The following is a 57,671-nucleotide window of genomic DNA, read 5'->3' on the forward strand; positions in this document are numbered from 1 at the left end:
GCGTCCACGGGCTCATCGTGCTCGGCACCTGCGGCGAAAACAACTCGCTTGACGCCGATGAGAAGCGCGCCGCGCTGAAATCCGCCGTGGAAGTGGTCGCGGGGCGCGTTCCGGTAGTGGTCGGTGTCTCTGAAATGACCACCGACCGCGCCGCCAAGTTCGCCAAGGACGCCGAAGCGATCGGCGCCGACGCCCTGATGGTGCTGCCGGCCATGGTCTATGTGCCGACGGAGCTGGAGCTGGAGAATCACTTCCGCACGGTCGCGGCGGCGACCAGCCTGCCGCTCATGCTCTACAACAACCCGCCGGCCTATCGCGTCTCGATCACCACCAGCGTGCTGCAGCGCCTGGCCGACGTGCCCAACATCGTGGCCGTCAAGGAAAGCGCGCCCGACACCCGCCGCTTCACCGACCTGCTCAACGTGTTCGGCGATCGCTACATCCTGATGGCCGGCCTGGACGACGTCGCGCTGGAAGGCCTGTTGCTGGGCGCCCACGGCTGGGTCTCGGGCCTGACCAGCGCCTTCCCGCAGGAATCGGTGGCCCTGGTGGCCGCCATCGACCGCGGCGACCTGGTCGAGGCCCTGAAGATCTACCGCTGGTTCATGCCGCTGCTGCACCTCGACGCCGAACATGATCTCGTCCAGTCTATCAAGCTGGCCGAGCAGATCATGGGCCGGGGCTCCGAGCGCGTCCGCGCGCCGCGCCTGCCGCTGGCCGGAGCCCGTCGCGCCGAGGTGACGGCCATGGTCGAGAAGGCCGCGGCGACCCGTCCCGTCGGTTAGGAATCCCCATCAGCCATGCGTCACATTTTCTTCTGTATTGACGGCCATACCGCCGGCAATCCCGTACGGCTGATCGTCGGCGGCGCGCCCCTGCTCCGGGGCGCGTCGATGAGCGAGCGGCGCCAGGACTTCCTGGAGCGCTTCGACTGGATCCGCACGGGCCTGATGTTCGAACCGCGCGGCCACGACATGATGTCCGGCGGCTTCCTCTATCCGCCGACCCGCGAAGACACCGAGGCCGGCATCCTGTTCGTCGAGACCAGCGGCTGCCTGCCGATGTGCGGCCACGGCACGATCGGCATGGTCACCTTCGCCCTGGAGAACGGCCTGATCACCCCGCGCGTCCCGGGCCGCCTGAAGCTGGAAGTGCCGGCCGGCGTCATCGACATCGAGTACAGGACGCAAGGCGACAAGGTCACGGCGGTGAAGATCGTCAACGTGCCGGGCTATCTGGCGGTGACCGACATCGAGATCGACGTTCCGGGCCTGGGCCCTCTGAAGCTGGATGTCGCCTATGGCGGCAACTTCTACGCCATCGTCGAGCCGCAGGGCGCCTATACGGGTCTCGAGGCGTTCAGCGCCCAGGACATCCTGCACTACAGCCCCATCGTCCGCGAACTGGTGCGCGAGAAGACCACCCCGGTCCACCCGCTGGACCCGACCATCCGTGGCGTCAGCCACGTGCTGTGGGCCGACGGCCCCAGCGCCGAAGACGCCGATGGGCGTAACGCGGTGTTCTATGGCGACAAGGCCATCGACCGCAGCCCCTGCGGCACCGGCACCTCGGCCCGCCTGGCCCACCTTCACGCCAAGAACAGGCTCAAGGTCGGCGAGACCTTCGTGCACGAGAGCTTCATTCGCAGCCGTTTCATCGGCAAGGTCGAAGCGGAAACGACGATCGGGGACCAGCCCGCGATCATTCCGTCCGTCGAGGGCTCGGCGATCTCGACGGGCTTCAATACGATCTGGATCGATCAGGCCGACCAGTTCTGGCGAGGTTTTCAAGTCGTTTAAAGCGTGGACGGCGATTTCTTATTTGCACTGGCCGGTTACAGGGACCTATGACCGTTAAGGGCGCGCGTCGCGTCGCCAAGCCTTTGTGCTTCTTCAGAGATACGCCCACCCGATGACCATCGTCGTCCGCACCCTCTCCGACCAGACCTACGAGCTGGTCCGCAAGCGCATCCTGATGGGCCAGATGGGTCCGGGGACGCCGGTGCGACAGGACACGATCGCCGAGGAGCTGGGGGTCAGCAAGATTCCGCTGCGCGAGGCTCTGAGCCGGCTGGAGCAGGACGGGCTGCTCAGCTCCTATCCCAACCGCGGCTATGTGGTGCGGCCGCTGTCGGCGGACGAGGCCAACGAGGTGTTCGAGCTGCGCCTGAAGCTGGAGCCCAGCGCCACGGCCGCCGGATCCAAGAAGGCCACGCCCGAGGACCAGCAGAAGGTCAAGACCGCCCTGGCGGCGCTCGAAACGGCCCAGCAGACCGGCGCGCCGGGCGACCACGTGTCGATGAACCGCGCCTTCCACATGGCGATGATCCGCCCCTCTGGCGGCCTGGTCACCTACCAGCTGCTGGAGCGCCTTCAGGTCCTGGCCGAGCGCTATGTGCGCGTCCACCTGGAGCCGTACGGCCGCGAGGCCCGCGCCGCCGAGGAGCATCGCGAGCTGCTGGACGTCTGGCTCCGGGGCGACGCGGCCAAGGTCGAGTCCCTGACAGCCGCCCACATTCGCGGTACGATGAAGGACCTGCAGCAGCAGCTGTCGGCCTAACGCTCTCGGATCAGCGCCGCCGCGCCGTGATGATGGTGTCGATCTCGTCCGTGCGGGGGTTGATGAACTCCAGTTGGACGCGGCCATCAGCCTGGGTCTTGACCGTGGCGGGGACCGAGCTGTTGGTCAGCACCCAGCCGGCGGGCAACACCACGGTGTTCAGCGGCCTGCCGAACGCGCGCCGCCAGACCAGTTCGTCGCCGACCAGCTTGTAGCGCTCGGCGTCGGTATAGGTCTCGCTGAAGCGCAGGCGCGCACTCTGACCTGCCTTCACGGGATCGAAGTGGAAGACGATCGCCTCCGTCTCGGGCGTGACGCCCTTCTGGTCGGGCGCGGCCTTCAGGATGTCGTTCCCCTTCAGCATCTCCCACTTCAGGGCCGCCCCGGTGTCGAGATCGCGCGCCGACGGCTTTGACGCGGCGCTGCCGGCCCGCACGACGTTGACATAGACGCCCACGCCCGGCCGGGTCTCGGTGTAGTCGTGATAGAGATCGAAGCTGTGGGTTTCCGGCGGCTGCAGGAAATACATGATCTCGCGGTTCTGGTAGGCGCGCTCGTCCAGCGCCTTGGCCAGGGAGGAGACAGCCGGCTTCAGGTTCGGCGAGGGCAGCGCCTTGATGACCAGCGGGGCCTGGGCTGGAGTGTTGTTCCAGAAGGCGATCTTGATGCGGCCGTCGGCCTCCTGCAGCACCTGGGCCGGATAGTTGCAGGACACCAGCTCATAGCCGGCCGGCAGGACCACCGCGTTGCGCTTCACGCCCAGCGGCCGGTCGAAGACGATCAGGTCGCCCTCCTGATAGTAGCTCTTGGCGTCCTCGTAGGTCTTGTCGATCAGCACCCGGCCCTCGCCGCCGTCGGCCGGCACGGGACGGGCCAGCTCGACGCGGATGTAGCTGCCGTCGGGGCTCGCGCCACGCACGCCGCCGGCCTTGGCGACATCGCCGGGCACGACCTCGAACTTCAGCGGCTTGCCGGTGGCGCGGTCATTGACCCGCTCGTCGGTGGCCACACTCCCCTGCCGGATCGGGTTGTAGTAGGCGGTCGCGCCGGGCGTGCTAGCGGTGATCTCGTAGACGATCCGGAACTTGTGACTGCCCGGGCCGAGCAGTTCGTAACGGGTATAGCCGTCGGACTCGGTCTGCTGGAGCGGCTGCGCCGTCGTCTGGGCGTGCAGCGGCGCCGCCAGCAGCAGCGTCAGGGCCGTCCCGGCCAGCGTCTTGCGAAATACCGACATGCTTCCCTCCCCTTTGGGCTTCACCTCGCCAAGCCCCACCGTATACATAATACGATAACTCGACGAGCGTCCTGGGGACTGTACATGCGGACTGGCGGAATGATCCTATTGGCGTTGGCCGTGCAGGCGACGCCGGCCCTGAGCCAAGTCACCGCTCAGGACATGACCCGCTCTCTGCGGCTGCGCGAGACGCAGATGTACCTGACGCGCGACATCGCCGATCCGGCCGCCTGGTCGGGCGACGACAAGCTCTTCTACCGCAAGACCGTCGAGGGCGGCTTCGCCTTCGTGACCTACGACGTGAAGACCGGCGCCAAGACGCCCAGTTTCGACCAAGCCCGTATCGCGGCGGGCCTAGGCAAGGCCGCGGGCGCGAGCTTCGACCCGCTGCGGCTGCCGTTCGAGAGCTTTACCTTCGCCGACAACGGCGCGGCGATCCGCTTTTCGTTCAACGAGACCGGCTGGCGCTGTGCGCTGACCGACTTCACGTGCGCCGAAGCGCCGAGATCGGGCCGCCCCAGCGGCTTCGGCGTGGTGCGCGACCTCTCCGTCCCCGCCGATAACCACCCTCGCCGCTCGCCTGACGGCCAGTGGGAGGCCCATGTCGAGAACTTCAACATCGCCGTGCGCCCGGTCGGCGGCGCCTGGAAGCGGCTCAGCACCGACGGCTCGGACGCCAACTTCTACGATCCGGAATCGATCGTCTGGTCGCCGGACTCCGCCAAGCTGGCCGCCTACCGCGTGCGTCCCGGCTTCCGCCGCATCGTCACCCGCGTCGAGGCCCGCCCCGCCGACCAGGTGCAGCCCAAGCTCCAGACCCAGCTCTATCCCAAGCCCGGCGATGCTGTGGACATCGAGCAGCCGGTCATCTTCCAGGTCGCCGAGGGCAAGCCGCTGTCGACGCCGAGCGACCTGTTCGCCAACCCTTACGACCTCTCCAAGCTGGAGTGGCGCAAGGACAGCGCCACGGTGTCCTTCATCTACGAACAGCGCGGCCACCAACTGGCCCGCGTCATCGAGATCGACGCCAAGACCGGCGCACCGCGCGCCGTGGTCACCGAGACGGCCAAGACCTTCATCAACGAAGGCCGCCGCTTCCGGCAGGACATCGACAACGGCCGCGAGGTCCTGTGGATGTCCGAGCGCGACGGCTGGAACCACCTCTACCTGTTCGACGGCAAGACGGGCGCGGTGAAGACCCAGATCACCAAAGGCCCGTGGGTGGTGCGCCAGGTGTTGAAGGTCGACGAGGCCAAGCGCCAGATCTACTTCGCCGCCAGCGGCATGGTCGCCGGCCAGGATCCCTACTTCCAGCACGTCTACCGCATCGGTTTCGACGGCAAGGGACTGACGGCCCTGACCACCGCCGACGCCTATCACGACGTGGCCCTGTCGCCAGACGCCAGCCTCTATGTCGACACCTACTCGCGCATCGACCTGCCGCCGGTCTCGGAGCTGCGCCGCACTAGCGACCTGGGCCTGGTCGCCACGCTGGAAAAGCCCGACATCAGCCAGCTGGTCGCCGCCGGCTTCAAGCCGCCCGAGCCGTTCGTCGCCAAGGGCCGCGACGGCAAGACTGACATCTATGGCCTGATCGTCCGTCCACGGAATTTCGATCCAACCAGGCGCTATCCGGTGATCGAGAACATCTATGCCGGCCCGCACGCCAGCTTCGTGCCCAAGACCTGGTGGCCGTTCGGCTATCACGCGGGCGGCGACAAGGTGGTGGGCATGCAGTCGCTGGCCGACCTTGGCTTTATCGTCGTCCAGATCGACGGCATGGGCACGCTGAACCGCTCGAAGGCCTTCCACGACGTGGCCTGGAAGAACCTGGCCGACTCCGGCTTCCCCGACCGCATCCTCTGGCACAAGGCCGTTGCGGCCAAGTATCCCTGGTACGACGTAAACCGCGTCGGCATCTACGGCGGCTCGGCTGGCGGCCAGTCGACCGCCCTGGCCCTGCTCTACCATCCGGAATTCTACAAGGTCGGGGTGGCCTTCGCCGGCTGCTACGACAACCGCATGGACAAGATCAGCTGGAACGAGCAGTGGCTGGGCTGGCCCGTCGACCAGAGCTATTCGGCCGCCTCGGCGATCGACAACGCCTGGCGGCTGCAGGGCAAGCTGCTGATGATCGTCGGCGAGCAGGACAAGAACGTCGACCCCGCCTCGACCCTGCAGTTCGCCGACGCCCTGATCAAGGCCGACAAGGAATTCGACCTGCTAGTCGTGCCCGGCGAAGGCCACTCGGTCGGCCGCTCCACCGGCCCGATCGACTACGGCCAGCGCAAGGAATTCGAGTTCTTCCTGCGCCACCTGGCCGGCCAGGAGCCGCCGAACTGGAACGCCCGCGCGATGGTCACCCCGGTGGCGGCGCGCTGAAACGAAAAACGCTCCCGATCGGTGTGATCGGGAGCGTCTTCAGTCAGCAGAGCGGCCCGTTTAGTTGCTTTGCTTCGCGCTGTCGTAGAAGCCGTCCAGGTCCTTCTTGAACTGCGTGGTGACCGCCGGGTTGATGTAAACCATGTGGCCGGACTCGTAGTACTTATAGGTCAGGTTCTTCTGCAGGGTCGGGTCGATCTGCATGTGCTTCAGGTCGTACTCCGCTCCGAAGAACGGCGTGGCCATGTCGTAATAGCCGTTCAGCGACAGCACCTTCAGCTTCGGGTTCTGGCGCATGGCCATCGACAGGTCGAGGGCCGTGTCGGCCAGGGCCATCTGGCCGCCGCCACCACGAGCGCCCGGCGCCTTGTGCTTCTGGTCCCACTTCCCGCCGCCGATCTGGGCGTAGTAGTTCGGCCGGTAGCTGAGCTTGGTCTTGTAGCCCAGCGTGCCGAACAGATACTTGTTCAGCGCGCCGATATAGGCCCCGCTGATCGAGGTGTCGGTGGCGTCGAACTCGGGGCTGTCGCCGCCGGCGTCCACGTCGATGCCCTTGAAGCGCGAGTCCAGGCGGCCGACCGTGCGGGCCTGGTCACGCAGCAGCTCCTTGCGGAACCGCGAAAGTTCGACGCGCAGATCGACGCTGAGCAGGAACTTCTCCGACAGGCCGGTATAGGCGCTCATCTGCTTGGCGATGGCGGCGCGCTCGGCGTCGCTGAGGTCCGAGCCCTTGGCCATGGCGGTGGCGTAAGGACCACGGGCCCATTCGCGCACCTCGGTCAGGAACGGTTCCAGGGTCGCCGGGCGGTTTGGCAGGCGGTTGTGGTACCAGGCCGTGGCCGCGTAGCTGGGCAGGTAGGTGACGAAGATCTGGTCGAAGCCCGGCTGGCGGACGCCGTAGTTCAGGATCGACGACAGCAGGACGACGCCGTTCACCTGCACGCCGCGCTCCTGCAGGGCGTGAACCAGGCCGGCCGAGCGCAGGGTGCCGTAGCTCTCGCCGAACAGGAACTTGGGGCTGTCCCAGCGGTCGTTGATGGTCAGGTAGCGCATGACGCCGCGCGCGAAGGCGTCGATGTCCTGGTCGACGCCATAGAACTCCGGTCCCTTCGACTTGCCGATCGGCCGCGACAGGCCGGTGCCGATGGCGTCGATGAAGACGATGTCGGTCTTGTCCAGCATCGTCTCGTGGTTCTCGGTGATCTTGTAGGGCGCGGGCGCGGCGACATCGACCAGCGGAGTCTCCACGTGCACCGGACCGATCGAGCCCATGTGCAGCCACATGCTCGAGGAACCCGGGCCGCCGTTATAGGTGAAGGTCACCGGACGCGGCGCCGAGCCCTTGGGGCGGTCGGCGACATAGGCGACGTAGAACATCGAGGCCACCGCCTCGCCGTCGTCGTTGCGGATGACGACCGTGCCAGGGGTGACGGTGTAGCCGATGACCTTGCCGGCGACCGTGACCGAGCCGCGCTTGGGCTGGGCGTCTTCCTCGGCGGTAGCCTGGGCCAGGTCGGCGGCCTCGCCCTTGGCCTTTTCAGGCGCCTTGGCCGGGGCCTCGGCGGCCGGCGGTTTCTCTTGAGCCAGGACGGGCTGAGCCGCGAGGGCGGCCAGGCCCAGGGCGGCTATGAGCGGATACGCACGCATCGAAATCTCCGGATGGAAGTCTGGTTTTCTGGTCTGGGGAGGTCTTAGGGGGCCGGCGTCGTCGGGCTCGCGCCGCCGTCGGCGATGTACTTGTCGATCCGCGCCTCCAGCACCGGCAGCGGCACCGAGCCGAGCGCTAGGATGACGTCGTGGAACTTGCGCTGGTCGAACTTGGGACCGAGCTTGGCCTCGGCCTCGGCGCGCTTCTTGCGGATGCTCAGCTCGCCCAGCTTGTAGGCCAGGGACTGGCCGGGCCAGCTGATATAGCGGTCGACCTCGGTCTCGATGTCGTGCTGGGCCAGCGCGGTGTGGCTGGCCAGGTAGTCGATGGCCTGCTGGCGGGTCCAGCCGTCGTGGTGGATGCCGGTGTCGATCACCAGGCGCGCGGCGCGCCACATCTCGAACGAAAGGCGGCCGAAGTCCTCATAGGGCGTCCGGTAGATGCCCATCTTGGTCCCCAGCCACTCCATGTAGAGCGCCCAACCCTCGCCATAGCCCGAGAAGTAGGTCTGCTTGCGGAAGGCCGGCCGGCCGGTCTGCTCCAGCGCCACGGCGGCCTGGAAGCTGTGGCCGGGGTTGCACTCGTGCAGGGTCAGGGCCGGGATCTGGTAAAGCGGCCGCGACGGCAGGTCGTAGGTGTTCATCTGGCAGGATTCCAGCCCGCCCCGGCCGGACGTGTAGTACGGCGCGATGGCGGCCGGCACCGGCACGATGGTGAAGCGGTAGCGCGGGAGAAGGCCGATGGTGTCCTTCAGCTTGCCGTCCACGCGCTTGGCCACATAGGCCGACACGCCCAGCAGTTCGTCGGGGGTCTTGGCGTAGAACTGCGGGTCGGTGCGCAGGAACTTCAGGAAGGCGGGCATGTCGCCCTTGAAGCCGCTCTGCTCCTTGACCTTCTCCATTTCGGCCGAGATCCGCGCCACCTCCGACAGGCCGATCTTGTGGATCTGCTCGGCGGTCAGGTCGGTGGTCGTGAACTCCCTGATCTGCGCCTGGTAGTAGGCCTTGCCGTCCGGCAGGGCCTCGGCCGCGATCGTCTTGCGGGCCTTGGGCAGGTACTCGTTGCGATAATAGGCCAGCAGCTTCTGGTAGGCCGGGGCCACCGACTGGGCGATCACCTGCCGGGCCTCGGCGCGCAGGGCCTCCTGCTGCTCGGCCGGGATGGACGACGGCATGTTGGCGAACGCCTCGTAGAAGCCGTTCTTGGCCGGATCGACATCGGTGAAGGCGGCAATGGTGGCGTCACGGCCGCTCAGGGCCTCGCGCGGGACGGTATAGCCGCGCGCCACGCCGGCCTTCATGTTGGCGATCTGCTCGTCGAAATAGCGCGGGACGTCGCGCATGCGGCCGATGTAGCGGCGATAGGCTTCGGCGCTGGAATAGCTGCTGCGCGCGGACAGGCCGGACCAGAACTGACTGTCGGCGTTGAACGGCGCTTCCCAGGTCCGGTACTTGCCCTGAGCGACGAAGGCCTCAAGGCTGGTGCGGAACACCGCCGCGTTGATCTGCTCCTCGGGCGACAGCTGGTCGACCGGGATCTTGTTCAGCTCGGCCAGGGCCTTGGTCCAGTAGGCCAGGCGGGCCTCCTGGGTGGCCGCATCGACATGCTGCAGTTGGGCGGCGCCGCCGCTGAACGGCGCGCCGCTGGCCAGTCGCCCGAACTCCTTCTGCCGCCAGGCCCACTCGGTGTCGTAGAGCGCCTTCAGGCGGCTGTCGGCGTCGCTGGCCGCTGCCGCCGTCGGGGCGGCGGCCGGCGCGGCGGTCTGGGCCAGGGAGACCGCTGGAGCGCCCGCCATCAGGGCCAGGGCGGAAACAAGCATCAGAGAGCGAACGAACAAGGGAAGTCTCCATCCAGGACGGGCGGGAAGTGTTCAGGGCTTAGGGTCAGGAAGTGGTCGCGGGGTTGGGATTCTTGCCGCCGCCGGCGATCCAGTCGTCGATGGCCTTTTCCAGGGTCGGCAGCGGCACCGAGCCCAGGCCCAGGATCACGTCATGGAACCAGCGCTGGTCGAAGTTGGCGCCCAGCTTGGCCTCCGCCTCGGCCCGCTTGCGGCGGATCAGCATCTCGCCCAGCTTGTAGGCCAGGGCCTGGCCCGGATCGTTGATGTAGCGATCGACCTCGATGGTCACCTCGTGGTCGGACAGGGCGGTGTGGCTGGACAGGTAGTCCAGCGCCTGCTGGCGCGACCAGCCCATGTGATGCAGGCCCGTGTCGACCACCAGGCGGGCGGCGCGCCACATCTCGTAGGTCTCGCGGCCGAACTCGTCATAGGGCGTCTCGTAGACGCCCATCTTGGTGCCCAGCCACTCCATGTAGAGCGCCCAGCCCTCGCCATAGCCCGAGAAGTAGGTCCGCTTGCGGATCGCCGGGCGGTTGGGGCCCTCCAGCGCCAGGGCCGCCTGGAAGCTATGCCCCGGCACGCACTCGTGCAGGGTCAGCGGCGGGATGGTGTAGAGCGGCCGGGCCGGCAGGTTGTAGGTGTTCATCAGGCAGCTCTCGAGGCCGCCGTTGCCGCCCGTCCCGAACGGCGCCACCGCCGCTGGCGTCGGCACGATGGTGAAGCGATAGCGCGGCAGCAGGCCGATGGTGAACTTCAGCTGGCCATTGGCCTTGTTGGCCACATAGGCCGACTTGGCGATCAGCTCGTAGGGCGTCTTGGCGTAGAACTGCGGGTCGGTCTTCAGGTATTTCAGGAAGCCCTGGAAGTCGCCGGTCCAGCCGGCCTGCTTCATCGTCGCCTGCATGTCGGCGTCGATGCGCGCCACCTCCTTCAGGCCGATCTGGTGGATCTGGTCGGCGGTCAGGTCGGTGGTCGTGTATTCGCGGATCTTGGCCTGGTAGAAGGCCTTGCCGTCGGGCAGGCTCTCTGCGGCGGTATTGGTCCGAGCGTGCGGGATGTAGTCGTCGCGCACATAGGTCAGCAGCTTGCCGAAGGCCGGCGCGGCGCTGCCGGTGACGGCCGCCCTGCCCTCTTCCATCAGCTTGTCGCGCTCGCCGGCCGGAATGGACGACGGCATGTTGGCGAACGGGCCGAAGAACGGATTGGCCGCCGCATCGCCCGAGGCCAGCGGCGCGATCGTGGTGTGACGGCCCTCGATCGAGGCCCTGGCCTTGGTGAAGCCGCGCGCCTGCCCGGCCTTCATGTTGGCGATCTGCTCGTCGACATAGCGCGGCATGTCGCGCAGCCGGCCGAGATAGGACCGGTACTCGGCGACGGTCCCGAAGCCGGCGCGCGGCGCCATCCAGGTCCAGAAGCCGAACGGGTCCTCGTATTCCTTGTACCTGATCTGGCTGACAAAGGCTTCCAGCGCGGTGCGGAACACCGCGGCATTGACCTTCTCCTCGGGCGACAACTGATCGACGGGGATCTTGTCCAGCTGGGCCAGGGCGTTGGTCCAGTAGGCCAGCCGGCGCTGCTGGCTGGCGGCGTCGACGCGCAGCAGGCGGTCGCCAGCCCCGCCGCCCTCGTCGTCGGCGTCGCGGCCGAACTCCTCGGCGCGCCAGTTCCACTCGGCGTCATACAGCGCCTTCAGGCGCGCGTCGGCGCTCGTCGCCGCGCTCATAGCCGGCTTCGCCGCTTGGGCCTGCGCCAACACCGGCTGAGCGACCAGCGCCATGCCCAGCGCGATCGCCAATCCCGAAACTCGTTTCATAACGCCCCTCCTCCCCATGCCCTGGTCAGGTTGTTCTCGAAGATCCCGACGGCGCATAGACCCGCACGCCGAAGACCGGACCACAGCGGGTCGCGTCGTCGGCGGGCTGGAAGCGCACGGTCACGCCGTCCTTGCCTCGGGTCAATTCGCTTGGGATCGGATAGTCGACATCGAAGAAATCGCCCGGATGCTGACCGGTCAGCGCCTGGGTTGCGATGCGGACGCCGTCGATCAGGATGTCGAAACGCTTATTGCGCTCCTCGCCCCAGTAGGTCGCTTGCAGGATAAGCGGCCCGGGCTTCACCGCCGCCTTGTATTCGAAGAAGCCGAAGGTGCGTGCATCGCGCCCGTGGCGACCGCGATAGGTGACGGCATAGCTGTTCTTGGCGGTCAGGCCGTGATCGCGCTCGGCCTGCATCTCGCCCAGGTGCATGACGTCGACCGAGCGCCGCGCCAGGTCCTGCAAGCGCGCCTGCTCGGCCGCGTAGGCGACCTGCTGCTGCTTCCAGCCGGCCTCGTCGAAGGTGGCGAAATAGACGGCGGTGCGGCGGTCGCGCTGCTGGTAGAACGGCGCGAACGACAGGTCGGCCGGCTTGCCGATCCCCTGGGTGCGGTACTTGCCAAGGGCGGGCTCGACAGGAACGAAGCCCGTCAGCGGATCGCGGGCGACCAAGGCCGGCGCCGGTCCGTCATAGGGCTGGCTGGACGGCCCCAGGTCGGCGGCCAGGACCACCGGGCCCTTCAGAACGGCGAGCACCGTGGAGTCGTCGACCGTGGCTTCGGTGCGCAGCCTCATGGGCAGATCGAGTGTGATCCGGTCGCCCTTGCGCCAGGTCCGGCGCAGGACTGTGTAGTCGCCAGCCGGTCCCGCCGACATGGCCTCGCCATTGACGCTGACCCGCGCGCCCTGGCACCAGCCGGGGATGCGCAGGGCCAGGCCGAACTCGCCTTTCCCATCCATCGGGCTGTCCAGGTCCTCGACCACGATCTCGACCCGCTCGCCGAACGGATAGGCCGTCTCCATCCGGAACCTCGCCCCCTGTTCGGCCCAGCGGGCGGTCGAGGGGATGTAGAGATTGACCAGCAGGGTGTCGCCGCTGCGCCACCAGATGGAGTCGCCGTGCTTGGCGTGGCTCTCCATGCCCGAGCCCACACAGCACCAGAAGTCGTCGAACGGCCGCGAGAACCTGCGCGCCGAGCCCGACATCAGCGGCACCATGTAGGCGAACATGCCGGTCGACGGGTCCTGGTGGGCCAGGATGTGGTTGATGTGGGCGCGCTCGTAATAGTCGAACATCGCCGCCCGCGGCTGCCAGCCATAGAGATGCCGGGTCAGCTTCAGCATGTTGTAGGTGTTGCAGCTCTCGCAGGTCTGCTCGGTGATGTGCCGCGAGATGGTGCGCGGCGCGGTGAAGTACTCCCGGTCGGCATTGCCGCCGATCACGTAGCTGTAGTCGCGGGTCACCGTCTCCCAGAAGAAGTGCGCCGCCACGGCCTGGTCGGCCTTGCCGGTCAGCTCATGCAGCCGCGCCAGGCCGATGACCTTGGGGATCTGGGTGTTGGCGTGGATCCACGACAGGGCGTCGCGGCGCTGGCTGAGCGGGTCCAGCACCTTGGCGTGATGCAGGCGCTCGGCCAGGGCCAGCCAGCGCGGATCGCGGGTGCGGGCATAGAGCTCGGCGAAGCTCTCATTGATGCCGCCGTGCTCGCAGTCGAGCACCGTCTGCACCTGAGCGTCGGAAAGCTTGGCGAAGACGGCGTCGATATAGCCGCCCAGGGCCACGGCGACCTTCAGGGCCTGTTGGTTGTCGCAATAGGCTTGCGCGTCGAACAGGCCCGCGAAGAGCTTGTGCCAGTTGTAGAGCGGCACCCAGCAGCCGTTGAGATCAAAACCCATCGAGCGGATGTCGCCGGCGATCAGCTCGGGAAAGATCGCCTTGCCGTCCTCGACGATGTCGCCGCGCTTGCGGGTGAAGCCGGCCACGTAGCCGTCGCCGTGCGCGGCCTGGACCACCGCCAGCTCGCCGACGATGTAGTCGACCCGCCGCTTGCACTCGGCGTCGCCGGTCTGGGCGTACATCAGCGACAGGGCCGTCAGGTAATGGCCCAGGGTGTGGCCGGCGATCGTGTCGCTCTCCCAGCCGCCATAGACCGCGCCCTTGGCCGGCAGTCCGGCGCTGGTTCGAAAGTTATGCAGCAGCCGGTCGGGCTCCAGGACGTGGAGGTAGCGGCGATTGGCCTCCACCGCCTCCAGCCACGGCGAGTCCAGCAGCCGCACGTCCGACAGCGGCAACGGGCTGGCCCGGCCCAGCGGCGCCAAGGGCGCGGCGCTCAGCAGCGACGGCGCCGAGGCGGCTACGCCGGCCATGGCCAGCAACATGCGTCGATCGATCAAGTCCACCACCCTGTCCTCTACTTGGTTTCAGGCAGGGCCGGGTTGAAGCCGGGCGGATTGACCCCGCCGTCGGCGATGAACTGGTCCAGCCGCGCCTCCAGGGTCGACAGCGGCACCGAGCCCAGCGCCAGGATCGCGTCGTGGAAATTGCGCTGGTCGAACTTCGGACCCAGCTTGGCCTCGGCCTCGGCGCGTTTCCTGCGGATCACCATCTCGCCCAGCTTGTAGGCGACCGCCTGGCCGGGCCAGGCGATGTAGCGGTCGATCTCGGTCTCGATCTCGTGCTCGGACAGCGCGGTGTGATCGCGCAGGTACTGCTGGGCCTGCTCACGGGTCCAGCCGTAGTGGTGGATACCGGTGTCGATCACCAGGCGGCTGGCGCGCCAGATCTCGTAGGACAGCCGGCCAAAGTTCTCATAGGGCGTGTCGTAGACGCCCATCTTCACGCCCAGCCACTCCATGTAGAGCGCCCAACCCTCGCCATAGCCCGAGAACGAGGTCTGGCGGCGGAAGTCGGGGCGGTTCTTGGCCTCGGCCGCCACCGCCGCCTGGAAGGCATGGCCCGGATTGCACTCGTGCAGGGTCAGGGCCGTCAGGGTATACAGCGGCCGCGACGGCAGGTCGTAGGTGTTCATCAGGCAGCTGTCGAGACCGCCGCGACCGCCGGTATAGATCGGGGCCAGCGCCGGCGGCACGGGCAGGATCGAAAAGCGCCGGCGGGGCAGGAAGCCGATGGTGTCGGCCAGCTTGCCATCGACGCGCTTGGCCACATAGGCCGAGAACGACAGCAGCTCACGGGGCGTCTTCGGGTAGAATTGCGGGTCGGTGCGCAGGAACTTCAGGAACTCGGGCATCGTGCCCTTGAAGCCGGTCTCCGCCTTCACCGCCTCCATCTCGGCGCTGATCCGGGCGACCTCTCCCAGGCCGATCTTGTGGATCTGCTCAGGGGTCAGGTCCAGGGTCGTGAAGCCTTGGATCTGGGCCTGGTAGAAGGCCTTGCCGTCCGGCTCGGCCTCGGCCGCCAGGCTCGTGCGGGCCTGCTTCATGTACTCGTCGCGGATGAAGGCCAGCAGCTTGGCGTAGGCCGGGATCACCGTTCCAGTGAGCACCTGCTGGGCCTCGGCCTTCAGGGCCGCCTGCTCCTGCGCCGGGATCGAGGCCGGCATCTCGGCGAACGGAGCCAGGAACGGATTGTCCGCGCCGGTCGACAGGTTGGGCTCGATGGTCTTGTCGCGGCCCGTGACCACCACGCGCGGCACGCTGAAGCCGCGCTTCAGACCACTGCGCATATTGGCGGTCTGCTCGTCGAAATAGCGCGGGATGTCGCGCATCCGGGCGATGTAGTTGCGATAGTCCTGGGTCGTCTTCAGCGCCCCGCGCGGCGCCAGGCCCGACCAGAAGAAGGTGTCGGCGTTGAACGGCGCCTCATAGGTCTTGAAGCGGGCGTTGTCGGCCAGGGCCCTCACCGAGGCGCGGAAGATCTCAGCGTTGATCTTCTCCTCCGGAGACAGCTGGGCGACGGGGATCTTGTCCAGCTCGGCCAGGACGGCGGTCCAGTAGGTCAGGCGCGCGGCCTGGCTCTTGGCGTCGACGCGGGGCAGGTGATCGGCGCCGTCGCCCCAGCGGCCGTTGTCGTCGCGGACCCGGCCCAGCTCGCCCTGTCGCCAGGCCCACTCCCGCTCGTACAGCGCCTTCAGCTGCGCGTCGGCGGCGGACGCCTGGGCGGCGGCATGACCCGCTCCCGCCAGCATCGTCGCGGCCAGCAGCGCCGCGATCATCGAACCCTTGTTCATGCCCCTACTCCCACTTCACGCAAACCTTGGAAAATCAGTGTGTCAGGTCGATTGCTTCGATCGGCATCGGACCTGCGGGCAGTCCCCGCGCCGTTTTCTCCTTGAGCACCGACTGGCGGATCTCCTCGCGCAGCTTGCGGGCGTCGTAGAGGATGCCGTCCTTGATGGTCCAAGCCACGCCCCCGACCCGCTCGACCTTGCCGCTGTCGTCGTTGAGGCGCAGCGAGCCGGTGCCGAACAGCAGCTTCAGATTGGCCAGCGGATTGCCCTGGACGATGACGAGATCGGCCTTGCGGCCCACGCGGATGGTGCCGACCTGGTCCTCGTGGCCCAGCAGCCGCGCGCCTTCCTGGGTCGCCGAATGGATGACCTCCAGCGACGAGAAGCCGGCCTCGCGCAGCAGCTCCATCTCCTGGACGTAGCCGAAGCCATAGAGGTTGTAGATGTAGCCGCTGTCGCTGCCGACCGTGACACGCCCGCCGCGGTTCTTGTACTCGTTCACGAACCGCATCCAGAGGCGGTAGTTGTCCTTCCAGGCCACCTCGTCCTCGGTGGTCCAGTCGAACCAGTACGAGCCGTGATTGACCCGGCTGGGGCGGTAGTAGTCCCACAGCGCCGGCATCGTGTAGTCGTCATGCCAGGTGGCGCGGCTCATCCGCATGAGATCACGGCTGGCCAGATAGGCGGTGAAGGTCGGGTCCAGCGTGAACTTGCGGTCCAGCAGGGTCTGCATGACCTCTTCCCACTTGGCCGAGCCGGGCGCGGCGGTCTGGGCCCACAGCCGGCCGGACTCGCCGAAGCGGTCCTGCTCGTCGTTGTTGACGAAGTCCGTGGGCCAGCTCTGCAAGCGCTTGTCGGTGAACATCGCCTCGGGCAGGCCGTACCAGTGCTCCATCGACTCCAGCCCGTGCGCCGACGTGGTCAGCACGTTGGCGAAGGCCACGCTGGGCTGGGCGTGGTGCATGGTCGTGTGGAGGCCGATCTTGTGGGCCTCCTCGATGGCGGCGAACAGCACGTCCTCGGAGCCGCCGATGAACTTGACGCCGTCGGCGCCCCGCGCCTTGGCCTCCTGCACGGCCAGGCGCGCCTGGACAGGGTCATTGACCGGCGTGGTCCGGATCTTGTGGAAGAACGGATAGATGTCGATGCGCGGCGCGACGATCTCGTTGCGGGCGCTGCGGGCCTTGATGTCGGCCAGCCATTCGATCGGCCGGCTGCTGCCGACCTCGCGCACCGAGGTGACGCCGTTGGCGATCCAGAGCTTGAGGATGTAGTCGGACGGCACATGCTGGGCGTCGTTGAGGTCGTGCAGGTGGACGTGGGCGTCCACGAAGCCCGGCATCACGTAGTAGCCGGTCAGGTCCAGCTCGTAGTCGCCGTTGGCGGCGCGGGCCGACGGGTCGATCGCCTTGGGCGCCCCGATGGTGCGGATCTCGGCGATGCGGTCATTGACCAGGACGATGTCGACCGGCCCCTGGGCCGGAGCGCCGGTGCCGTCGATCATCGTGACGTTGCGCAGCACCACGCGGTTGAACGGACCGATCCCTTCCGTCCGCTTCGGGATCGGATCGGCGACCTTGCCGGCCTTGACGGCCGGCGCGTCGTCCAGGGGCGCGGCCATGGCGGCGCTCAGCGGCGCGCCCGCCACCATCACCGCCGCGACCGAGGTCAGCAGCATTTGAGCCAGTCTCTTCATCGTTTCCCCCTCCCCAGGGTCGAAAGGCCGCGAGCGCATCGCCCGCGGCCTTCAACATTCGCCTAGAAGCGCAGTCGCGCGCCCATGAAGTAGCGCCGGCCCAGCGTGTCGAAGAGCGACACGTCGGTATTGGCGTCGCCGACCAGGGTGGTGCCCAGGATCGGCGGCTGCTTGTCGAGCAGGTTGTTGACCCCGCCGAACAGGCTGACCTGCTTGGTCACGTTCACGGCGAACGAGCCATCGACGTACCAGGTGGGATCGACCGTCTTCACGACGTTGGTCGCGGTCGGGTACAGTTCCAGCTCGCCGATCATCCGGGCCGCCAGGCGCAGGGTGACGTCGCCGCTGGTGTAGTTGGCGCTGACGTTCAGCTTGAAGTCCGGCGTGATGAAGCCGCCGGTGCCGCTGGAGCAGCCCGCGCCGTAGAAGCCGGCGCAGTCCTGCGGCTTCTGGTTCACCAGCACCTGGGTCGAGCGTTCGAGCAGCCAGCTGGCCACCGCGGTCAGCGACAGGTTGGCCGGCCCGCCCAGTTCCAGCATCGACGGCAGCGGCAGCTTGTAGTCCACCTGGGCGTCGACGCCGCGAACCTTCAGCTGGCCGATATTGCTGTTGCTGGTGCGGACGAAGTCGATCTGGCCGCTGGGGAGGCGCCTGACCGCCTGGCAGGTAACGCTGCTGAGATTGAGATTGGTGAAGCAGTCGTTCAGCGTCTGCTGGGCGTTGATCGTCGTGATCGCGTTCTTCACCTCGACGTTGAAGTAGTCGACCGTGATGTTCAGGCGCGGGATGATCGGCGGCGAGATGACGGCGCCGATCGTGAAGGTGCTGGACTTCTCCTCGGTCAGGTTCGGGTTGCCGCCGCTTTCCTGGGTGAGGCCCAGGGTGGCCTGGGTGAAGGTCTCGATGTCGGCGGCCGGCACGCCCTGGGCGATGCAGAGCTGCTTCTGGGCGGCTGTGGGCTTCTGCGCCGTGGCGCAGGGATCGGCGCCGCCGGTGAAGCCTTGCGCCCGCGCCGAATAGAGTTCGGAGATGTTGGGCGCGCGGATGGCGCGGTTATAGGCGCCGCGGAACCGGACCCAGTCGATCGGCGCATACTCGCCGCCGGCCTTCCAGGCGAAGACGCCGCCGATCGAGGAATAGTCCGAGTAGCGGGCCGCGCCCTCGACGGCCAGGGTCTTGACGAACGGCAGGTCGGCCAGGAGCGGCACGCGCAGTTCGCCGAAGACTTCCTTGACGTCGAACGAACCCTTCAGGGCGTTCGAGGACGCCGCGCCGTATTCGCCGTTCAGGTCGAAGGCGCTGGGGGACGAGGCGTACTGATCCTTGCGGTATTCGGCGCCGACCGCCATGGCGACGGGACCTGCCGGCAGGGTGAACAGCGAGCCGCTCAGCGAACCGCCGCCGACCTGACGCTCGAAGATGTCGTGGGCGTCGCGGTCGGGGGTCAGGAACTTGCCGGCCGCCTGACTGATGGAGGACAGGCCGAAGATCGACACCGGAACGCAGCCTTGCGCGCCGCTGCGGCAGACCACCTGGCCGGCCGAATTGACGATGGCGTCCAGGCCCTGGCTCAGGCGCGTCTGGTTGATCGTGCCTTCGTTGTGGGTGTCCGTGCGGTTGCGCATGTACTGGTAGAAGGCGTCCCAGCGCCAGTTGTGGTCCAGGACGTCGAAGTCGCCGCGCAGGCCGGTGGTGATCTCGTAGGACTGGCGCTCGTAGAACGAGTTGCGGGTGCCGAGTTCATCGGCGCGCCGGCCGCCCCCGACCACCGAGGCGGTGCCGGTGCGGTTCGGATCGAAGATCGCGGCGTTGCTGACGAAGAACTGCCGCAGCGCCGGCGTCAGGGCGGCGTTGGTGGCGTAGTTGGGCACCAGCAAGGTCGAGGACGCCGCGCCCGGCGTCACCGGCGTGAACGAGTCCGGCGCCAGGACCGAGTTGTTGCGCGAGTTGACGAAGAACGCCTCGGCATAGGCCGTGACGTGGTCAGTCAGGTTGTAGTGGCTGATGGTCGAGACGTTGTAGCGCTCCAGCGGCCGTTGCAGCAGGTTGAACGGCGCATAGTTGTAGGTGTCTTCAGGCTGGCAGTACGGAAGCACCACGCCGTTGGCGCCGAAGCGGATGCCGGTGACCGAGGTGCAGGTCCCGCTGGGCGTCAGGTTGACGCCGACCAGCTGGGCGCGCTGGCTGGCGCTGAGCGGCACACGCGTGCCAGGGATGCTGCCCGATCCCGAATAGACCAGGGCGCCATTCACCTCGCCCAGCGGGACCTTGGAGAAGTCGCGGTCGTTCTGGGTGATCGGGTCCTGCTTGGTGTAGGACAGCGACATGGCGACATTGCCGCGCCCGCCGTCCAGGTTTGCGCCCATGGTCAGGTCCAGCTTCTTGGACTTGGCGTCCCCGCGGTCGGTGACCCCGTACTGGCCCGAGGCCTCGAAGCCCTGGAAATTGTCCTTCAGGATAAAGTTGACCGCGCCGGCGATGGCGTCCGAGCCATAGACCGCCGAGGCGCCGCCGGTGATGATCTCGGTGCGCTTGATCAGCGTGTCCGGGATGCTGGCCAGGTCGACGTCCGCCGCCGAGTTCGCCGGGATGAACCGTCGGCCATTGACCAGCACCAGGGTCCGGGTCGAACCCAGGCCGCGAAGATTGGCGGTCAGCACGCCCGAGCCGCCGCCGTTGTTGACGGTGGAGGTGTTGCCCGAGGCCAGCTGCGGAAACTGGTTCAGGGTCTTTTCGAGCGTGACGTTGCCCGACTGCTTGATCTCCATCTCGCCGACCACCGTGGTCGGGCTGGGCGCCGTCAGGTCGGTTCGCACCAGGCGAGACCCGGTGACGATGATCTCCTCGACCGTCGCGGGCGCTTCGGCCTGGGGCGCTGTCTGGGCCAGCGCGGGCGCGCCGATCGCCAGACACCCGCCGATCATGCTGGAACATAGAACGATAGAGCGAAGATTTTTCCGAGACACGCCCGTATTCTGATCACCACTTCTCATGCTCATCCCCCAATTCTGATCGATGTCGTAGGTATTTCCGGACCGTTAGTTCTCACTACGTGATGCAACGACGCCCCCAGGTTCCGCCATTCGGACATGCGAGAGCGCTCGATACTCGTCACTCGAAGACAAGCACCGTCTAAGACGGGTTCAGGGCGGGAAACGACCCGACCGATTACCGTATACAGAATACGGTATATTGGATCAGAAAATGGTCAAGCCCGTGTTTCCGATTTGTGAAGGGTCGGAAGTCCGGGGGGCGACTTGCCGCTCTATTGGTCAGGCCGCGCTCATGAACCGGCCTTCCCCCGCCTCCTCTTCTGGCAATGGAGGCCGACGAAAGTTGATGTTGCGGGACTTGCTTGGAGGCCATGCGGCCAACGCGCCGAGGCCGCCGGTCGCGGCGTGCTCAGCCGGAACGCGTTGAGCGGACATCCCGTGGACGTCGGCTGGACGGTTGGCACTCCACGCCTCCCCAGACGCCGGTATTTATAATAACGTATACCTTATGAACAGCGTCGCAAACAGGGAGTTCGTCGCGCATGGCCGGATCGATTGAAGGCGCCAGTCGGCGCGGCCTGGCGGCGCTGGCGCTGGCCATGACGGCGGCGCCAACCCTGGCCGCCGCGTCCGGGAAGTGCGCGCGCGCCCCTGACGAAGCGGCCGACACCGCCGCCATACTCAAGGTCATCGCCGACATGCAGGCGGCGTGGAACCGCGGCGACTTCGCCGGCTACATGGCCGGCTTTCTCAATCCGGGCGTGGTCTTCGTGTCGAAGGGCCGGTTCCAGAACGGCTGGCAGGGCACGCTGGACCACTATGTCCGCGACTACGGCGCCTCGGCCGACACGCGCGGCGAAGTTCGGTTCTACGACATCAAGGTCGAGATCCTCGGGCCCGACGCCGCCCAGCTGATCAGCCGCTATGAGCTGAACCGGCCCAGGCAGGCCCAGCGGGGGATCAACACCCGGCTGATGCGCAAGGTGGACGGGCGATGGGTGATCGCCCTGAACCACGTCTCGGCCGAGGAAGCCCCCTCGCCGACCTGATCCTTACGGCTTCTCGGAGCGGGCCAGCAGCTCGATCAGATCCTGCTTCCAGAACTTGGCCCAGGTGTGGGTGCCGTGGCCGCGCGTGTCGGGCGTGGCCTGGATCAGGATGAACTTGCCGTTCTTCAGCCGCTTGGCCGCCGGCTCGGCGATGCCCAGGCTGGGCGGGTTGATGAAGTCGTCGCTGGAGTTCACCCAGGTCATGGGCGCGGTGATCTTCTCCAGGTCCGCCGACGGGTCATAGTCGCTCGACGCGGCCAGCTGGTAGAGCATGTCGTTGGCGTCTCGCGTGGGCAGGTCCTTGGCGAAGCGATCCTCGAAGAAGGCGTCGGCCGCGTCGCGGGTAGGCGCCTGCTGTTGCCAGGCCGGCGGGGCCGAGCCGGCCACGATCATCAGATTGACCGCGCCGCGCAGCCCCAGCACCGGCTGCTGGTCGTAGTCGCCGCCGCGCCAGGCCGGGTCGGCCTTGATCGACTCCATCGCCGCCTTGCGCCAGACCCGGTTCAGGCCGGCGATCTGCACCGGCAGGCAGGCCATCGGCATGATGGCTTTCGAGAATCCAGGATGCAGCTCACCCCACATGAAGCCGTGCATGCAGCCCATCGACGTGCCCATCAGCAGGCGCAGGCGGTCGACCTTCAGGCCGTCGACCAGCAGCAGTCGCTGGGCCTCGACCATGTCGGCATAGCCGTAGTGCGGGAACTTGGCGCGTAGGCCGTTGCTGGGCTTGGACGAGCCGCCATGGCCGATGCCGTCCGGCAGAATGATGTAGTAGCGGGTGATATCCAGCGGCTGGCCCGGGCCGTACAGCTCGTCGGCGAACTGCGGCTGCAGGAACTGCGCGCCCGTGCCGCCGGTGCCATGCAGCACCATCACCGCATTGGTCACATGGCCTTGCGCATCACGCTTGGGCTGGCCCAGCGTGCGGTAGTGCAGCTTCAGGCTGGGCAGGGTCTCGCCGGACTTGAAGGCGAAGTTCGAGACGACATAGTCACCCTGTACGACCTGCTGTTCATAGGGCGTCGCCGCCTGGGCCGGGCCGCCCATCGCCAGGATCGGAGTCGCCAGAAAGAGCGCGCTGATCGCGGCGGCCAGGATCCTCATGCGTTTCTCCCCTCGAGCGGTCTGCGCTCGCATTGATCGTATACGTTATGAATTTTGACAAGGTCCAGATCCGAGACCGTTAAAGCCAAGCTTCTGCGATGTCGGAAGGAACCTTCACCGCCTTGCGCCGTTAGAGGCTCGCGTTCAGGGGCGCGCGGTCGGGGATATCCAGTGAGTTTCAAGCGTATCAGGCAGCTTCGCGTCGGCAGGCGGATCCTCCGCGCGCGCCCGCATGGCGACGGCCGCCGGCTCGACGACGCAGCACCGCCCCTGCCCGTCCCCCGCGCCTGCTGACCCCCCTGAGCCCGCCGATCCCCGCATCCTTCGTCCCCTTGGGCGGACCCTGCCGAACCTTTCCGACGTCGAGAACCGCATGTCCCTGATCGAACCGCGCAAAATCTCCGCGCCCAGCACGAGAACGGAGCTGTGGTCCGCGCTTGGCATGGCTTTGGCCCTGGCCTTCTTCCTGATCAGCGGCACGATCGCCTATCGCAACATCCAGATGCTGCGGACCAACAGCGAGAAGATCTGGCACACCCATGAGGTGCTGATCGCGCTGGACGACCTGCTGTCCACCACCCAGGACGCCGAGACCGGTCAGCGCGGTTACCTATTGACGGGCAACGACCGCTATCTGGAACCCTATCAGCGGGCGGTGACCGACGTCGCCACGCGCACCGAGGCGCTGGGCTCGCTGACCACGGACAATCCTGTTCAGCAGGCCAACCACGTCCAGCTCAAGCGCCACCTCGACGCCAAGCTGGCGGAGCTTGCTGAAACCGTGGCCCTGCGACGGACACAGAGCGCGGCCGCCGCGCTCGCCGTCGTCACCACCGACCGTGGCAAGGTCGAGATGGACGCCATCCGCCAGCAGATCAACGTCATGCGCGCCGAGGAAAACCGCCTGCGCGATATCCGGCTGGCCGAGATGGCCGTCGCCCACAGCACCGCCACGGTCAGCAGCGTCCTGTCGGCCGTGTTGGGCGCGGCTCTGACCTTCGCCGTCTTCGCCCTGATCCGCCGCAGCAGCCAGGCCCGCGCCCGCCAGCAATGGCTGCAGGCCGGCCAGGTCGGCCTCTCGGAAGCGATGATGGGCGACAAGACGGTCGAGGAGCTGGGCGACGCCATCCTGCGCTTCCTCTCGCAATATCTCGGCTTCCAGGCCGGCGCGCTGTTCAAGGGCGAGAACGGTCGCTTCTACCGCGCCGCGGCCCTGGGCATTCCGGCCGACGCCGACACGCCGCTGCGCTTCGATCTCAAGGAGGGCCTGCTGGGCAAGGTGGCCGCCGAGGGCGCGTCGACCATCGTCCGCGATGTGCCCGACGGCTACCTGACCATCGGCTCGGCCCTCGGCCACGACAAGCCCAAGCATCTGGTGCTTGTGCCCACCTATGCCGACGACATCGTCAACGCCGTCATCGAGCTGGGCTTCCTGCACGCGGTCGATGACAAGGTTCTGGAACTGCTGGACCAGGCCTCGACCTCGATCGGGGTCTCGCTGCGCTCGGCACGCTACCGCACGCAGCTGCAGAACGTCCTGGAGGAAACCCAGCGCCAAGCCGAAGAGCTGCAGGTCCAGAGCGAGGAGCTGCGCGTCTCCAACGAGGAGCTGGAGGAACAGGGCCGCGCCCTGAAGGAGTCGCAGACCCGCCTCGAGCAGCAGCAGGCCGAGCTGGAGCAGACCAACAGCCAACTGGAGGAACAGGCCCAGACCCTGGAAAACCAGCGCGACGAGCTGGAGCGCACCGGCGCGGCCGTCCAGCTGAAAGCCCGCGAACTGGCCCAGGCCAGCCAGTACAAGTCCGACTTCCTGGCCAACATGTCCCACGAGCTGCGCACGCCGCTCAACTCGCTGCTGATCCTGTCGAAGCTGCTGGGCGACAACCCGACCGGCAACCTCTCGGCCGAGCAGATCAAGTTCGCCCAGACGATCGAGTCGTCGGGCAACGACCTGCTGACCCTGATCAACGACATCCTCGACCTGTCGAAGATCGAGGCCGGCCATATCGAGGTGCGCCCCGAAAGCCTGCCGCTTCAGCGGCTGACCGGCGACCTGAGGTCGGTGTTCCAGCCCGTCGCCGACGAGCGGAAGCTGGGCTTCCACATCAAGATCGCCGACGACGTTCCCACCCAGCTGGAAACAGATCGCCAGCGCCTGGAGCAGGTGCTCAAGAACCTGCTATCGAACGCCTTCAAGTTCACTCAGGCTGGCGACGTGACGCTGAACGTCACCACGGTCGGCGACGACCAGATCGCCTTCGCGGTCACCGACACCGGCATCGGCATCGCGCCCGAGCAGAGGGACAGCATCTTCGAGGCCTTCCGCCAGGCCGACGGCACCATCAGCCGCAAGTACGGCGGCACGGGCCTGGGCCTGTCGATCAGCCGAGAGCTGTCGCGCCTGCTGGGCGGCAAGATCGCGCTGGACAGTACGCCGGGCGTCGGCAGCACCTTCACCGTCACCATCCCCCACACCTATGATCCGGGCCGGGTGGCTCCGCGTCCCGAGCCGTCCGCGGCCCTCGCGCCCGCGCCCGCGCCGGCCAGCGCGCCGATCCGCGCTCGCCCCGCCGCGCCGATCACCCGCACGATCGAGGACGACCGCGACCACCTGGCCAATGGCCGCCGCGTGCTGCTGGTCATCGAGGACGACGACAAGTTCGCCGGCATCGTCCGCGACCTGTCGCGTGAACTGGGCTTCCAGTGCCTGGTCGCCGGGACCGCCGAGGACGCCCTGAAACTGGCCCGCCATTTCAAGCCCAGCGCCGTGGTGCTGGACGTCGGCCTGCCCGACGAGTCCGGCCTGATGGTGCTGGACCGCCTCAAGCGCGACGACGCCACGCGGCACATCCCGATCCACGTCATTTCGGGCGCCGACCACAGCCAGACCGCCCTGTCGCTGGGCGCGATCGGCTACATGGTCAAGCCCGTCAAGCGCGACGACCTGGCCCAGGTGCTGACCAACCTGCAATCCAAGCTGGCCAGCACGGTGCGCCGCGTGCTGATCGTGGAGGACGACGACGTGCAGCGCGACGCGGTCGGCAAGCTGCTGTCCTCGGGCGATGTCGAGACCGTCGGCGTCGGCACCGCCGCCGAGTGCCTGGAAGCTCTCCAGACCCAGACCTTCGACTGCATGGTGCTGGACCTGTCGCTGCCGGACGCCTCGGGCTTCAGCCTGCTGGAGACGCTGAGCCAGGACGGCGATCACGCCTTCCCGCCGGTCATCGTCTATACCGGCCACGACCTGTCGGCCGACGACGAGCAGCGCCTGCGCCGTTATTCCAGCTCGATCATCATCAAGGGCGCCAAGTCGCCAGAGCGCCTGCTGGACGAGGTCTCGCTGTTCCTGCACCAGGTGGTGTCGGAGCTGCCGCCCGAACAGCAGAAGATGATCCAGAAGGCCCGCAACCGCGACGCCGTGCTGGAAGGCCGCCGGGTGCTGATCGTCGAGGACGATATCCGCAACGTCTATTCGCTGACCAATGTGCTGGAGCCCCGCGGGACCGTCGTCGAGATCGCCCGCAATGGCCAGGAAGCCATCGAGGCCCTGGCGCGCTCAGCCGAGGGCGACCCGGCCAACGCCATCGACCTCGTGCTGATGGACGTGATGATGCCGGTGAAGGATGGCCTGACCGCGACCCGCGAGATCCGCGAGGACCCGCGCTGGGCCAAGCTGCCGATCCTGATGCTGACCGCCAAGGCCATGCCCGACGACCAGGCGCGCTGCATCGCCGCCGGCGCCAGCGACTACATGGCCAAGCCGATCGACGTGGACAAGCTGCTGTCGCTCGTCCGGGTCTGGATGCCGAGGTAGCCGGTGTCCGACGCGATCGAAGACCTCGAGATCCAGCTGCTGCTGGAGGCGCTGTTCCAGCGCTACCACTACGACTTTCGCCACTATGCGCGGGCGTCGATCAAGCGTCGCCTGATCCAGGCGCGCCAGCAGCTGGGCTATCCCACCATCTCGGCCATGCAGGATCGCGTCCTGCATGACGCCTCGGCCCTGCCCCGCCTGCTGGACTTCCTGACGGTCCAGGTCAGCGAGATGTTCCGCGACCCCACCTACTTCAAGGCTCTGCGCGAGAAAGTGCTGCCGCACCTGCGGACGTACCCCTCGCTGAAGGTCTGGATCGCGGGCAGCAGCACGGGCGAGGAAGTCTATTCGCTGGCCATCCTCTTCAAGGAGGAAGGCCTCTACGACCGGACGATCTTCTACGCGACCGACATCAATCCCGAGGCCCTGGCTGCGGCGGAGGCCGGGATCTACGCGATCGACCGCATCCGCAAGTTCACCGAGAACCACCAGAAGTCCGGCGGCAAGTCCTCGCTGTCGGACTACTACACCGCCGCCTATGGTCGGGCGGTCTTCGACAAGAGCCTGCGCGACCGGGTGGTGTTCTCCGACCACAGCCTGGTCACCGACGCGGTGTTCGCCGAGATGCATCTGATCTCGTGCCGCAATGTGATGATCTATTTCGATCGCCCGCTGCAGGACCGCGCCATCGGCCTGTTCCACGACTCCCTGGCCCGCAAGGGGTTCCTCGGCCTGGGCTCGAAGGAGAGCCTGCGCTTCTCCAGCCACGCGGGCGCTTTCACCGAGTTCGTGCCGGGCGAGAAGATCTACCAGAGGCGCGAACCATGACCGGGACGCCGATCCAGGCCGTCGCGATCGGGGCCTCGGCGGGCGCGGTGCAGGCGTTGCTGGCCATACTGCCGGCCCTGCCCGCCAGTTTCGCCCTGCCCGTGCTGGTGGTCGTGCATGTGCCGCCCGACCGCTCGAACGTGCTGGTGCCGCTGTTCCAGTCCAAGTGCCGGATCACGGTAAAGGAAGCCGAGGATAAAGAGCCGGTCGAGAAGGGCGTGATCTATTTCGCGCCGTCGGACTATCATATGCTGGTCGAGACCGACGGCGGCCTGGCCTTGTCGACCGACGAACCCGTGAACTATTCCCGTCCGTCGATCGACGTGCTGTTCGAGAGCGCGGCCGACTTCTATGGCGACGCCCTGGTCGGCGTCATCCTGACGGGCGCCAATCACGACGGGGCCGCCGGCCTCAAGGCCGTGGTCGACGTCGGCGGCGTGGCGATCGTCGAGAACCCGGACGGGGCCTACGCCTCGGCCATGCCGAACGCGGCGCTGGAGACTTCGCCCTCGGCGACGATCATGAGCCACGACCAAATCCTATCCTACCTGTCGAGTCTGGGGACCGCACGATGACGGCGGACAAACCAATCAACTTTCTGCTGGTCGATGACCTGGAAGAGAACCTGCTGGCGCTGGAGGCCCTGCTGCAGCGCGACGGCCTGACGTGCCTGAAGGCGCGTTCGGGCGAGCAGGCGCTGGAGCTGCTGCTGGTGCACGACGTGGCCCTGGCCCTGCTCGACGTGCAGATGCCGGACATGAACGGCTTCGAACTGGCCGAGTTCATGCGCGGCGCCGCCCGCACCAGCCACGTGCCAATCATCTTCGTCACCGCCGGCGTGGCCGACGCCACCCGCCGCTTCCGCGGCTACGAGGCCGGCGCCGTCGACTTCATCCAGAAGCCGATCGAGGCCGACATCCTGCGCAGCAAGGCGGCGGTGTTCTTCGACCTCTATCGTCAGCGCCAGCAGATCGAGGCTCAGCGCGACGAACTGGAACTGGCCGCCCAGGCCCTGCGGCGCGCCGACCGCCACAAGGACAGCTTCCTGGCCGTCCTGGCCCACGAGTTGCGCAACCCGGTCGCGGCGCTCAGCGGCGGGCTGCACCTCCTGAGCAAGGACATAGCGCCCGAGCGCGCCGCAGACATCCGCACCCGCATGGACCGGATGCTGACCCATCTTTCGCACCTGGTCGACGACCTGCTGGACGTGTCGCGGGTGAGCCAGGGCAAGATCTCGCTGCGCAAGGCGCGGATCGAGCTGAGCGAAGTGCTGCGGTCGGCCATCGAGGCCAGCCAGCACAATCTGGACGCCGGCAAGCACCAGTTCATCGCGCGGATGCCTGACGAGCCGATCTGGCTGGACGCCGACCACACCCGCCTGTCCCAGGTGGTGTCCAACCTGCTGAACAACGCCGCCAAATACACCCCCGACGGCGGGACGGTGACGCTGAGCGCCGTCGCCGAGGGGGCCATGGCCGAGATCCGCGTCAGCGACACCGGCGTCGGCATTCCGCCGCAGATGCAGTCGCGGATCTTCGAGATCTTCGCCCAGGTCGACGAACACCTGACCAAGGCCCAGGGCGGCCTCGGCATCGGCCTGGCCCTGGCCAAGCAGCTGGTGGCCCTCCACGGCGGCACGCTGGGCGTCGAAAGCGCCGGCCAGGACCAGGGCAGCACGTTCACGGTGCGCGTGCCGGTGGCGGTCGAGGCTTAAGGCGTCAGACCGCCTCGCGGATCGAGAAGCTCTGCTCGATCAAGGTCGCCCGGCCGAAGATGGTCATGAAGGCGATGTCGGCGGCATCGCGGCCGGTGGCGACCCGCACCAGCCCCTCGATCGGCGCCTTGCCCGTCGCGTCGACCAACCGCCAGCGGCCGCCCAGATAGACCTCGGCGATGGCGTGCAGGTCCGGCGGATCCAGCTTCCAGGCATAGGCGCTGACGGCCCTGGCCGGGATGTCGGCGGCGCGGCACATGCCGATGATCAGGTGGGTGAAGTCGCGGCAGACGCCGGCCCGGTCGACCAACGTGTCGATCGCCGTGGTCCCCGAATTGCTGACCCCGCCCAGATATTCGATGTGCTCGCCGATCCAGTCCAGCATCGCCTGGACCTTGGCCCCGCCCTTCAGCTGGCCGAACTCGCGCTCGACGAACAGCTCGAGGCGATCGGACGGGCTGTAGCGACTGGCGCGCAGGAACGGCAGCACCTCGCTGGGCAGGTCGCGGATGGCCATGGTCGGGGCGTCGGCCAGGTCGTGGTCGCGGCGCATGATCTCGACCTGGGCGCGGTAGAGCGCGTTGACGGTTCCCGAGGCGGTGAACACCGTGCGCCGCTCGAAGGTCACCGGGTCATCGACCCGCACGGCCTCGACATTGGGCCAGAAGGTCAGGGCCTCCAGCCCCACTACCTGGTCGGGTCCGTGGGCGGCTTCGACCAGCAGCAGCACCTCGCACGGGGTCGCGAAGTCGTAGGTCAGCGAGGCTTCGACGTCAAAACGCATAGTCATCCTGAAATTGGGCGACCGAGGGCCGGTCGCGCCGCCTATCAATACGCAAGACGGCTTTGGGTTCAGGTCTAGCGATCGGCCTGCTAGCGAGCAAACGGGAACGGCGATAGCGACTTGCTGGTCTCCTCGACCAGCAGGGTGCGGTTGATCGGCGCCGCCGCCCGCTGCGGACAAGCCGGGCGCTCGCAGATCCGGCACGAGGGGCCGATCTCGACGGCGATCGGCGCGGCCATGTCCAGGCCCCGCGCATGGACCAGCTTGGACGCGTATTTCAGCTCGCAGCCCAGGCCGACGACCAGTTCGTCCTCAAGCCCCGCCTGTAGGCCCGAGGTCCGCCGCACCGTGCGCGACAGGGTGAAATAGCGCGCGGCGTCCGGCGTCTCGATCACCTGGGTGACGATGCGGCCCGGGGTCTTGAAGCTGTCGTGGACGTTCCAGCGCGGGCAGGCCCCGCCGAAGCGCGAGAACGGGAAGGGTCCGGCCGCGAAGCGCTTGGAGATGTTCCCCGCCGCGTCCAGCCGCATCATGAAGAACGGCACCCCGCGCGAGCCCGAGCGCCCCAGCGTCGTCAGGCGCTGAGCGGCCTGCTCATAGCTGATGCCGAAGCGTGGCCGCACCCGCTCGATGTCGTAGCCGCTGGACTCCATGGCCGCCAGGAACGGCTCGTAGGGCATCATGATCGCGGCGGCCAGATAGCTGTCGAGGAACACCTTCAAGAGCTGCCGCGTGGCGCGGTCGGGGGCCTTGAAGCGGTCGGTCAGGTCCGACAGCACCTCGCCGCCCTCCATCAGCCCCAGCTGGTAGCACATGCCGAAGGTGCGGCTGGCGTGGGCCAGGGTCTCCGACAGCATCAGCCGCTTGCGGTGATGGTCGTAGCGGCGCAGCGAGCCGGTCATCACCTCGACCGGCATGATCCGGGTCTGGATGCCGAACTTGCTCTGCAGCCGCTCGCGGACCGCTGGGGCCAGGTCCTGCGGATCGGCCTTCAGCTGGGCGACGATCTTCTCGGCCAGGGTCTCCAGCTCGGCGAAGTGGTTGCGCTGGGCGCCGACCAGGTCGCGGACCCAGTCCGTCGGCGATGACTGCTCGGACGCCGGCCCCGTCCCATCCGGACGCTCGAAGGCGCCCAGGTCGATCATCCGGCCGCGATCCAGATAGGCGCGATAGAGCCGCGCCATGGCCTCGGCCAGGCCCGGCGACAGCTCGGCCACCTCGGCCGCCTCGTGGCGCGAGACACCCAGATCGGCGAACATCTTGTCGGCCAGAACCTCTTCCAGCCCTGCCCCGCCGCCTGGATCGTCGGCCGACAGGCTGCGCAGGTCCAGGTCATAGGCGTCGGCCAGCCGCAGCAGGAGCTGCGCGGTCACCGGCCGCTGGTTGCGCTCCAGCAGGTTCAGGTAGCTGGCCGAGACGCCCAGCTCCTCGGCCATCCGCGCCTGGGTCACCCCCAGGTCGCGCCGCAGCCGCTTCAGCCGTCCCCCGAGGAACAGCTTCTTGTCGTTTTGCTTCTTGTCGAGGGGCTTTTTGTCGAGCGTGGCCATTCGGTCAACTTGTCACGACTTTACAGATTTTACAAAGTCATTCTTTGACAAATTGCCTTCAATAGGTTCGACCGATCCCGCAGCGCAGCGTTAGCTCACCAGGACGAGTTTTCCTTGGCCCGCAAGGCTTACCAGCCCGGGCCCCGTAGTGGGATCGAACGACCATGACGCAGCGCAAGACCTATGCCGAACACCGCGACGCCCTGCTGGCGCGCTATCCCGACGGCGTCCTGCCGGGCGGCGTCGGCATCGACGACATCATCCAGCTGAAGCTGCAGAACACCTTCCCCACCCACCTGGACATCGCCCGCGCCATGGCCCCGGTGATGCGCGCCGACATGGCCGAGTATGATCGTGACAGCAGCAAGTTCACCCAGTCGCTGGGCTGCTGGTCGGGCTTCCACGCCCAGCAGATGATCAAGTCGGTCAAGCGCCTGCGCGGCACGACCAAGGGCGCCTATGTCTATCTGTCGGGCTGGATGGTCGCTGGCCTGCGCAATCGCTTCGGCCACCTGCCCGACCAGTCGATGCACGAGAAGACCTCGGTCGTCGACCTGATCCAGGAGATCTATGTCTCGCTGCGCCAGGCCGATGAAGTCGCCATCAACGACCTCTTCAAGACCCTGACCGCCGCCCGCAAGGCCGGCGACCAGGTCGCCGAACAGGCCGCGATCAAGGCCATTGACAACTTCGAGACCCACGTGGTGCCGATCATCGCCGACATCGACGCCGGCTTCGGCAACGAGCACGCGACCTATCTGCTGGCCAAGGAGATGATCAAGGCCGGCGCCTGCTGCCTGCAGATCGAAAACCAGGTTTCGGACGCCAAGCAGTGCGGCCACCAGGACGGCAAGGTCACCGTGCCGCGCGAGGACTTCATCGAGAAGCTGCGCGCCTGCCGCCTGGCGTTCGAGGAACTGGGCGTCGACGAGGGCGTCATCGTCGCTCGCACCGACAGCCTGGGCGCGGGCCTGACCCAGAAGATCCCGGTCAGCCAGGAGCCGGGCGATCTGGCCAGCGACTACATCAAGTGGCTAAAGACCGAGCCCGTCACCCCGCAAAACCCGCTGAAGGACGGCGAGCTGGCGATCATGAAGGACGGCGCCTTCGTCAAGCCGGTGCGCATGCCCAACGGTCTGTTCGCCTTCCAGGACGGCACCGGCCGCCAGCGCGTCATCGAGGACTGCATCGCCAACCTGACCCAAGGCGGCGCCGACCTGCTGTGGATCGAGACCGACACCCCCAATGTCGACGAGATCGCCTCGATGGTGAACGAGATCCGCAAGGTCGTGCCGAACGCAAAGCTGACCTATAACAACTCGCCGTCGTTCAACTGGACGCTCAATCTGCGCAAGCAGGTGCGCGACCAGTGGATCGCCGAGGGCAAGATCCACAAGGACAGCTATCCGGACGGCAACGTCCTGATGTCGGCCGACTATGACGGCACCGACCTGGGCCGCGAGGCCGACGAGCGCCTGGCCCGCTTCCAGGTCGACATCGCCGCCCGCGCCGGGGTGTTCCACAACCTGATCACCCTGCCGACCTTCCACCTGACGGCCAAGAGCGTCGACGAACTGTCGCGCGGCTACTTCGGCGAGGAGCGGATGCAGGCCTACGTGAATACGGTGCAGCGCGAGGAGATCCGCCGCGGCGTCTCGGCCGTGAAGCACCAGCACGAGGTCGGCTCCGATCTCGGCGACACCTTCAAGGAGATGGTCGCCGGCGAGCGCGCCCTGAAGGCCGGCGGCCACGCCAACACCATGAACCAGTTCGCGGCCGAATAGCCGCGAACGCCTTCCCCCCATCGATCGAGGAGCCAAAGCCATGACCACGACGCAATTCGCCCCCGCCGCCATGCCGAACTCGGACGCCAAGGACCGCGCCGTCGACCGCGTGGCCGAGGCCTCCCACCGCCTCAACGAGGCCGTGCGTCGCGCCATCGAGGCCGGCTACTCGGTCGAACTGGTTCGCGCCTCGCGCCACCACGACGGCTCGGGTAACTGGGGCGACCAGATCGTCCCCACCGTCCGTGACAAGGGCGCCGAAAAGAGCGCCTGATAAACGAGAGAGTCCGACGACCTTGCGTGGACCTCGCCCTTCGACAAGCTCAGGGTGAGGTCCATTGCCAGCGCCGCAGCTCCATCGCTTGCAGTAAGACCTCGCAGAAACGTCTCAGTAGAAACCTCACCCTGAGCCAGTCCCCCGGGTCCGACCAAAGGTCGGCCCGAGGATAAACTCCGGGCGGGTTTCGGACCACGGAAAGCTTCCCATGCCGCTCGACATCGCCGCCAACATCCAGGTCACCGGTCCCGTTGAAGGGCGCGCCGCGGAAGTGCTTACCCCCGAGGCCCTGGCCTTCGTGGCCGACCTGCACCGCCGCTTCGACGCCCGCCGCCGCGAGCTGTTGGCCGCCCGCCAGGCCCGGCAGGCGCGCTTCGACGGCGGCGAACTGCCCGACTTCCTGGCGCAGACCGCCAACGTCCGCGCCGCCGACTGGAGCGTCGCCCCCGTCCCCGCCGACCTGCTGGACCGCCGCGTCGAGATCACCGGCCCCGTCGACCGCAAGATGATCATCAACGCCCTAAACTGCGGGGCCAAGGTGTTCATGGCCGACTTCGAGGACGCCACCGCCCCGACCTGGGCCAATGTCGTCGAGGGCCAGGTCAATCTGAAGGACCGCTGGTCCGGCGAACTGACCCATGTCGACGCCAAGTCCGGCAAGGCCTACGCCATGGGTCCGACCCCGGCGGTGCTGAAGATCCGCCCGCGCGGCTGGCACCTGATGGAGCGCCATCTGGAGGTCGACGGCCAGGCCGTGGCCGGAGCGCTGTTCGACTTCGGCCTCTACGCCTTCCACAATGCGAAGGCCGCCATAGCGCAAGGCTCGGGTCCCTATTTCTACCTGCCCAAGCTGGAGAGCCACCAGGAAGCGCGCCTCTGGAACGACGTCTTCGTCCGCGCCCAGGAGGCCCTGGGCCTGCCGGTCGGGACGATCAAGGCCACGGTGCTGATCGAGACCATCCCCGCCGCCTTCGAGATGGACGAGATCCTGTTCGAACTGAAGGACCACATCGTCGGCCTGAACTGCGGCCGCTGGGACTACATCTTCTCGTTCATCAAGCGCCTGGGCCGCCGCTCTGAGTTCCTGACCCCGGACCGTTCGGCCATGGTCATGGGCAAGGCGTTCCTGGGCGCCTATTCGCTGAAGCTGATCCAGACCTGCCACCGCCGGGGCGCCTTCGCCATGGGCGGCATGGCGGCCCAGATCCCTGTCAAAGGCGACGACGCCGCCAACCAGGCCGCCTTCGCCAAGGTCAAGGCCGACAAGGAGCGCGAGGCTGGCGCCGGTCACGACGGCACCTGGGTCGCCCACCCCGACCTCGTCCCGGTGGCCATGGAGGTCTTCGACCGCCTGATGCCGGCCGCCAACCAGCGCGACAAGTCGCTGGCGGACGTCTCGATCACCGCCGCTCAGATGCTGGAGCTGCACGAGGGGGTCCGCACCGAGGCCGGCGTGCGCGAGAACATCCGCGTCGGCGTCCGCTACACCCAGGCCTGGCTGGAAGGCCGAGGCGCCGTGCCGCTCTACAACCTGATGGAGGACGCGGCAACCGCCGAGATCTGCCGCACGCAGCTGTGGCAATGGATCCGCCTGGGCGCGGCGCTGGACGATGGCCGGGTGCTGACCTCGGAGCTGTTCATCGGTCTGTTCACCCAGGAGATGGCCGACCTGCGCCGCGACTTCGGCTCGCCGCGCCTGGAGGCGGCCGCCGAGCTCTTCACGCGCATGGTGCTGTCCGACAGCCTGGAAGAGTTCCTGACCCTGCCAGCCTACGAACTGATCTAGCCACGCATGACCGCAAAGAAAAAGCCCGGCGAAAGCCGGGCTTGAGGAGTTAGGGAGGAAACGCCCAGGAAGGGCAGAGGCATCAGCCTCACGGGTTGTGATCTATGGTCGACAGAACGCCGTTCAAGGGCCAAGCAGAAGAAACTTCGGTTTCAACGCGCTTGGCTTGCCGGGGCCGTGTGGTAATGAGCGCGCTCGACGAGTGAGGGCCTGGCCCGAAGCGAGCGCCACGCCCATGTCCGACCCCGCCGATCCCAACGACATCCCGCCGGCGCCGAAGCCGCGCAAGCCCCGGAAGCCGCGCGCCAAGGCCGCCATGACCTCGGCGGCCGTGCTGCCCGAGAGTTCGTCCGAGGCCGTCGCGCCCAAGCCGCCTCGCCCGCGCAGGCCGCGCGCGCCCAAGCCGCCGGTGGAGACCGTCGTCGAGACGCCGGAAATCGTCGAAGAGGTCGCGGCCGCAGAGCCAGCGCCCGAGCCGGTCCTCGAGGCCGAGCCCGACGTCCTGTCCGAGGAAGCCCCCGCCCCCGAGGCCGAGACCGAGCTGCCGGAAGCTGTCGAGGCGATCCCGGAAGCCGCCCTCTCGCCGGCCGAGCCGGTCGCCGCCGCCAAGCCGCCGATCTGGAAGCGCCCCGCCTGGTTGATCGGCGCGGCCGCCGCCGTGGTGCTGGCGGTCGTGCTGGTCGCCTCGCTGTTCTGGTCGCTGCCGCTGAGCCGCGCCCTGGAGCCGCTGACCAATTCCGCCATCGTTCTGGTCGCCGAGGACGGCTCGCCGATCGCCCGGCGCGGTTCCTACAAGGAAGCCCCGATCGATGTCGCCAAGCTGCCGGCCTATGTGCCCGGCGCCTTCATCGCCATCGAGGACCGCCGCTTCTACAGCCACATGGGCGTCGACCCGAAGGCCATCGCCCGCGCGCTCGGCAAGAACGCCCAGGCCGGCGGCGTCTCGGAAGGCGGCTCGACCATCACCCAGCAGCTGGCCAAGAACGCCTTCCTGAGCAGCGACCGCAACCTGCGTCGCAAGGCCCAGGAGGCGATGATCGCGGTCTATCTGGAGGCCCGGCTCTCCAAGGAACAGATCCTGTCGCGCTACCTGTCGTCGGTCTATTTCGGCGACGGCGCCTTTGGCCTGCGCGCCGCGGCCCGGCACTATTTCGGCAAGCAGCCCGAGCAGCTGTCGATCGGTGAGGCCGCCATGCTCGCCGGCCTGGTCAAGGCCCCGTCCCGCTTGGCGCCGACCAGCAATATCGAGGGCGCCCGCGAGCGGATGCGCGTGGTGCTGGGCGCCATGGTCGACACCAAGACCATCACCCAGGCCCAGGCCGACGCGGTGGGCGAGGTCTCGGCCGTCGAGAACCCCGACAAGCTGCCGACCGGCTCGTACTTCGCCGACTGGGCCCTGCCCCAGGCCCGCGCCTCGATCGGCGCCCGCTATGGCGAAACCATCGTCAAGACGACCCTGGATCCCGAGCTTCAGGAGAAGGCCGAGAAGATCCTCAACGACTACATCGCCCGCGACGGCAAGGTCCTGAACATCACCCAGGGCGCCCTGGTGGCCATGCGCAAGGACGGCCGCGTCGTGGCCATGGTCGGCGGCCGCGACTATGGCGCCAGCCAGTTCAACCGCGCCGACGGCGCGCGCCAGCCGGGCTCGTCGTTCAAGCTGTTCGTCTACCTGGCCGCCCTGCAGTCGGGCATGACCACGACCAGCCCGATCCTCGACACCCCGGTGCAGGTCAGCGGCTACACGCCCAAGAACCACGAGGGCAAATATCGCGACCGCGAGATCCCGCTGATCAGCGCCTTCGCCGCCTCGTCCAATGTCGCGGCCGTGCGCCTGGCCCACGATCTCGGCCCGGCCAAGGTGATCAAGGTCGCCCGCCAGCTGGGCGTCACCGAGAAGATCCCCGACGACCTGACCATGGCGCTCGGCACCGGCTCGATGAGCCTGACGCGCCTGACCGCCGCCTACGCCTCGATCGCGGCCGGCGAATATCCGATCACGCCGCACGCCTTGGAGACCTTCCAGAAGGGCAAGACCACCGCCTATGACCCGAAGGTGCTGACCGGCATGCGCGACCTGCTGCGCTCGGCCACCCATCGCGGCACGGGCCTGGAAGCGGCCATCGACGGCGCCTACGGCAAGACCGGCACCACCCAGGACTATCACGACGCCCTGTTCGTCGGTTACGTCGACGACCTCGTCGTGGGCGTCTGGGTCGGCAATGACGACAACAGCTCGATGAACGGCGTGGTCGGGGGCGGCGAGCCCGCCAAGATCTGGAAGGCCTTCATGCTGTCGGCTCTCGGCCGCAGCGCCGCGCCGACCGTCGTCGAGGATCCGCTGGACGACCTGGGCCTGCCGCTGGAAGGCGAGATCGGTCCCGACGGCCTGCCGGTCGCCCCGCTGACCGTGCCCACCGATCCGGCGCCACCGCCGCCGCCCGCCCCCGCCGCGCCGGCCGCCCCCATCGCCCCGCCGCCGCCCGAGCCGCGCGCTTAGAAACAACCCGCGAGGAGACCGACATGTCCGACGACCGTGATCGTGAAGACCTGTCGGCCCTCGCCGACGCCAAGGCCGGCCCCTTCCACGCCCGCGCCGAGGCCAGCGCCACCCGCGCCGGCCTGGTCACCTTCGGGGTGGTGATGAGCAGCGTGCTGCTCTCGGCGGCGCTGCTGACCTGGGCGGTCCGGCGGCCGGTTCGCTAGGAGCTCCCTCTCCCATAGGGAGAGGGTCGGGGTGAGGGGTTACAGCGTCCGACGGAGTGCCGGCACGCCGTCAAGCCTCGTAACCCCTCACCCTCCCACGCTACGCGCGGGCCCCTCCCTCTCCCTAAAGGAGAGGGATTCTACTCCCCCACCAGCTTCCCCGCCGGCGGCACCCGGACGATGAAGTGGCCCTTCACGCCTTCGGGCCATTGGCGGTACGGGACCACGCCCTCTTCGCTGGCGGCATAGGCCACGGCATAGTCGACAATGGCGCGCGCGGCCTCGGGCGTCGGTTCGAAGCGGCCCAGCACGTAGCCGATCTTGCCCGGGGCCCGCAGGTGGATCGAGCAGTGCTGGGCGCAGTTGAACAGGCAGGCCATTTCCTGGATCGCCACGCCAGACCCCGCCGCCGCCTCGCGCAGGGCGGCCGCCAGCAGCGCGCCGCCACGCAGGCCTTCGGGCGTCTCGCGGTCCTCTTCCGAGACGCGGCAGGTGTTGCAGACCACGACGGCGGTCCCGTCGTCGGCGTCACGCAAAATACTCATGCCTCGCGCCTAGAGGCTCGGGCTCATTTCGGCAAGCTCAACCTATAGACCAGCACCAGGTTGTCGTTGTCGCCGGTCCCGGTGTCGCCGTGCAGCGAGGCGTCGAAGTCCTGGCCGTTGACGTGGCCCTTGGCCGTGGCGAAGTCGTTGTCCGAGCCGACCAGCAGGAAGACGTCGCCCGTCTTGTCGAAGGTCGAGCCGATGGCCATGGCCTCCAGCTTCTCCGGCAGGCTGGTCGGGGTCGAGGGCGTGACCGACAGGTTGATCCCGAACTTGGCGAGCTGGACGGGGTTCAGGATATTGACCAACTCGGCCTGGGCGGCCGGCTTGATGTCGGCGTTCAGCACCCCGTCCTTGGCGATCGGCTTGCCCTCCTGCTCGTAGGGCGTGCCGGCCAGGTTGGTGGCGGCGGAGAGGTCGACCAGCAGGATGCTCTTGTAGACCGGCGCATTGGCCGTGCCCTTGCCGCGTCCGTTGCCATCGCGCGCCAGGAGCAGCAGGCGGTCCTCGCTGAGCGCCACGGCCTCGGACTGGGCGGCGGTGACGTCGGCGGCCTGGCCGTCGCCGTTCTCGCGCACGGTCGGCAGTTGCAGCGCGTAGTGGCCGATCGGGGCCTTGGGCAGCCGGGTCTTGCTGATGTCGTACACCAGCACGCGGGTGTTGTTGCGGGTGGCGTTGTTCGACGAGGAATCCTGCATCGCGGCGCTCTGCAGCACGGCGATCAGGCGCTTGCCGTCGGGGCTGATGCTCAGGGCCTCAAGGCCCTGGTTGTTGCGGCGGCCCTGCTCGGGCGCCTTCTCGGCCCCGAAGTTCAGCTGGCCCTTCTTGATCGGCAGCAGCGCCGGGACGGTCTGGATCGCGCCGGTCAGCTTGCCGGTCCTGTCGAACAGATAGACGCCCGCCGCATATTCGTCGGAGACGTAGAAGCTGCCGTCCGGCAGGTAGGCGATCGCCTCGCTGTCCAGGCTGAGCTTCCCCGCCCCCTCGCCGCTGGCCGGCGACGGATAACGGACGCCGTCGCGCTCGACGACGCCCGCGCCCGGATCCATGCCGGTGAACGGCTGGCCGGTCTGATCCTTCAGCAGGAAGCCGCCGGTCGGGGTGAGAGTCAGGCCCTTGCCGGGAACCAGCTTGATCGCGTGCTCGTGGACGCGGTTGGCGTAGTCGGTGGTGCTCTTGAACGGTCCGACATTGTTGGGACCCCGGTCCGGCAGGGTGCGGAGTGTCCCGGTGTAGGAGCCGTCGGCGGCCTTCTTCCAGTTCGACAGCGCCATGCTGGAGAACGAGCCCAGGCTCTCGCCGTTGAAGTCGCGCGTCGCCGCCGGCAGCCAGCCCACCGCCACCAGGCCGTGATTGACATAGGTCTTGCCGCCGAACTGGACGGTCACGTCACCCGGAGTCTTGTCCCAGTGCGCGCTCGTATAGGTCTGGGACTGGGCGGAGGCGCTGGCCGCCAAGGCCAGGGCGGCGAACCCCACAAGGATTCCGACAAGGCGACGGCGCGACATCGAGAGCTCCTGAAAAGATCCTGAGTGTTCTCTGAACCTGGCGCGCTCTTAGGGAGGGTCTGCATAGGTTTTGTGACGACGGTCGTCATACAGACGCAGCCGAACTGTCATCAAGCTGTGGAATAGACGCGACGCTCAACAACAATCGGCGCCGTAGACGGGAATCCGCACGGCGCTCGATATCCAGGGGGATATCCGAAATGCTGCTCCGATCCGCCAGCGCGGTGGCTATCGCCGCCTGCCTGATGTTCGCCGCCCAGGCGCAAGCCGCCGAGGTTTTGGCCGCCGACGCTCCCGCCCCGAAAGCCGCCGACGCGGCCGCCGACGCCAACGAGATCGACGCGCTCATCATCGTCGGTAGCGGCCAGACCCGCTCGGTCACCAGCCTGACGCCGTCGAGCCTTGAGGTCCTGCCCCCGGGGACCAGCATCCAGAAGGCCCTGAACTTCCTGCCGGGCGTCAACGCCCAGTCGATCGACGCCCTGGGCGTCAACGAGCAGTCGCTGTCGCTGCAGGTTCGCGGCTTCAACACCACCCACCTGGGCTATTCGCTGGACGGCATGCCGCTGGGCGACGGCGCCTACAACAACTACAACGGCCTGACCATCAGCCGGGCGCTGATCTCGGAAAACCTGGGCCGCGCCGATCTGGCCACCGGCATCGCCGGCCTGTCCATCCCCTCGACCAGCAATCTGGGCGGCGCGCTGATCTACACGTCCAGCGATCCCAAGAAGGACATGGGCGTCTCGATCAACGGCACGGTGGGCAGCGAGGACACCGCCCGCACCTTCGTGCGCTTCGACACCGGCGAGCACGGCGGCTTCTCGGCCTATCTGTCGGGCCACTACGCCCAGCAGGACCTGTTCGTGAACCAGGGCGCCTACAACAAGTCGACCGGCAAGCAGTTCAACGGCAAGGCCCAGTACCGCTTCGGCGACAACGTGATCACGGCCTTCGCGGACATCTCGCAGACCAACCAGGCCGACGACACCTACCTGTCCAAGGACATGGTCACCCGCCTGGGCTGGGACTGGGCCGGCTACGCGCCTAACTGGGACGCCTATGTCAGCCGCGCCGCCTGCTCGGTGGCGTCGCTGGCCGCCAAGTGCGTCACCTCGACCGCGCCCGAGAAGCTGGCCGACGTGACCTTCACCAACGGCCAGATCCTCCGCAATGACGAGCTCTACTACCTGGCGGGCGACTTCAAGGTCCGCGAGAACGTCACGGCCCACGTGCAGGTCTATCGCCACACCGACCAAGGCGCGGGCAACAACTTCATCGCGGGCCTGTCGAACCAGGGCACGACCTCGACCGCCGACGACGTTCCGGTGCAGATCCGCGACACCCGCTACACCATCGACCGCACCGGCGTGGTGGCGAACCTGGGCTGGACTCTGGGCTTCAACCACATCCAGGCCGGCGTCTGGCTGGAAGACAACACCAGCAGCGCCGCGCGCTATATCTGGACCAATGTCACGGGGCCATTCAGCCTGGCCAAGTTCCTGAAGGGCCAGCCCGACACCGCCCAGTGGGTGCAGCAGACCAGCTGGACCACCCAGCAGTTCTACATCCAGGACACGGTGACCCTGCTGGACGACGCCCTGAGCATCGACTTCGGCTTCAAGAGCACCCACGCCAAGTCCGCGGCGGAAGCGCTTCGCGGCGTCGCCAAGGCCCCGGTGACGGCGTCCAGCCAGTTCGCCAGCGGCACGCTGTACGCCAAGGACAACTTCCTGCCGGAAATCGGCGCGCGCTACCGCATCGCACCCGGCCATGAAGTCTTCGCCAGCTACGCCGAGAACATGGCCATGTTCCAGGGCGGCTTCAAACTCGGCCCGCAATCGGTGTCGCAGGCCGTCTGGGACGCCCAGGGCCAGTACCTGAAGCCGGAGACCTCCAAGAGCTTCGACGCCGGCTACCGCTATGTGGGCGACAATCTCCAGGTCTCGATCGCGGCCTATGACGTGAAGTTCGAGAACCGCCTGCTGCAGTACAACCCCTGCCCGACCAACCAGCAGCAGAACCCCGGTTGCGGCAACTCCTTCCACAACGCCGGTGGCGTCACCAGCAAGGGCGCCGAGATCGGGGTGCTGTGGAAGGCGACCTCATTCCTGAACTGGTACAACTCGGCCTCGTACAACAAGTCGACCTATGACGAAGACCTGAACTGGTGCACGACCACCTGCGTGATCAAGGCCACGGCCGGAAAGCAGCAGGTCGATACGCCCAAGACCATGCTGGCCAGCGTGCTGACCTTGAAGCAGGGCGGCTTCTCGGCCTCGCTGCAAGGCAAGTACACCGGCCGTCGCTACTACACCTACACCAACGACCAGGGCTTCGGCGGCTACACGACCTTCGACCTGGGCGTCAGCTACCGGTTCAACCCGGTCGGCTTCATGAAGGGCGCCAAGGCGTCGCTGAACGTCACCAACCTGACGGGTGAGCGCCACGCGGCCAACTTCGACAGCAGCGTGTTCGCCCCGGACGACGCGGCGGGCAGCATCCTGGTGTTCCACTCGTCCGCCCCGCGCCAGGTGTTCGGCACGATCGGGTTTGAGTTCTAAGCGCGCTTACAGCGCTGCGCTAAATCAGGCTCTTCCCCAGCGATGGGGGAGAGCCTTTTACTTTGCGGGCTCCATCAAGGCGCGAGCCACGCCGTTGGTCCAGCCGAAGCCGTCCTGGGTGGGATACTCCCCGCCCCCGCCGGCCTTGGCCTCCTCGACGTCGTACTTCTCCAGCATCTTGCCGCTGGCCTGGTATTCGCGCTCGACCGTGGCCAGCCAGCGTTTGGCGATCTCGGCGGCCAAGGCGTCCTCGCCGTAGCGGCGCAGCCCCGAGGCCGCGACCCACTGCAACGGCGCCCAGCCATTGGGCGTGTCCCACTGCTGGCCGGTGCGGACGGTGGTGGTGCGCAGGCCGCCGGGGGCCAGGAGTTCGTCCCAGGCCTTTTGGGCGACGATGTGGGCCTTGCGCGCGTCCGTCGCGCCGACGAACAGCGGATAGACGGTCGCCGCGCTCAGGTGATCCAGGCGCTGGCCGGTCTTCCACTGATAGTCGAGGAAGGCGCCCTTCGCGGCGTCCCACAGATAGAAATCGATCGCCTCGGCGCGGGCGAAGGCGCGGTCGTCGAATTCCTTTTCGCAGGCCTTGTCTGCCAGCTTCGCGCAGCCCCTGGCGATCGCCTTCTCCAGACCGAACATCAGGCTGTTGAGATCGACGGGGAGGATCGCGGTGGTCTGGATCGTCGACAGGCTCGCGCCGTCGGCCATCCAGCGCGAGGAATAGTCCCAGCCGCTCTCGGCCCCGGCCCGCAGGTCGCGGAAGACCTCGGCCGGCGGACGACCGCTCTTGAGGGCGGTCTCCAGGTCCTCGCGGTAGGACTCGTCGCGCGGCGTCGCGCGATCATCCCAGTAGCGGTTGAGGACGACGCCCTTGGCGACGGCGACCACGCGGCGGTGCGCCTGGCCGGGCTTCAGGTCCTTCTCGCCCTCCATCCAGAAGGCGTGCTCGCGCCGCATCAGGTCGACGCGGGCCTTGATCAGCTTGGGGTCCGTGGCGCGGGACAACCCGACCATGGCGAAGAAGAACGGCGGCTGCGAGCGGCTCAGATAATAGGTCCGCGCGCCGTTGGGGATATGTCCGTAAGCCGTTATCAGGGCTCCGAAATCATCGATCATGCTCTCGACCAGATCGTCGCGGCCGTCGGCCTTCAGGCCCAGCATCGTGAAGTAGCTGTCCCAGTAGTAGATCTCGCGGAAGCGCCCGCCGGGCACGACGAAAGGCTTGTCCATGGCCAGGGCCGAGCCGCCCGCCACGGGCTTGACCGGCGGCCGGGTCAGGTGCGGCCAGAGGGCGGCGATATGGGCCTTGATCGGCGGTCGCGCGGCGCTGGGCCTGGGCGCGGCGCCAGCCTCGGGAACCACGAAGTTGGCGCTGACGAAGCGCTTCAGCTCGGCGTCGCTAAACCTTGAATGGGCGCGATAATCGGCCAGGATCTTCGCTGGGGCGCGCCTCGGGACCGCATCGACGAAGGTCTTGCCGTCGGGAAAGATCCGCCGCGTCTGAACCTGATGGAAGAGGTCCTGATAAGTGTCCGCCGGCGTTGGGATTTTTGCCGCGCTTTGGGCCGCGTCCTGAGCCTGAGCTGTCGAGGCCAGGGTCAGGGCGGCAAGCGTCGCGGCGATCAGACGGACCATGCAGGACCTCAACTCAAATCAATCAAGCCGTCTCCCCGGCCTTCGCCGGGGAGATCGGGGTCGGGTTAAGGCTTAGAAATTATACCCCACCGACAGCCGCACCGACCGACCCAGGATCGGGCGGGCGTTGGCGCCGCTGGTGGAACGTGGATCGCCCTCGGTCAGGCCATGGCTGTCGGTCAGATTGTCGGCGGCCACCTGGACGCTGAAGTCGCCAACGTTGAAGATCGCGCCCAGGTCGACCTTGGTATAGCCCTTGAGCTTCTGGGTGTTGGCGTTGTCGCCCCAGCGATCGTCGACCGCGCTGACCGTGCCGTAGAACGTGGTCGCCACCGAACCCAGCTGGACGTCATAGCTGGGCGTGAAGCGGATCTGCCAGTCGGGCTGGCGCTGGGCGCTCTTGCCCTGGTTGGCCGGAATCGAGGATTTCTTGATCTCGGTCTTCTGCAGCGTGCCGTTCAGGGCCAGCGACAGGCCGAAGTCCGAGCGCCAGCGGCCGTCCAGCTCCAGGCCGTGGGCCTTGTTGGAGTTGGTCTCCAGCGTGCCGCCGACATCGGCGAACTTGGCCCCGTCGAAGGTGTTGGCGAAGCCCGTGGCGTAGAGCTCGAACGGGCCCGAGCGCAGCTTGTAGCCCAGCTCGTACTGCTTGACGCTCAGGGTGTCGGTCAGGTTTTCGCGGAAGTTGTCGAAGCTGGGGAACTTGTAGCCCTTGGAGTAGCGGGCGAACACGCCGGACATTTCGTTGAGGTCGTAGTTCAGGCCGACCGTGTACGAGGTCTTGGACTGGCTGTAGTCGACGGTGCGAAGGGCCAGGCCGTCCGGATAGCCGTTGCCGTCGTCGACCACATAGTCGGTCTGGAATTTCTCGCGGCGCACCCCGACGTCCAGGCGCAGCGGCTCGATGATCTGCCAAGAGTCGGCCAGGTAGACGGCGTTGACCTTGCCGTCGCCGTTCGACAGCAGGCCATAGGCCCAGCAGCCCGAGCCGCTGCCTGCCGTCGTCAGGTTGGCGCACGAGACGTTGGCGGCCAGGTAGTCGCCATTGGCCTTCACCTGCATCGGCTTGAAGTTGCCGATGGTCCAGAAGTCGTCCGACGAGAAGCTGGAGGCGTAGTAGCCGGCCGAGATCGAGTGAGCGCCGACCTTCTTGTTGATGCTGAAGTCGTTGGTCAGGGCCTGAATCTGCTTCTCGACGATCCACGCGCCCCAGTTCTGCACGTAGTCGCCGGTCCCCAGGGCCGTGCCGCCTCGGGTGCGCACCGGGCCGCCGATCACGGTGGCTACCGAGGCGGCCGTCACCGCCCCGCCGTCGGGCACCAGGCCATAGGTGTTGGCGTCGCCCTTGGTGAAGCTGAAGCGGTCTCGGATCGTCCAGCCATCGCCGAAGTCATGCTCGAAGCTGCCGCCGGCCACATAGCCCTTCCAGCCCCGGCCATCGGCCAGGTCGAAGCTGCGGGTCGCGCCATTGGCGTGGACCTGCAGGGTCTGCTGGCGCGAAAGCTCGCCCAGCTGGGTGTATTCGCCCTTGTCGATGCCGGGCACATTGATCGCGAACGGCAGATACCAGGCGCCGTGGTCGTCGGTGAAGCGGGCGTAGAGATTGACCTTGCCGTGCTCCAGCCGCTTGGTCAGGTTGACCGTGAACTGCTGGCCCTTCTCGTTGTCGAACTGGGTGTCGCGCACGCCCGGCGAGCGGGTCACGTAGCCGCCGGCCATGAAATAGAGGTCGTCGGCCAGCTTGCCGCTCATCACCCCGTCGATCCGGCGCAGGCCGTAGTCGGAGGTCGTGGCCTTGACCAGACCCTTGGTCTGCTCGCCGCCTTCCTTGAGCATGAAGTTGGTCGTCAGGCCCGGCTGGCCGTTCGAGAAGATCGGGTTGGGACCGCCGCGCAGGGCTTCCATCCGCGAGATCGTCTCGTCGACGCGGAAGATCGACGAGTTTTCCAGGAACGACAGGGTTGAGGGCGGATAGATCGGCGCGCCCTGCAGCTGGATGGTCAGGAACTCGGCGTCGCCGGTGGCGGGAAAGCCGCGCACGAAGACGTTGGCGCCGGCCACGCCGCCCGAGGTCTCGACCCAGACGCCGGGCACCAGGCTCAGCAGCTCCGCGCTGCTCTTGGGCGAGGCCTTGAGGATGTCCTGGGCATTGACCGTGGTGACCGCGAAGCTGGCCGACAGCTTGTCGATGCCGGCGCCGCCGGGCGTGCCGACCACGATCACCTCGTCGACCTGGGCGGGCTCTTCCGGACGGCTTTGTTCTACGGCGGTGGCGGGCGCGGCGGCCTGACCCGCAGCGCTGGCCGAGACCAGGAGCGGTCGTTCGCGGATGGCGTAAACGCCGCTGGCGGTGGGCTGGGCCACTAGGTTGGAGCTCGACAGCAGGCGCGTCAGACCCTCGTCGGCCGAATAGGCGCCTTTCAGCTTCGGCGCGCGCTTGCCCCGCGTCAGGTTCTCGTCGAAGGCTAACTGCTTGCCCGAGGCCCGGCCGAAGGCGCGCAGGGCGCCCGACAGGTCCTGGGCCGGAATGTCGAAAGTTCGCTCCGGGGCTTGCTCAGCGCGGGCCTGCGCCGCGACGGGCGCGGCCAAGGCCATCAGCACGGCCGCCGAAGCGCCCAGCAGCCAGCGTTGCTCGAAAGACTTGCTCATACGTCCCTCCCTCGCGCCGCTTGTTCTGTGTATCGGCGCTTTTGGTCAGTTAGACGCCTCACTCCACGGAGGACTCACCACCGACGGTGAAGTTTTTTGGCTGGCGCTGGAAGGCGCGCAAAACGGTCTCGCCGCCCTGCCCGTTGACGGCGCGCACGGGCAGCACCGCGGTGACGCCGTCGACGAAGGCGCGGGTGTCGCCCGAAGTGAAGACGCCGCTGATCCGCAAGGCGGCCACGCTGGGATCGCCGATCCGCAGCTTCTCGCGGGCGTAGCGATTGACCCGCTCGACGGCCAGGCTCATCGGCTCGTCCTGGAACACCAGCTGGCCGCTTTCCCACGCGGCGGCGCGGTTCGGATCGGCCGGGGCGACCGAGGCGGCCTCGGAATTGATCTGGGCGACCAGCTCGTGATCGGGCGTCAGCGACTTTTCGGTCGGCGCGCCATTGACCCTCAGCAGCGGCGGCGGACGCCCCTTGGCGCCCTCCCCGTCCAGCACCGCGACGTGGCCTTCGTAGAGCACCACCCGCATCTGGTCGGCGACGCGTTCGACGCTGAAGGTGGTGCCGGTGGCGACCACCAGCTTGCCGCCGGCCGCGACCGAGAACGGCCGCAACGGATCCTTGGCCACCGCGAACTTGGCGCGGCCCTGCTCTAGCCACAGCCGGCGGCGGTCGCCGTCATAGCGGACCTTCAGCACCGTGGCGGCGTCCAGCGACACGCGCGAGCCGTCGGCCAGCTCGACGATGCGCCGCTCGCCTTCGGTGGTGCGATAGACGTCCGGCAGGCTCGATCGCCAGGCGAAACCACTGCCCAGGGCGATGGCGGCGACCACGGCGGCCGCAACGCTCCAGATGGCGACGCGCGGGCCGGGCTTGCGCGCCCATTGGCGACGCTGGGCGCGGCGCAGGTCGTTCAGGGCCTCGCCGCGCAGGGCGATCATGCCGGGATGCGAAGCCTGCTCGTCCACCGCCCGCCAGGCGGCGACGGCGTCGTCCAGCAGTTCGCGATGCGAAGGATCGGCGGCGAACCATGCGTCCAGCGCCAGTTGCTCGGCCGGCGTCAGCTCACCCTCCGACAGGAGCACGCACCACTCGGCGGCCTGATCCAAGGAGAGATCGAGGGCGAGATCCATCTTGTCGTCCATGGGGATGCTCATTCGCCCGCCCTCAGCGTGCGCGTCAGGTGGCCCATGGCCTTGAGGATGTGTTTCTGCACGCCGCTGGTGGTCATGCCGTAAAGCGTGGCGAGTTCGGCCTGCTTCATGCCTTCCAGGCGGTAGAGCAGGAAGATGGCGCGGGTCCGGTCGGGCAGCTCCCGCAGGGCCCGCGACACCGCGCCCAGGTCCTCGCGGCCCTGCAGGATGCGGGCGGGGTCCAGAGGCTCCTGGTCGAAGGTCTCGCCCGCCACGGCGGCGCGATAGCTGGCCCGCACCCGCTCGCGCCGCTGGCGGTCGCGCAGCAGGTTGGCGGCCATCTGGAAGATATAGGCGTCGGCGTTCTCCATGGCGGGGTCCTCGACCCGCGCCAGCTTGGCGAACAACTCCTGGGTCATGTCCTCGGCGTCGCTGTGGGTCGCGGCGCGGCGCATGAAGAAGGCCATCAGCGCTGGCCTGTAGCGCCGATCCAACCCTCGAAGATCGTGTGGCGCGACCTGCCGCACGGCGAAACCCTCATGACTGCTCACGACAGTCATGACGCACAACGCGCCGGAACGCACACCACGGCCGGCGAAAGTTTTTCGCGGGACGGGCAGAACCCCGCGCCATGGCGCGGCCGGCGGGCCGCTTGCGCTGGAGGGTCGTTTCCCGAGACGGCGATGGATTTGTTCAAGCGCCGAGCGCCAAGCCCCCTTTAAGCCGGCCTCATGACCCGGCGTTCGCCTGCCTCGCCACCCAGCCTCTCGCCCCGCGTCCGTCCGCGCGCTACAGCTTGGGCGACAAGGAAGGCGGCATGAGTCATCCCGGTATAGACAGCCTGCGACCGCACGAGCGGCCGATGTTCCCCGGCTCGCCGGCGACGCCCGACTTCGCGCTGCCCGTCCGCGTCGCCTATGGCTGCGTCGGGGTGCTTCTGGCCTTCACCAGCGCCATGGGCACGGCCCTGATCACGGTGAACCTGCCCAGCATCCAGGGCACGCTAGGGCTGGATCCGGCCCAGGCCTCGTGGCTGCCCACCGCCTATGTGATGACCTCGGTCTCGATGAACCTGATCCTGGTGAAGTTTCGCCAGCAGTACGGGCTGCGGCTGTTCGTCCAACTGGCGCTGGGGACCTATCTGGCCGCTGCCGTGGCGCACCTGTTCGTCAACGACTTCGCCTCGGCCTTGGTCGTGCGCGCCGCCAGCGGTGTCGCCGCCGCACCCCTGACCACCCTGGCGACCTTCTACCTGCTGCAAGCCTTCCCGGCGGCGCGGCGGTTGTCGGCCTTCGTGCTGGCCTTCGGGGTGCCGCTGGTCGCCACGCCCCTCGCCCGCTGCATTTCGCCCGACCTGCTTGAGCTGGGCCAGTGGCGAACGCTCTATCTGTTGGAGCTGGCCCTCGTCCTGATAACGCTCTCGGCGGTCCTGGCCCTGCGCCTGCCGCCATCCGAGCGGCTGAAGGTGTTCGAGTGGGCCGACTTCGTCACCTATCCCCTGATCGCCATAGGCCTGGCCCTGGTCTGCGCCGTGCTGGGCCAGGGACGGTTGGAGTGGTGGTTCTCGACCCCGTGGCTGGGCGTGGCCCTGGCCGTGGCGGCCGTGCTGATCATCGCGGCCCTGACGCTGGAATGGCATCGGAAGAATCCACTGCTGGACCTGCGCTGGGCGATCACGCCGGACTTCATCGGTTTCATCCTGATCGCCTTCCTGACCCGCGTGCTGCTGATCGAACAGAACGGCGGCGCGGCGGGTCTTCTGACCGTCCTGGGCATGGGACAGGAGCAAACCCGAAGCCTTTATGTCGTGATCGCCTTGGCGACCCTGGCCGGCGCCGTCGTCGGCGCCCTGACGATCAGCCCCAAGACCGTATTCTTCCAGATCATGGTCGCGGTGGTGCTGATAGGCGCCGCGGCCTATATCGACAGCCATTCCAACAACCTGACACGCCCGGCCCAGCTCTATGTCAGCCAGGCCATGCTGGGCTTCGCCACGGCCCTGGTCCTGGCCCCCACCCTGCTGATCGGTTTTGTCCAGGTGCTACAGCGCGGCTGGCGCTCGTTCCCGACCCTGATCGTCTCGTTCGCCGTGGCCCAGAACCTCGGCGCCCTATTCTCCGCCGCGCTGTCCCAGACCTTCCAGTACGACCGGATGCGCTTTCACTACGCCCATCTGGTCGGCCAACTGGACCCCACCGTCCCCTTCGTCGCCGATCGGCTGCGCGCCGGCCCGGCAGCCATCGTCGGCCAGGCGACGCGCGAGGCCAACATCCTGGCCTACAACGACCTTTTCCTGCTCCTGTTCGTCATCGCCGTGCTGACCCTGGTCGGCACCGCGATCTTCACGCTCCGCGCCATCGCCAAGATGAAAGCCGCGCAAAGGGCCGCCTCATGACCGACGCAACCGCTCCATCTCCCGAAGCCGCCGAGGCCCTGCGCCGCCCGACGCACGTCAGCCCCCGGACCCTGGCCATCGCTGTCACCGCCGCCGTCGCGGCCGTGCTGGTGATCCTGTTCGTCTGGCGGCTGCCGCCGTTCGCCACGACCTTGCAGGTGACCGAGAACGCCTATGTGCGCGGCCAGGTCACGGTGATGGCCCCGCAGGTCAACGGCTACGTGGTCGAAGTGGCGGTGCAGGACTTCGACCGCGTCAAGCAGGGCCAGATCCTGGCCCGGATCGACGACCGTATCTACAAGGCCCGCGTCGAGCAGGCCAAGGCGACCCTGGCCGCGCGCGAGGCGGATCTGGCCAATGCCGACCAGGCCGAGCGGGCCCGCGCCGCCGCGCTTCTGGGCCGCGAGGCCGAGCAGGCCTCCGCCCAGGCCCAGGCCGCCCGGGCCCGTGCGGACCTGGCCCGCATCCAAGACTTGGCCTCAGACGGCTCGGTGTCGCTGCGCGAGCGCGATCAGGCCGTGGCCACTCTGCGCCAGACAGAGGCCGCAGTACGCCAGACCGCCGCCGGCGGCGAGATCGCCCGCCAGGACATCCGCTCGGTCGCCGTCTCGCGCGATGGCCTGAAGGCCGCCGTCGAGGCCGCCCGCGCCGCCCTGCGCCTGGCCCAGATCGACCTGGACAACACCGTCATCCGCGCCCCGCGCGACGGCCAGCTGGGCGAGGTCTCCGTGCGCCTGGGCCAGTATGTCTCGGCCGGCACGCAGCTGCTGGCGCTGGTCCCCGCCCGCCTGTGGGTGACGGCCAACTACAAGGAGGCCCAGACTGCCCGCATGGCCGTCGGCCAGCCGGTGACCTTCACGGTCGACGCCCTGGGCAAGGCGAAGCTGCGCGGCGTGGTCGAGGACCTCGCGCCCGCCACCGGCTCGGAGTTCGCGGTGATCAAGCCCGAGAACGCCACCGGCAACTTCGTGAAGGTCTCTCAGCGCATCCCGGTCAAGATCGTCATCAGCCCCAACCAGCCCCTGGCCGCGCGCCTGCGGCCGGGCATGTCGGTGGTCACCAAGGTCGACACCAAGGGCGGCCGCTGATGCGCCCGCTGCTACCTCTGTTCCTGGCCGGTGTGGCGCTGTCGGCCTGTGCGACCACCGCCACGCCGGAGCGCCCCGCCTCCCCAGTCCCGCCGCCGACCGCCTGGCGCACGCCGCCGCCCAATCCTCAGGGCGCGCTCGCCGCCGACTGGTGGACGCTGCTGGGCGATGCCCAGCTCAACGCGCTGGTCGACAAGGCCCTGGCCCGCAACGCCGACATCGCCCTGGCCACGGCGAGGGTCGACGAGGCCCGCGCCCTGTCCCGCGCCGCCCATTCCGCCCTGTTGCCCACGGTCGACGCCGTGGCCGGCCTCCAGGGGTCGCGCCAGCTGGACGCCTTCGGCCGCTCCTACGAGTCGACCGCCGAGCAGGTCGGGCTGCGCGTCGCCTATGAGGTCGACCTGTGGGGCCGGGTCCGCGACCTGGACGCCGCCGGCCGCGCCAGCCTGCAGGCCAGCGCCGCCGCCCGCGACAGTGTTCGCCTGGCCGTCGCCGCCACCGTGGCGCGGGCCTATGTCGGGCTGCTGTCGCTGGACGCCCAGCTGGCCGTCGCCAAGCAGACCATCGCCGCCCGCGAGGCCGGCCTGCACGTGATCACGCGCCGCGAAGGGGCCGGCTACTCCACCAAGCTGGAACGCGACCAGGCCCAGGCCGAGCTGGCCGGGGTCCGCCGGCAGGTCCCGGCGCTTGAACTCGCCATCGCCCGCCTGGAGGCCTCGATCAGCGCCCTGACCGGCGATCCGCCCGGCCCCGTGGCGCGCGGCGGCGACCTCGCTGGCCTGCTGAAGACCCCGATCCCGGTCGAGGCCCCGGCCAGCCTGCTGGCCCGCCGCCCCGACATCGCCCAGGCCCAGGACAGCCTGATCGCCGCCGACGCCAGCCTGGCCGCCTCGCGCGCCCAGCTCCTGCCGCAGCTGCGCCTGTCGGTCTCGGCCGACCGCGTGTTCACCGACGCCCTGCCCAATCCGGTCGCCCTGTGGAACGTCGGGGCGGGCCTGGCCCAACCGCTCTTCAACGGCGGCCGGCTGAAGGCCCAGGTCCAGGCCTCGCAGGCTCGCAAGGCCCAGGCGGCGGCCAGCTATCGCGGCGTGGTGCTGAACGCCTTCGCCGAGACCGAGACCGCCCTGCGCGCCGTCGACGCCCTGCAGCGCCAGGAGCGCGAGATCGCCGCCCAGCGCGCCGCCATCGCCGAGGCCGCCCGCCGCGCCAAGGACCGCTATCGCGCCGGCTACGCCTCGTACCTGGAGCAGATCGACGCCGAGCGCGGCCTGCTGGCCGCCGACCAGGCGGTGATCCAGGCCCGCGAGGGCCGCGCCGTCGCCGCCATCGACCTGGCCCGCGCCCTGGGCGGCGGGTGGACGCCGACGCCGTAGGCCTTGAGCGCCGCTAACATTTCCATTATTCGAGAAATATGGAAATGAATCGTGCGATCGAACGGCTGTCGGCGCTGGCGCATCCCGCCCGTCTGGCCGCCTTCCGGCTGCTGATCAAGGCCGGTCCCGAGGGGCTGCCGGCCGGCGAGATCGCTCGCCTGACCGGCGCGCCGCCCAGCACCCTGTCCAGCCAACTGGCGATCCTGGAGCGCTCGGGCCTGACCCGTTCACGCCGCGACGGCCGCTCGATCCTGCACGCCGCCGCCTATGCTGCGATGGGCGACCTGATCGCCTATCTGGCCCAGGACTGCTGCGAGGGCGCGCCGGAAGCCTGCGTGCCGACCACGGCCTTCACGTGCAAGGTCCCGACGTGACCCTCGCCCGACGCATCGCCGCCGAGGCCTTGGGAACCGCCCTCCTGCTGGCCGTCGTCGTCGGCTCGGGGATCATGGGCGAGCGCTTGGCCGGGGGGAACGTCGCCATCGCCCTGCTGGGCAACACGCTCGCCACCGGCGCGGCCCTGGTGGTGCTGATCACGATCTTCGGACCCGTCAGCGGCGCGCACTTCAATCCGGTCGTGACCCTGGTCATGACGGCGCGTCGCGAGATCGCCCACTGGCCTGCGGCGCTCTACGTCGTCGCCCAGATCGCCGGCGCCCTGGCCGGCGTCTGGATCGCCCACGCGATGTTCGGTCAGGCGATCCTGCAGGTCTCGACCCACGCCCGCGATGGTGGCGCTCAAGTGCTGTCGGAGGCCGTCGCCACCTTCGGCCTGATGGCGACGATCCTGGGGACCTCGCGGTTCCGGCCGGAGGCTACGGCCGTCTGCGTCGGGCTTTACATCACCGCCGCCTACTGGTTCACCGCCTCGACGTCGTTCGCCAATCCGGCGGTGACCCTGGCGCGGAGCCTGACCGACACCTTCTCCGGCATCGCGCCCGCCTCGATCCCGGGCTTCGTCCTGGGTCAGTTGGTCGGCGCGGCCGCCGCCGTCGCCGTCTTCGACTGGATGTTCAAGCAGGAGCCCGCATGACCGCCCCCTCTTTCCCCGTCACGATCTACCACAACCCCAAATGCGGCACCTCGCGCAACGTCGTGGCCATGGTCGAGGCGGCGGGCTACACGCCGACCGTCGTCGAGTATCTGAAGGCCGGCTGGACCCGTGAGCTGCTGCTGGAGCTTTCCGCGCGCTCGGGCCTGTCGATGCGCGCCCTGATGCGCGAGAAGGGCACGCCCGCCGAGGAGTTGGGCCTGCTGGCCGAGGGCGTCTCGGACGACGCCATCCTGGCGGCCATGGTCGAGCACCCGATCCTGGTCAATCGCCCGATCGTCTCGACCCCCAAGGGCGTGGTCCTGGCCCGTCCGTCGGAGACGGTCTACGACGTGCTCGAACACGCGCCGGCAAGCTTCACCAAGGAAGACGGCGAGATTGTCGAGCGCTGACCCGCGCGATATCGTCCGCCTACGGATACTGTGTCGCAAAACTGTCGCGGAACCGTGACAAAAGCCCTTGCATTGCTCCGGCAGGGTCCCACCGTCCCCCCGGACCACATAGGATTTGACGACATGAACAAGCTCCTTGGCGCGGTCGCGACGATCGCCCTGCTCGCGGTCGCCGACCAGGCTCACGCCGCCCGTGACTACGTCTGGGCCGCCGGCTCCTCGACCGTCTTCCCGTTCTCCACGCGCGTCGCCGAAAACTTCTCGAAGAAGACCGGCAAGAAGTCGCCCAAGATCGAGAGCCTCGGCACCGGCGGCGGCATCAAGATGTTCTGCGGCGGCGCCGGCGAACAGTTCCCCGACATCGCAAACGCCTCGCGTCCGATGAAGAAGTCCGAGTTCCTGGCCTGCCAGAAGGCCGGCGTAAAGGACATCGTCGAGATCAAGATCGGCTTCGACGGCATCGTCGTGGCGTCCGACAAGAAGTCGCCGGACTACAACTTCAAGCTCGAGCAGCTCTATATGGGCCTGGCCGACCAGAGCGCTAAGGGCACGGCGACCGTCAAGAACCCCTACAAGACCTGGAAGGACGTCAACGGCGCCCTGCCGGCCAACCGCATCTTGGTGTACGGCCCGCCGCCGACCTCGGGCACCCGTGACGCCTTCGTCGAGCTGGCCATGGAGGGCGGCGCGTCGAAGATCCCGTTCCTGGCCGCGCTAAAGAAGTCGGACGAGAAGAAGTTCAAGGCCACCGTCTCGCCGATGCGCACCGACGGCGGCTGGGTCGACGCGGGCGAGAACGACAACGCCATCGTCGGCACCATCGAGAAGACCCCGAACGCTCTCGGCGTGTTCGGCTACTCGTTCCTGGAAGAGAACGCCTCGCGCATCAAGGGCGCGGCGGTCAACGGCGTGAAGCCGACTGCGGCTGCGATCGCCAGCGGCCAGTATCCGCTGTCGCGCTCGCTCTACATCTACGTGAAGAAGTCGCAGGTCGGCGTGACGCCGGGCCTGAAGGACTTCGTCGCCGAGTTCGTGTCGGACTCGGCCACGGGTCGCGGCGGCTACCTGCAAGGCCGCGGTCTGATCCCACTGCCGCCGGCGGTGCACGCCCAAATGAAGGCCAAGGCGGGCGCCATGCCGGCCATGGGCGCGCCGAAGGAATAAGGTTCTCTTCGGACCTGAGTTTGGGAAAGGCGGTCGCTCCTGCGGCCGCCTTTTTCTATTCCGGCTTCTCCCAGGACGGTCGGTCGGGAAGAAACTCATCGAAGCTGACCCGCGCGCCGGGATCGTCGTCCAGGCAGCTGGCGGCGATGGCCAGGATCCGGCCGCTGTCGGGATCGCCCAGCGCGGTTCCGCAGCGCCTGCAGAAGCTCCGCGTGAAGCGGAACGGTGGCTTGGGGCGGTAGCGGGTCAACAGTTCCTGCCCCGCCAGCCAGTGGAACGCCTCGGCCCGGACATAGGCGTAGACGCCCGAACCGGCCTTGCGGCACCGCGAGCAGTGGCAGGTTCCCATCAGCAACGGCGGCTCGAACAACTCGAAGCGAACGCCGCCGCACAGGCAGCTCCCCTTGATGGTCGCGCTCTTGATCGCCAATGGGCGTCTCCCTGATCACCCAACCATTTGAGTGACCGAGGGAAATTGCGCCTCCCCTGCCGCCAGCTATGTGTCAGCAGGGTGATCGGGCGGGTGAGCCAGGTTGTCGCAGTTCCGCCGCGCCCGCTCCGCGATAGAGGCCCCTAGTCCTCCTGCAAGCTCGCCAGAGTCGTCGAGAACGCCGCGCGGAAGCCTTCCGGGTCGTAGCTCAGTTCGGCGGCGCCCTCGCCGGTCAGCCCGCGCCGCAGGAGTTTCGATCCGAAGCCATTCTTCTTCGGCGCGATCACCTCGGGCCCGCCCCGCTCGATCCAGGTCAAGACCAGCCGGCTGTCGGCGACGTCCCAATGAACGGCCACTCCGCCTTCCGCGACCGATAGGGCCCCGTACTTGAAGGCGTTGGTCGCCAGTTCATGGATCACCAGCGACACCGCCTGCGCGACCCGGGGCGACAAAACCACGGGCGATCCCGAAAGTTCGACCCGCTCGCTGGTCAGATGGCTCAGCGCCAGCGAGATGACCTCGCCCAGGTCTCCGCCATGCCCGGAGCTCTTCTGCAAGGCCTGCTGCGCGCGGGCCAGCGCCAGCAAGCGTTCCTCGAAGCGATCCACCGACTCGCGATCGGCCACATCCTTGAGACTTTGGCGCGCGACGGACTGAACCAGGGCCAGCGTGTTCTTGACGCGGTGGCCGCTTTCCTCGACCAGCAGCTGCCGGTGCCGCTCCGCCTTCACCCGCCCCGTCGTCTCGATCGCGATATCCAGCATGCCCATGATCCGCTCGCCATCCCGAAGCGGGCTGTAGGAGAAGGTCCAATAGGTCTCCTCGGGCGCGCCCCAACGCTCCACGACGAGCGGCAAATCCTCAAGGTACACCCGCTCGCCGTCCAAGGCCTGTTTGATCAGTGGTCGGATATCGTCCCAGACCTCTCGCCAGACGACATCGATCGGCTGGCCCAGCGCGCCGGGGTGCCTGGCGCCCAGAAACGGAATATAGGCCGCGTTATAGAGCAGCGTCTGCTCGGCGCCCCAGGTCGCGCAGGCGGCGAAACCCGTTCCCATCAGGATCTGATATGTCGTCAGCAGGGCCGGAGACCACGAGTCCACAGGACCCAAAGGGGTGCTGGCCCAGTCGAACTCATCAATGGATTTCGGCATAGGACACGATCGCATTTGGCCAGACGGTCGGCACTGGTTTCGACCTGGCCTCGAAACACTCTATGGACCAATCCTTATGGTCAAGCCTAGGTATTCCAGGTGGAATGCCCGCGATTTGCCGCCTGAGCGAAGGTGTGAAAACGCAAGGATATGAGCGTTGGCACAAGGCTGCGAGGGCTAAGGTCCGATGCTGGGGCCGGGAGCAATAGCCGTTTTCGACCCGTAGCGGATCCTAGAAACCCTCTCCCTATGGGAGAGGGAGCATGTCCGCCAACCACCCCGAGCAGACGTCCAAAACGTCCGCTGGCAGCACAGGCAAATGCCTCCGCGCCTACCGCGTCCGCGAGGTCATGCCCGCCGCGGCCGCGTCGTCCGCGACCTGCGGGTCCAGCGTTGGCGCGGGGCTGGGCTGGCGGTCGGCGGGCATGGCGCTGACGGGAGCGTCGGCGACCGGAGCCGGGGTCTCGACCTTGTGCGGCGCGGGCTGGGACGAGGTCGACTTGGCGGCCATGGCGGCGGAGGCGGCGTCATCGGCGGCGGTGCGGGTCTCGGACGGACCATCCTCGTAGCCGCCGTCGCCGGCGGTCAGGAACAGGATCGCGCCGAACGTCGCCAGGACGCCGATGATGAAGCCGAGAAACACCCAACCGAACGGATTGCCGCGACGCTCGCTCATGTGACGGGATTCCCTGACGCCGAAGTAAGCCGGCTACCATGCTCTAAACGCTTGAACTAGAGCTTGGTTACCCGTTTCGGCCTATGCGGGAAAGGTCAGGTGCCCGACCACTGGCGAACCGGCCCGACGTCGACGTGGACGAAGTTGCTGGTCGGGTAGTAGCCGACGCCGC

43 protein-coding genes and 1 pseudogene (2 of these 44 running past the window's edge) are annotated in these 57,671 nt (G+C 67.8%); 23 read left to right on the forward strand and 21 right to left on the reverse strand.

What is annotated here, in order from left to right:
* From CSW62_RS15615 to CSW62_RS15625, 3 genes are all read left to right on the forward strand, one after another.
* Positions 1 to 785: the 3' portion of a dihydrodipicolinate synthase family protein gene (locus CSW62_RS15615; protein WP_099579337.1), read on the forward strand. The gene continues 115 nt to the left of window position 1, outside the view; 785 of the gene's 900 nt are visible here — the last part of the coding sequence; its start codon lies off the left edge, out of view; the stop codon is at positions 783 to 785.
* A 15-nt stretch (positions 786 to 800) separates the two neighbouring features.
* Entirely contained in the window at positions 801 to 1,799 is a 999-nt protein-coding gene (locus CSW62_RS15620; RefSeq protein WP_099579339.1) for a 4-hydroxyproline epimerase, read from the forward strand.
* Positions 1,800 to 1,911: 112 nt separating this feature from the next.
* Positions 1,912 to 2,559: a GntR family transcriptional regulator gene (locus CSW62_RS15625; RefSeq protein ID WP_099579341.1), complete on the forward strand. Its 648-nt coding sequence runs from the start codon at positions 1,912 to 1,914 to the stop codon at positions 2,557 to 2,559.
* Positions 2,560 to 2,569: 10 nt separating this feature from the next.
* On the opposite strand, the gene CSW62_RS15630 is transcribed toward CSW62_RS15625, so the two are convergent.
* Entirely contained in the window at positions 2,570 to 3,793 is a 1,224-nt protein-coding gene (locus CSW62_RS15630) for a hypothetical protein (protein WP_099579343.1), read from the reverse strand.
* 99 nt (positions 3,794 to 3,892) lie between these two features.
* On the opposite strand from CSW62_RS15630, the gene CSW62_RS15635 reads away from it, so the two are divergent.
* Positions 3,893 to 6,175, forward strand: coding sequence for a S9 family peptidase (locus CSW62_RS15635; protein WP_099579345.1), 2,283 nt, complete (start codon positions 3,893 to 3,895; stop codon positions 6,173 to 6,175).
* A gap of 60 nt (positions 6,176 to 6,235) precedes the next feature.
* Here the strand turns inward: CSW62_RS15635 and CSW62_RS15640 are convergent, their stop codons facing one another.
* From CSW62_RS15640 to CSW62_RS15670, 7 genes are all read right to left on the reverse strand, one after another.
* A complete protein-coding gene (locus tag CSW62_RS15640) occupies positions 6,236 to 7,822 on the reverse strand; it encodes a S10 family peptidase (RefSeq protein ID WP_099579347.1) in 1,587 nt (528 codons plus the stop codon).
* Between the two features lie 44 nt (positions 7,823 to 7,866).
* The gene (locus CSW62_RS15645; RefSeq protein WP_369827487.1) at positions 7,867 to 9,660 is read right to left on the reverse strand and encodes a DUF885 family protein; all 1,794 of its coding nucleotides are present in this window, start codon (positions 9,658 to 9,660) and stop codon (positions 7,867 to 7,869) included.
* 46 nt (positions 9,661 to 9,706) lie between these two features.
* Positions 9,707 to 11,476, reverse strand: coding sequence for a DUF885 family protein (locus CSW62_RS15650; RefSeq protein ID WP_099579351.1), 1,770 nt, complete (start codon positions 11,474 to 11,476; stop codon positions 9,707 to 9,709).
* A gap of 25 nt (positions 11,477 to 11,501) precedes the next feature.
* Positions 11,502 to 13,877: a glycoside hydrolase family 127 protein gene (locus CSW62_RS15655; RefSeq protein WP_233206699.1), complete on the reverse strand. Its 2,376-nt coding sequence runs from the start codon at positions 13,875 to 13,877 to the stop codon at positions 11,502 to 11,504.
* A gap of 11 nt (positions 13,878 to 13,888) precedes the next feature.
* Positions 13,889 to 15,664, reverse strand: a complete 1,776-nt coding sequence (locus CSW62_RS15660; RefSeq protein ID WP_099579353.1) for a DUF885 family protein — start codon at positions 15,662 to 15,664, stop codon at positions 13,889 to 13,891.
* Positions 15,665 to 15,698: 34 nt separating this feature from the next.
* Complete coding sequence (locus CSW62_RS15665) at positions 15,699 to 17,360, reverse strand: amidohydrolase family protein (RefSeq protein WP_199170619.1); 1,662 nt, start codon at positions 17,358 to 17,360, stop codon at positions 15,699 to 15,701.
* 62 nt (positions 17,361 to 17,422) lie between these two features.
* A complete protein-coding gene (locus CSW62_RS15670; protein ID WP_199170620.1) occupies positions 17,423 to 20,284 on the reverse strand; it encodes a TonB-dependent receptor domain-containing protein in 2,862 nt (953 codons plus the stop codon).
* Between the two features lie 611 nt (positions 20,285 to 20,895).
* Between CSW62_RS15670 and CSW62_RS15675 the strand changes: the two genes are divergently transcribed.
* Positions 20,896 to 21,402 (forward strand): SgcJ/EcaC family oxidoreductase, encoded by a 507-nt coding sequence (locus tag CSW62_RS15675; RefSeq protein ID WP_233206700.1) that lies wholly within the window; start codon positions 20,896 to 20,898, stop codon positions 21,400 to 21,402.
* A 3-nt stretch (positions 21,403 to 21,405) separates the two neighbouring features.
* Here CSW62_RS15675 and CSW62_RS15680 read toward each other — a convergent pair whose 3' ends face one another.
* Positions 21,406 to 22,506: an alpha/beta fold hydrolase gene (locus tag CSW62_RS15680; RefSeq protein ID WP_099579357.1), complete on the reverse strand. Its 1,101-nt coding sequence runs from the start codon at positions 22,504 to 22,506 to the stop codon at positions 21,406 to 21,408.
* A gap of 373 nt (positions 22,507 to 22,879) precedes the next feature.
* Here CSW62_RS15680 and CSW62_RS15685 point away from each other — a divergent pair, with 373 nt between their 5' ends.
* Genes CSW62_RS15685 through CSW62_RS15700 form a run of 4 tightly spaced genes read left to right on the forward strand, consistent with a single transcriptional unit; the run spans position 22,880 to position 28,862 of the window.
* On the forward strand, positions 22,880 to 26,320 hold the full coding sequence (locus CSW62_RS15685) for a response regulator (RefSeq protein ID WP_099579359.1): 3,441 nt from the start codon (positions 22,880 to 22,882) through the stop codon (positions 26,318 to 26,320).
* A 3-nt stretch (positions 26,321 to 26,323) separates the two neighbouring features.
* Positions 26,324 to 27,148, forward strand: coding sequence for a protein-glutamate O-methyltransferase CheR (locus CSW62_RS15690; RefSeq protein ID WP_099579361.1), 825 nt, complete (start codon positions 26,324 to 26,326; stop codon positions 27,146 to 27,148).
* Entirely contained in the window at positions 27,145 to 27,723 is a 579-nt protein-coding gene (locus tag CSW62_RS15695; protein WP_099579363.1) for a chemotaxis protein CheB, read from the forward strand. Before CSW62_RS15690 ends, CSW62_RS15695 begins: the two co-directional genes overlap by 4 nt.
* Complete coding sequence (locus CSW62_RS15700) at positions 27,720 to 28,862, forward strand: hybrid sensor histidine kinase/response regulator (protein ID WP_099579365.1); 1,143 nt, start codon at positions 27,720 to 27,722, stop codon at positions 28,860 to 28,862. Before CSW62_RS15695 ends, CSW62_RS15700 begins: the two co-directional genes overlap by 4 nt.
* Positions 28,863 to 28,866: 4 nt before the next feature.
* Here the strand turns inward: CSW62_RS15700 and CSW62_RS15705 are convergent, their stop codons facing one another.
* Positions 28,867 to 29,646, reverse strand: a complete 780-nt coding sequence (locus CSW62_RS15705) for a transglutaminase family protein (RefSeq protein ID WP_099579367.1) — start codon at positions 29,644 to 29,646, stop codon at positions 28,867 to 28,869.
* 89 nt (positions 29,647 to 29,735) lie between these two features.
* Entirely contained in the window at positions 29,736 to 31,193 is a 1,458-nt protein-coding gene (locus tag CSW62_RS15710) for a short-chain fatty acyl-CoA regulator family protein (RefSeq protein ID WP_099579369.1), read from the reverse strand.
* Positions 31,194 to 31,357: 164 nt separating this feature from the next.
* On the opposite strand from CSW62_RS15710, the gene CSW62_RS15715 reads away from it, so the two are divergent.
* The 6 genes and pseudogenes from CSW62_RS15715 to CSW62_RS27000 all read left to right on the forward strand — a co-directional run.
* The gene (locus tag CSW62_RS15715) at positions 31,358 to 32,977 is read left to right on the forward strand and encodes an isocitrate lyase (protein WP_099579370.1); all 1,620 of its coding nucleotides are present in this window, start codon (positions 31,358 to 31,360) and stop codon (positions 32,975 to 32,977) included.
* A gap of 40 nt (positions 32,978 to 33,017) precedes the next feature.
* Positions 33,018 to 33,251, forward strand: coding sequence for a hypothetical protein (locus CSW62_RS15720; RefSeq protein WP_099579371.1), 234 nt, complete (start codon positions 33,018 to 33,020; stop codon positions 33,249 to 33,251).
* Between the two features lie 211 nt (positions 33,252 to 33,462).
* Positions 33,463 to 35,040 (forward strand): malate synthase A, encoded by a 1,578-nt coding sequence (gene aceB, locus CSW62_RS15725; RefSeq protein WP_099579373.1) that lies wholly within the window; start codon positions 33,463 to 33,465, stop codon positions 35,038 to 35,040.
* A 235-nt stretch (positions 35,041 to 35,275) separates the two neighbouring features.
* Entirely contained in the window at positions 35,276 to 37,540 is a 2,265-nt protein-coding gene (locus tag CSW62_RS15730; protein WP_099579375.1) for a transglycosylase domain-containing protein, read from the forward strand.
* 23 nt (positions 37,541 to 37,563) lie between these two features.
* The gene (locus CSW62_RS26430; protein ID WP_158235452.1) at positions 37,564 to 37,746 is read left to right on the forward strand and encodes a hypothetical protein; all 183 of its coding nucleotides are present in this window, start codon (positions 37,564 to 37,566) and stop codon (positions 37,744 to 37,746) included.
* Between the two features lie 4 nt (positions 37,747 to 37,750).
* Positions 37,751 to 37,871: pseudogene (locus CSW62_RS27000) on the forward strand (hypothetical protein); the annotation flags it as partial.
* Between the two features lie 15 nt (positions 37,872 to 37,886).
* Here the strand turns inward: CSW62_RS27000 and CSW62_RS15740 are convergent.
* Both CSW62_RS15740 and CSW62_RS15745 read right to left on the reverse strand, forming a co-directional pair.
* A complete protein-coding gene (locus CSW62_RS15740) occupies positions 37,887 to 38,291 on the reverse strand; it encodes a DUF1636 domain-containing protein (protein ID WP_099579377.1) in 405 nt (134 codons plus the stop codon).
* Between the two features lie 23 nt (positions 38,292 to 38,314).
* Positions 38,315 to 39,799 (reverse strand): esterase-like activity of phytase family protein, encoded by a 1,485-nt coding sequence (locus CSW62_RS15745; RefSeq protein ID WP_099579379.1) that lies wholly within the window; start codon positions 39,797 to 39,799, stop codon positions 38,315 to 38,317.
* A gap of 200 nt (positions 39,800 to 39,999) precedes the next feature.
* Between CSW62_RS15745 and CSW62_RS15750 the strand changes: the two genes are divergently transcribed.
* Positions 40,000 to 42,363, forward strand: a complete 2,364-nt coding sequence (locus tag CSW62_RS15750) for a TonB-dependent receptor (protein ID WP_099579381.1) — start codon at positions 40,000 to 40,002, stop codon at positions 42,361 to 42,363.
* Positions 42,364 to 42,420: 57 nt separating this feature from the next.
* On the opposite strand, the gene treF is transcribed toward CSW62_RS15750, so the two are convergent.
* From treF to CSW62_RS15770, 4 genes are all read right to left on the reverse strand, one after another.
* The gene (gene treF / locus CSW62_RS15755; RefSeq protein ID WP_099579383.1) at positions 42,421 to 43,995 is read right to left on the reverse strand and encodes an alpha,alpha-trehalase TreF; all 1,575 of its coding nucleotides are present in this window, start codon (positions 43,993 to 43,995) and stop codon (positions 42,421 to 42,423) included.
* Positions 43,996 to 44,067: 72 nt separating this feature from the next.
* Complete coding sequence (locus CSW62_RS15760) at positions 44,068 to 46,641, reverse strand: TonB-dependent receptor (RefSeq protein ID WP_099579385.1); 2,574 nt, start codon at positions 46,639 to 46,641, stop codon at positions 44,068 to 44,070.
* Between the two features lie 58 nt (positions 46,642 to 46,699).
* Positions 46,700 to 47,800 carry a FecR domain-containing protein gene (locus tag CSW62_RS15765; RefSeq protein WP_099579387.1) on the reverse strand — a complete coding sequence of 367 codons (1,101 nt, stop codon included), beginning with the start codon at positions 47,798 to 47,800 and terminating at the stop codon, positions 46,700 to 46,702.
* Positions 47,797 to 48,336 (reverse strand): RNA polymerase sigma factor, encoded by a 540-nt coding sequence (locus CSW62_RS15770; protein WP_099582325.1) that lies wholly within the window; start codon positions 48,334 to 48,336, stop codon positions 47,797 to 47,799. The genes CSW62_RS15765 and CSW62_RS15770 overlap by 4 nt, the downstream gene beginning before the upstream one ends.
* A 257-nt stretch (positions 48,337 to 48,593) precedes the next feature.
* Here CSW62_RS15770 and CSW62_RS15775 point away from each other — a divergent pair, with 257 nt between their 5' ends.
* The 7 genes from CSW62_RS15775 to CSW62_RS15805 all read left to right on the forward strand — a co-directional run bounded on the left by CSW62_RS15775 (position 48,594) and on the right by CSW62_RS15805 (position 55,239).
* On the forward strand, positions 48,594 to 50,171 hold the full coding sequence (locus CSW62_RS15775) for an MFS transporter (RefSeq protein WP_158235454.1): 1,578 nt from the start codon (positions 48,594 to 48,596) through the stop codon (positions 50,169 to 50,171).
* Positions 50,168 to 51,259 carry an HlyD family secretion protein gene (locus tag CSW62_RS15780; protein WP_099579391.1) on the forward strand — a complete coding sequence of 364 codons (1,092 nt, stop codon included), beginning with the start codon at positions 50,168 to 50,170 and terminating at the stop codon, positions 51,257 to 51,259. Before CSW62_RS15775 ends, CSW62_RS15780 begins: the two co-directional genes overlap by 4 nt.
* Positions 51,259 to 52,632, forward strand: coding sequence for an efflux transporter outer membrane subunit (locus CSW62_RS15785; RefSeq protein WP_233206702.1), 1,374 nt, complete (start codon positions 51,259 to 51,261; stop codon positions 52,630 to 52,632). Before CSW62_RS15780 ends, CSW62_RS15785 begins: the two co-directional genes overlap by 1 nt.
* Positions 52,633 to 52,676: 44 nt before the next feature.
* Positions 52,677 to 53,006: an ArsR/SmtB family transcription factor gene (locus tag CSW62_RS15790; protein ID WP_369827488.1), complete on the forward strand. Its 330-nt coding sequence runs from the start codon at positions 52,677 to 52,679 to the stop codon at positions 53,004 to 53,006.
* A complete protein-coding gene (locus CSW62_RS15795; protein WP_099579395.1) occupies positions 53,003 to 53,665 on the forward strand; it encodes an MIP/aquaporin family protein in 663 nt (220 codons plus the stop codon). Before CSW62_RS15790 ends, CSW62_RS15795 begins: the two co-directional genes overlap by 4 nt.
* Positions 53,662 to 54,075: an arsenate reductase (glutaredoxin) gene (gene arsC, locus CSW62_RS15800; protein WP_099579396.1), complete on the forward strand. Its 414-nt coding sequence runs from the start codon at positions 53,662 to 53,664 to the stop codon at positions 54,073 to 54,075. The genes CSW62_RS15795 and arsC overlap by 4 nt, the downstream gene beginning before the upstream one ends.
* A gap of 123 nt (positions 54,076 to 54,198) precedes the next feature.
* A complete protein-coding gene (locus CSW62_RS15805) occupies positions 54,199 to 55,239 on the forward strand; it encodes a substrate-binding domain-containing protein (protein WP_099579398.1) in 1,041 nt (346 codons plus the stop codon).
* Between the two features lie 55 nt (positions 55,240 to 55,294).
* On the opposite strand, the gene CSW62_RS15810 is transcribed toward CSW62_RS15805, so the two are convergent.
* The 4 genes from CSW62_RS15810 to CSW62_RS15825 form a co-directional block, all read right to left on the reverse strand.
* The gene (locus CSW62_RS15810; RefSeq protein ID WP_233206703.1) at positions 55,295 to 55,669 is read right to left on the reverse strand and encodes a GFA family protein; all 375 of its coding nucleotides are present in this window, start codon (positions 55,667 to 55,669) and stop codon (positions 55,295 to 55,297) included.
* A gap of 143 nt (positions 55,670 to 55,812) precedes the next feature.
* Complete coding sequence (locus CSW62_RS15815; RefSeq protein ID WP_143324416.1) at positions 55,813 to 56,823, reverse strand: sensor histidine kinase; 1,011 nt, start codon at positions 56,821 to 56,823, stop codon at positions 55,813 to 55,815.
* Between the two features lie 331 nt (positions 56,824 to 57,154).
* Complete coding sequence (locus CSW62_RS15820) at positions 57,155 to 57,499, reverse strand: hypothetical protein (protein ID WP_099579402.1); 345 nt, start codon at positions 57,497 to 57,499, stop codon at positions 57,155 to 57,157.
* A gap of 95 nt (positions 57,500 to 57,594) precedes the next feature.
* A protein-coding gene (locus CSW62_RS15825; protein ID WP_099579404.1) for a DUF882 domain-containing protein crosses the window boundary here: on the reverse strand, positions 57,595 to 57,671 show its 3' portion. Its footprint extends 568 nt past the window's final position; only the last 77 of its 645 coding nucleotides appear in the window; its start codon lies off the right edge, out of view — the gene reads right to left on this strand; its stop codon occupies positions 57,595 to 57,597.

Origin of the sequence: Caulobacter sp. FWC2 (genome assembly GCF_002742625.1) — a bacterium.
Lineage (GTDB): Bacteria > Pseudomonadota > Alphaproteobacteria > Caulobacterales > Caulobacteraceae > Caulobacter.

What these genes read in the sequence shown, in the direction of transcription:
- CSW62_RS15620 (WP_099579339.1), top strand. Translation starts at nt 801, where the DNA reads ATGCGTCACATTTTCTTCTGTATTGACGGCCATACCGCCGGCAATCCC.
- CSW62_RS15625 (WP_099579341.1), top strand. Translation starts at nt 1,912, where the DNA reads ATGACCATCGTCGTCCGCACCCTCTCCGACCAGACCTACGAGCTGGTC.
- CSW62_RS15630 (WP_099579343.1), bottom strand. Translation starts at nt 3,793, where the DNA reads ATGTCGGTATTTCGCAAGACGCTGGCCGGGACGGCCCTGACGCTGCTG.
- CSW62_RS15635 (WP_099579345.1), top strand. Translation starts at nt 3,893, where the DNA reads ATGATCCTATTGGCGTTGGCCGTGCAGGCGACGCCGGCCCTGAGCCAA.
- CSW62_RS15640 (WP_099579347.1), bottom strand. Translation starts at nt 7,822, where the DNA reads ATGCGTGCGTATCCGCTCATAGCCGCCCTGGGCCTGGCCGCCCTCGCG.
- CSW62_RS15650 (WP_099579351.1), bottom strand. Translation starts at nt 11,476, where the DNA reads ATGAAACGAGTTTCGGGATTGGCGATCGCGCTGGGCATGGCGCTGGTC.
- CSW62_RS15660 (WP_099579353.1), bottom strand. Translation starts at nt 15,664, where the DNA reads ATGAACAAGGGTTCGATGATCGCGGCGCTGCTGGCCGCGACGATGCTG.
- CSW62_RS15665 (WP_199170619.1), bottom strand. Translation starts at nt 17,360, where the DNA reads ATGAAGAGACTGGCTCAAATGCTGCTGACCTCGGTCGCGGCGGTGATG.
- CSW62_RS15670 (WP_199170620.1), bottom strand. Translation starts at nt 20,284, where the DNA reads ATGATCGGCGGGTGTCTGGCGATCGGCGCGCCCGCGCTGGCCCAGACA.
- CSW62_RS15675 (WP_233206700.1), top strand. Translation starts at nt 20,896, where the DNA reads ATGGCCGGATCGATTGAAGGCGCCAGTCGGCGCGGCCTGGCGGCGCTG.
- CSW62_RS15680 (WP_099579357.1), bottom strand. Translation starts at nt 22,506, where the DNA reads ATGAGGATCCTGGCCGCCGCGATCAGCGCGCTCTTTCTGGCGACTCCG.
- CSW62_RS15685 (WP_099579359.1), top strand. Translation starts at nt 22,880, where the DNA reads ATGTCCCTGATCGAACCGCGCAAAATCTCCGCGCCCAGCACGAGAACG.
- CSW62_RS15695 (WP_099579363.1), top strand. Translation starts at nt 27,145, where the DNA reads ATGACCGGGACGCCGATCCAGGCCGTCGCGATCGGGGCCTCGGCGGGC.
- CSW62_RS15700 (WP_099579365.1), top strand. Translation starts at nt 27,720, where the DNA reads ATGACGGCGGACAAACCAATCAACTTTCTGCTGGTCGATGACCTGGAA.
- CSW62_RS15705 (WP_099579367.1), bottom strand. Translation starts at nt 29,646, where the DNA reads ATGCGTTTTGACGTCGAAGCCTCGCTGACCTACGACTTCGCGACCCCG.
- CSW62_RS15710 (WP_099579369.1), bottom strand. Translation starts at nt 31,193, where the DNA reads ATGGCCACGCTCGACAAAAAGCCCCTCGACAAGAAGCAAAACGACAAG.
- CSW62_RS15715 (WP_099579370.1), top strand. Translation starts at nt 31,358, where the DNA reads ATGACGCAGCGCAAGACCTATGCCGAACACCGCGACGCCCTGCTGGCG.
- CSW62_RS15720 (WP_099579371.1), top strand. Translation starts at nt 33,018, where the DNA reads ATGACCACGACGCAATTCGCCCCCGCCGCCATGCCGAACTCGGACGCC.
- aceB (WP_099579373.1), top strand. Translation starts at nt 33,463, where the DNA reads ATGCCGCTCGACATCGCCGCCAACATCCAGGTCACCGGTCCCGTTGAA.
- CSW62_RS15730 (WP_099579375.1), top strand. Translation starts at nt 35,276, where the DNA reads ATGTCCGACCCCGCCGATCCCAACGACATCCCGCCGGCGCCGAAGCCG.
- CSW62_RS26430 (WP_158235452.1), top strand. Translation starts at nt 37,564, where the DNA reads ATGTCCGACGACCGTGATCGTGAAGACCTGTCGGCCCTCGCCGACGCC.
- CSW62_RS15740 (WP_099579377.1), bottom strand. Translation starts at nt 38,291, where the DNA reads ATGAGTATTTTGCGTGACGCCGACGACGGGACCGCCGTCGTGGTCTGC.
- CSW62_RS15745 (WP_099579379.1), bottom strand. Translation starts at nt 39,799, where the DNA reads ATGTCGCGCCGTCGCCTTGTCGGAATCCTTGTGGGGTTCGCCGCCCTG.
- CSW62_RS15750 (WP_099579381.1), top strand. Translation starts at nt 40,000, where the DNA reads ATGCTGCTCCGATCCGCCAGCGCGGTGGCTATCGCCGCCTGCCTGATG.
- treF (WP_099579383.1), bottom strand. Translation starts at nt 43,995, where the DNA reads ATGGTCCGTCTGATCGCCGCGACGCTTGCCGCCCTGACCCTGGCCTCG.
- CSW62_RS15760 (WP_099579385.1), bottom strand. Translation starts at nt 46,641, where the DNA reads ATGAGCAAGTCTTTCGAGCAACGCTGGCTGCTGGGCGCTTCGGCGGCC.
- CSW62_RS15765 (WP_099579387.1), bottom strand. Translation starts at nt 47,800, where the DNA reads ATGAGCATCCCCATGGACGACAAGATGGATCTCGCCCTCGATCTCTCC.
- CSW62_RS15770 (WP_099582325.1), bottom strand. Translation starts at nt 48,336, where the DNA reads ATGACTGTCGTGAGCAGTCATGAGGGTTTCGCCGTGCGGCAGGTCGCG.
- CSW62_RS15775 (WP_158235454.1), top strand. Translation starts at nt 48,594, where the DNA reads ATGAGTCATCCCGGTATAGACAGCCTGCGACCGCACGAGCGGCCGATG.
- CSW62_RS15780 (WP_099579391.1), top strand. Translation starts at nt 50,168, where the DNA reads ATGACCGACGCAACCGCTCCATCTCCCGAAGCCGCCGAGGCCCTGCGC.
- CSW62_RS15785 (WP_233206702.1), top strand. Translation starts at nt 51,259, where the DNA reads ATGCGCCCGCTGCTACCTCTGTTCCTGGCCGGTGTGGCGCTGTCGGCC.
- CSW62_RS15790 (WP_369827488.1), top strand. Translation starts at nt 52,677, where the DNA reads ATGAATCGTGCGATCGAACGGCTGTCGGCGCTGGCGCATCCCGCCCGT.
- arsC (WP_099579396.1), top strand. Translation starts at nt 53,662, where the DNA reads ATGACCGCCCCCTCTTTCCCCGTCACGATCTACCACAACCCCAAATGC.
- CSW62_RS15805 (WP_099579398.1), top strand. Translation starts at nt 54,199, where the DNA reads ATGAACAAGCTCCTTGGCGCGGTCGCGACGATCGCCCTGCTCGCGGTC.
- CSW62_RS15815 (WP_143324416.1), bottom strand. Translation starts at nt 56,823, where the DNA reads ATGCCGAAATCCATTGATGAGTTCGACTGGGCCAGCACCCCTTTGGGT.
- CSW62_RS15820 (WP_099579402.1), bottom strand. Translation starts at nt 57,499, where the DNA reads ATGAGCGAGCGTCGCGGCAATCCGTTCGGTTGGGTGTTTCTCGGCTTC.